The following is a 44,102-nucleotide window of genomic DNA, read 5'->3' on the forward strand; positions in this document are numbered from 1 at the left end:
GAATTAAACTTCGTAATGAATTACGTGTTCACTCAGAGACTTGGTATTCATTTTTCGTCTTGCGACGTTAAGAATCCGTATCCTCGAGTGCCCACACAGATTGTCTGATAAATTGTTAAAGAGCAGTTGCGACGCGCCTTAGCGCTCTGTCGCGAGGTGGCGTATATTACGCTTTCCTCTTTCAGAGTCAACCCTCATTTTCAGGTTTTTCTCTTCAACCGACCGGGCTGTTTGCGTGAAGTGATTCACATCCGCCGTGTCGATGGAGGCGCATTATAGGGATCCCATTTTTTAGCACAAGTGTTTTTTGGATCTTTTTTGCTGAATGCTTGTTTTTCACCCCTTTCGCTATATTCCTGCGCAATTTGGCTGATTTTTGATAGATAAATCACTTGCACAGTCTCAATAATCCAACCAAAGTCTTCATTACCGCTCTATTTTCGCTGAGGTAAACATGTCTGATGTACTGCGCCCTTATAAGGATCTTTTCCCACAGATCGGAAAACGCGTGATGATCGACACCAGTAGTGTCGTCATTGGCGATGCTCGTTTGGCTGATGATGTCGGAATTTGGCCACTGGTCGCGATCCGTGGCGACGTGAACTACGTGCAAATCGGTGCGCGTACAAACATTCAGGACGGCAGCGTTCTACATGTCACACATAAATCTACATCCAATCCGCAGGGTAATCCGCTGATCGTAGGTGAAGATGTCACAGTTGGTCATAAAGTCATGCTGCACGGTTGTACCATTGGTAACCGCGTATTAGTCGGCATGGGATCGATTCTGTTGGACGGTGTCGTTGTTGAAGACGACGTTATGATTGGGGCGGGAAGCCTGGTTTCGCAAAACAAACGCCTGGAGAGTGGATATCTGTACCTGGGAAGCCCGGTTAAGCAGATTCGTCCATTAAACGATGAAGAGAAAGCAGGCTTGCAATACTCAGCTAACAACTATGTTAAGTGGAAAGATGAGTATTTAAGTCAGAGTAACCACACCCAACCCTGAGCGTCTTCCTGCTGGTCCTGGATCAATGCTTCGGCCTCTTCTTCCAGGTCCCAGCGATGTAATCGAAAGTTTTCCAGCCACTGTTCAGGCGTGTCGCCGCCAAAGCGGGACGCCAACATCTTTCCCGATATGGCACATGTTAACTGCATACCATGAACCATTGCAGGGAAAACAATGGCATTTACATCCGTCCGCCATTCTTCTCGATCGGGAAACTGGATCGCCTGATTCATGCCGACAATTCCTGTTGCATGCTTTTAATGACCGGCTCAATCTGGGGTAAAACACCATGCCAGAGTAAAACAGCATGTGCAGCTTGCCCCACCAGCATCCCCAGACCATCGGCGTACTGTTTCGCCCCATGCTTTTCACACCACGAAAGGAACGGCGTATTCCCTTTCTGATAAAACATGTCGTAACAGTAGACGGAGGGATGGATAAGAGATGCCGGAATAGACGGGACCTCACCGCTAATACCGCTGGACGTCGCGTTAATAATCAGATCAAAGCTGTGATTATCAAGTTCGTCCATTCCCACCGCCTGCACGCTACCGGTATGAGAGAAGAGCTGTGCCAGTTCTTCAGCGCGGTAGGCCGTACGATTAACAATGGTTACCGCACAATCCATAGAAAGAAGAGGTAGCAATACCCCACGGGATGCACCGCCCGCACCAATCAGCAGAATTCGCGATCCGGGACGAATGAAAGATAAACGCTCAAGATCGCTTAATAAACCGATACCATCCGTGTTATCTCCCAGCAAACGTCCATCCTCCAGCCGTTTAAGGGTGTTAACTGCTCCAGCTAGTGATGCCCGCTCTGTTAATTCATCGGCACGCGCAAACGCCTCTTCTTTAAAAGGAACGGTGACATTTGCCCCCTTACCACCCTCAGCAAAAAAGGCGTTCAGCGAATTCACAAAGTCATTGATCGGCGTCAGTACACGTCCATAGGAGTAATCAATCTTCAGCTGCTCTGCAAATTGCTGATGAATAAAAGGCGATTTACTGTGCGCTATCGGATTACCAAAAACAGCATAGGCTTCTTTCATATTACCCCTGTCGAAACTGTTCACCCGTCAGTGCATCACGGATCTCCGAAGGATTCAATCGCCCTCCGGTCTCTCCTTCAACAACGGGAAAGTCTGTACCGAACTGCGCGCGGACTTCCTCTACCGTTCGGCAAGGCGGTAAGCCACTCAAATTAGCACTGGTGGAAACTATAGGTTTGCCATAAGCCTGGCACAGTGCAACCACCAGCGGATGATCGGTGACACGCACGGCCAGCGAATCAAAACGACCGGTCAACCAACGAGGTGTAGTCGCAAGCGCCGGGAAAACAAAGGTGACGGGACCAGGCCAGCGAGCGAAGATAGCCTCACGTTGAGTATCAGTAAGCGAGCTATCGTCAATATAGGGCTTAAGTTGCTCAAAGTTGGCCGCAATCAAAATTAAGCCTTTCTCGACCGGACGTTGTTTTAATTCCAACAAACGACTTACTGCCGTTTCGCTGTCGGGATCGCAGCCGACACCAAATACAGCTTCTGTTGGATAGGCGATGACTTTCTCTTGGTTCAGTACCTCTATTGCAGCAGCGATAGGGCCTGTGGGCAGGTTATTATTCACTTTTTTATTCCGCCGAAATCGGCTTTCCACATTGTTTACTGGCACAGAAATGCTTCACACCCTGCGCGGTTTTCTTTTCGATGAGTAGCGGATAATGGCACTCTGGACATTCTCCAGCTAACGGTTTGAAGTTAATAACAAACTGGCACTCCGGATAGCGATCGCAGGAGTAAAAAGTTTTGCCATAACGGGAACGCCGCTGGACCAGGTGACCGGTCTGGCATTGAGGACAGACTATTGCTGTTTCATCAGGCTTGTCGATAAGCTCGGTGTGCTCGCATGCAGGATAGTCACTGCATCCGATAAACATACCGAATCGCCCCTGTCGCAATACCAACTCAGCGCCACATGCAGGGCAAAACTTACCCTCCAGAACTTTGACAATATGCCCGTCTGCAGATGATTTCAGCGGACGGATATAATCGCATTCTGGATAGTGTGAACAACCGAGAAACGGGCCGTGTTTCCCGGAGCGAATAACCAGTTCAGCCCCGCATTGTGGGCAGGGCTCGTTTTTACGCACCGTAAACAGTGCTGATTTAGCCATAACAACTCATACTGAATGAAGATTGATTAATGCAGCATACCTTCATTCACTTCAAAGAGTAATTCTTCCATTTGCTGATAGGCATTTTCACAACCTGGAATGTTGAATAGCACCATCAGGATCACCCACTTCAGGTCTTCCAGATCAAACTCTGCCGTATCCAGCGCGAGTACGCGCTCAATTACCATTTCTCGCGTTTCGAGGTTTAGCACCTGAATCTGCTCCAGGAATAGCAAGAATCCGCGACAACTCGCATCCAGCCGTTCACATTCTTCTGCCGTATAAATACGCAGAGAAAGAGGATCAGATGCTAGCTGCATAGGTTCGGCAAGGCCATCCTGATAATCAGCAAGCTTTTCCAGCCACAGTAACGCGTTGTAGATGTCTTCACGATCAAAACCAGCGTCGGTAAGATCCCGTTCCAGTTTGTCCTGATCCACTCGCAGCTCAGCTTCGTTATGGATATATGTCTCAAACAAATACATTAGTACGTCGAACATGGCATGCCCTCCTCAATCGGACATAGCCGCCGGGTACAGCTGCGATCCATCCTGCTAACTCCAGTTCGAGTAGTTGAGCCACTACCTCTGGCACAGGTTGGCCGGCACGTTCAGCGACGACGTCAACAGGTGTTACCTCATCTCCTACGTTAGCCAGGAGCTCAGGAAATGGCAATGCCACCTCTTCGTGATCTGGCGAATAAATTGATTTTTCAGGTTCATCTGGCAACCATTGCAGCCCATATTGCAAATTTTCCAGAATTTCCTCTGGTGCGGTCACAAGCGTGGCTCCCTGCTGAATAAGCCAATGTGGGCCTTCACTTCCCGGACTCCCAATCGGCCCAGGCAAAGCAAAAACCTCCCTCCCCTGCTCCAGCGCACAGCGTGCCGTGACCAATGAACCACTACGTTGCGCGGCCTCAACGACCAGGACACCTTTACTTAGACCACTGATAATGCGATTTCGTCGGGGAAAATTGCGCGGCAGCGGGAGCGTATCTAATGGGAACTCAGACACCAATGCGCCTCCGGAATCGATCAGACGTTCGGCGAGACGGACATGCTGTCGTGGATGAATGGTCTCAAGCCCATTTCCCAGCACCGCAATACTCGTGCCTTGTCGGTTTATCGCCGCATGATGCGCCACGCCATCAATCCCTCGGGCCAGCCCACTGGTTATCGTCACCCCAAACGCGGCAAGCTTTTCGCAAAATAATCGCCCCCAACGTTCGCCATACCATGAATGCTGGCGACTACCGACGACGGCCACCTGAAATGAATGCAGGCATGCGGGAGTACCGGCAACGAAAAGTACCCCAGGATAATCTTCAATCGCGCGCAGCTGGGACGGATAATGCTCGCTGTCGGCAACCACTAAATGGTGATTAGGCTGCTCCAACCAACGCAGCGTTTTTTCCAGTAACTGTTCTGAAAAGGTTAGAAAGCGCTTGGCCTGGCGGGAAGATAATCCTGCGTGCTGGAGTATCGTGTTGTTAATACAGGGTTGGGCATTGAGCCAGTGGGCAAGGCGCACCATCTCATCACCATACAGTTCATTCACTTGCGCTAAACGTAGCCAAATTTCAATTTGGGTCATCCCTGCTCCCCTGCCACAAGCAGTCCTGGCAATCTTTGCGATTGGTCACTGATGCTGTCAATCAGAGGGGGTTTTGTCTAGAATAGAGGTAATAATCTTTTCAACTCCTGAACACAACTCTGGATAACTATGTCAGTTTTGCAAGTGTTACATATTCCGGACGAGCGCCTTCGCAAAGTCGCAAAACCGGTTGAAGAAGTGAATGCAGAAATTCAGCGTATCGTTGATGATATGTTCGAAACGATGTACGCAGAAGAGGGGATCGGTCTGGCGGCAACACAGGTCGACATCCATCAGCGCATCATTGTTATTGATGTCTCTGAAAATCGCGACGAGCAGTTGGTTTTAATCAACCCAGAGCTGCTGGAGAAAGATGGCGAAACCGGTATTGAAGAAGGTTGCCTGTCTATCCCCGAACAGCGTGCATTAGTCCCACGCGCTGAGAAAGTAAAAATTCGTGCGCTCAATCGCGACGGTAAATCTTTTGAACTGGAAGCCGATGGCCTGCTCGCTATCTGCATTCAACATGAAATGGATCACCTGGTCGGTAAACTGTTTATCGATTATCTGTCTCCGTTGAAGCAACAACGTATTCGTCAGAAAGTTGAAAAACTCGACCGCCTGAACGCCCGAGCTTAAGGACAAGAATCAACGTGTCAGACTCACTACGTATTATTTTTGCGGGTACACCTGACTTTGCAGCGCGTCACCTTGACGCGCTGTTGTCTTCTGGACATAACGTCGTTGGCGTGTTTACCCAACCGGACCGCCCTGCGGGACGCGGTAAAAAGCTGATGCCCAGCCCGGTAAAAGTGTTGGCAGAAGAAAAAGGGATACCGGTTTTCCAGCCCGTCTCTCTTCGCCCTCAGGAAAACCAACAGTTGGTTGCTGATTTACACGCAGACGTGATGGTGGTAGTGGCATATGGACTGATTCTGCCAAAAGCCGTGCTGGAAATGCCGCGCCTGGGTTGTATCAACGTTCACGGTTCCCTGCTTCCACGCTGGCGTGGCGCAGCACCGATTCAACGTTCACTGTGGGCTGGCGATAGCGAAACGGGCGTTACCATCATGCAAATGGATGTTGGTCTCGACACCGGTGATATGTTGCTTAAGCTCTCCTGCCCGATTACGGCAGAAGATACCAGCGGTTCTTTATACGACAAGCTGGCGGACCTGGGGCCTCAGGGGCTGATTGAAACGCTAAAACAGTTGGCTGCTGGCACGATAAAACCCGTGGTACAAGATGAATCACTGGTTACGCATGCAGAGAAACTCAGTAAAGAAGAGGCCCGTATCGACTGGTCACTTTCGGCCGCTCAGTTGGAGCGCTGCATACGCGCCTTTAACCCGTGGCCAATGAGCTATATCGTCATCGACGAGCAACCAGTAAAAATTTGGCAGGCGACGGTGATCGATACGCCCGCTAACGCTGAACCAGGCACAATTCTGGAAGCGAACCGTCAGGGTATCCAGGTTGCAACAAGCGACGGCATCCTGAATCTCGTCTCTTTGCAGCCTGCCGGCAAAAAAGCCATGAGTGCGCAGGATCTGCTTAATTCGCGCCGGGAGTGGTTTGTACCCGGAAACCGTCTGGCCTGACGGTTCATCTCTTTAAGCCCGGTGTGACCGGGCATTTTTATTTTTGCACTTATGAAAAAACATCTTAATTTACGCAGTATGGCGGCCCAGGCCGTCGAGCAGGTTGTCGAAAAGGGGCAATCATTAAGCAATGTGCTGCCCGCCATGCAGCAAAAAGTTGCCGATAAAGATAAAGCGCTGTTGCAAGAGCTTTGCTTCGGCGTATTGCGCACACTCTCGCAACTGGAGTGGATGATCCAGCAACTGATGGAACGTCCGATGACGGGCAAACAGCGTACCGTTCACTACCTGATCATGGTGGGCTTCTACCAACTGCTGCATACCCGTATCCCACCCCATGCTGCGCTGGCCGAAACCGTAGAAGGCGCGGTGGTGATTAAGCGTCCGCAGTTGAAAGGGCTGATCAATGGTGTATTACGCCAGTTCCAGCGCCGTCAGGAAGAACTACTGACCGAGTTCGCACAAAGCGATCTACGTTTCTTACACCCCTCCTGGCTGGTAAAACGTATTAAAGCCGCTTATCCACAGCAATGGGAAGCCATCCTTGAGGCTAATAACCAACGCCCGCCAATGTGGCTCCGTGTTAATCGCAACCACCATACGCGCGACGCCTGGCTGGAACTACTCGCCGAAGCAGGATTGACCGGTTTCCCTCATCCGGATTACCCGGATGCGATCCGTCTGGAAACACCAGCCCCCGTGCTCGCCCTGCCAGGTTTTGAGCAAGGTTGGGTCACCGTTCAGGATGCCTCTGCCCAGGGTTGCGTCAGCTATCTGCAGCCACAAAACGGAGAGCAGATCCTTGATTTATGTTGCGCTCCCGGCGGCAAGACCACCCATATTCTGGAGGTCGCGCCAGATGCGAACGTGATGGCAGTCGATGTCGACGATAAACGCCTGTCTCGCGTGTACGACAACCTGAAACGCCTGGGTATGAAAGCAACCGTGAAGCAGGGTGATGGTCGCTATCCGCAGCAGTGGTGCGGTGAGCAACAGTTTGACCGTATTTTGCTGGACGCTCCATGTTCTGCCACTGGTGTGATCCGTCGCCATCCGGATATCAAATGGCTGCGTCGCGATCGTGATATTGCCGAACTCGCTCAGTTGCAGGCCGAGATCCTCAACGCGACCTGGACACACCTTAAGCCGGGCGGCACGCTGGTCTATGCAACCTGTTCTATTCTGCCAGAAGAAAACCAACAGCAGATCGCCGCGTTCCTTGCACGCACACCGGATGCGGTGTTAAGCGAAACCGGTACGCCAGAGCAGCCGGGACGTCAGAATTTACCGGGTGCAGAAGATGGCGATGGCTTCTTTTACGCTAAGCTAATCAAAAAGTGATGAGATAACGGGTCGCGACTGATGAAAATTATCATTCTTGGCGCAGGGCAAGTTGGCGGTACGCTGGCTGAAAACCTGGTCGGAGAGAACAACGATATCACGGTAGTCGATACCAATGGTGAGCGCCTGCGCAGCTTGCAGGACAAGTTTGATCTCCGCGTCGTGCAAGGACATGGTTCACATCCCCGTGTATTGCGTGAAGCTGGTGCCGACGATGCCGATATGCTGGTTGCCGTAACCAGCTCAGATGAAACAAATATGGTTGCCTGCCAGGTAGCTTATTCCCTGTTTAATACGCCTAACCGTATCGCCCGTATTCGTTCACCGGATTACGTTCGCGATGCAGACAAGCTATTTCAATCCGATGCCGTCCCTATCGATCATCTGATTGCGCCTGAGCAACTGGTTATCGATAGCATTTATCGCCTGATTGAATATCCGGGCGCATTGCAGGTCGTGAATTTTGCCGAGGGCAAAGTCAGTCTGGCGGTCGTGAAAGCTTATTACGGCGGACCGCTAATCGGTAATGCGTTGTCGACCATGCGCGATCACATGCCGCATATCGATACCCGCGTTGCGGCGATATTCCGTCATGACAGGCCAATTCGCCCGCAGGGTTCTACCATCGTTGAAGCGGGTGATGAAGTCTTCTTTATCGCGGCATCACAGCACATTCGCGCCGTCATGAGCGAGCTACAGCGTCTGGAAAAGCCGTACAAACGCATTATGTTAGTCGGTGGCGGTAATATCGGTGCAGGGCTCGCGCGGCGTCTGGAAAAAGATTACAGCGTCAAACTGATCGAGCGTAATCAGCAGCGCGCATCGGAGCTTGCAGAGAAACTGCAAAATACGATCGTCTTTTTTGGCGATGCTTCGGATCAAGAGCTTCTGGCGGAAGAACACATCGATCAGGTTGATCTGTTCATCGCGGTGACCAATGACGATGAAGCTAACATCATGTCGGCGATGCTGGCTAAACGAATGGGCGCCAAGAAAGTGATGGTGCTGATCCAGCGCAGAGCGTACGTCGATCTGGTGCAGGGCAGCGTGATCGATATTGCGATTTCACCGCAGCAGGCGACCATCTCCGCACTCCTGAGCCATGTTCGTAAAGCTGATATTGTTGGTGTTTCATCACTACGCCGCGGCGTAGCGGAAGCCATTGAAGCCGTCGCACACGGTGATGAGACAACATCACGGGTAGTAGGTCGCTCGATTGATGAAATTAAACTTCCGCCCGGCACCATTATTGGCGCTGTTGTACGGGGTAATGATGTGATGATTGCTAATGACAACCTGCGTATTGAACAAGGCGATCACGTTATTATGTTCCTGACAGATAAAAAGTTTATTACCGACGTCGAGCGCTTATTCCAGCCAAGCCCCTTCTTCCTGTAATAATTTGGGCGCTAATATAGCGCCTTTTTTATTTCCCTTTATTTATCAGGGCCTAATAATTTTTCCTTTCCGCAATACATAAATGGAAATTGCCTAAACATTTGTTAAACTTATAAACGTCAGCTGCATAGGGAGAATAAAATGAGCATTATTAAAGAGTTTCGCGAATTCGCGATGCGCGGGAATGTTGTCGATTTGGCAGTGGGTGTCATTATTGGTGCGGCATTCGGTAAGATCGTTTCATCACTGGTTGCCGATATCATCATGCCGCCACTGGGGTTGCTAATTGGTGGGATTGATTTTAAACAGTTTGCATTAACGTTACGTGATGCGCAGGGAGACATCCCGGCGGTGGTCATGCATTACGGCGTATTCATTCAGAATGTCTTCGATTTCATTATTGTTGCGTTTGCTATCTTTATGGCAATCAAACTGATCAATAAATTGAATCGTAAAAAAGCTGAAGAGCCAGCGGCACCCCCAGCACCATCTAAAGAAGAAGTATTACTAAGTGAAATTCGTGACCTGCTGAAAGAACAGAATAATCGCTCTTAAGCGTTCACTGAAACAAAAAGGCCAGTGGTAAAAAAGTGCTTCACTTTCTTGCCACTGGCCTCCCAGTTTCCCCGATTGCCATGTTTACCTTTACGTAGATAACTTCCTTTCCCTTTCTTATTTTTCTCAACGCGCTGCCTGAACAGTGGATCATGCAGAAGCGCCTCAATGGCGTTGTCCTTTATCTGTCCTTTGGTATGCTGATAACGGCTCATACTCTCTCCAGTTTGTGGGGTAATTTACGCCGGGAGTGTAGACCTGACCGTGCAAAAAATCAACGGTCTGATAGTGTTCCGCTGGCGCCTTGTTCAAGTGCTTCAAGAATAGAACAGTATACACTGCTGTGTGCTTTACCACAGCACGCATCATTTAATCGCTGTAACGATCGTTGCATCGCCTGAAGCTCCGCTATGCGCGCTTCGACCTCTTGTAATCTTTCTTGAACTATCCCTTTTGATTCCTGGCAGGTATGGTGCTCTGGATCTATGCGGATCGAAAGCAGTTCGCGAATCGACTCCAGTGTAAAACCAAGCTGACGGGCATAACGAATAAACTTAAGACGCTGAAGATCACTTTCCGTGTAGAGGCGAAACCCGCCTTCGGTACGTACTTCATGTTCCATCATCTGCTGCTTTTCATAGTAACGGATAGTATCCGGCGTCACGTCAGCCAGCTTCGCTAATTCACCAATTCGGTACATGCTCTCTCCGCTATTTGTCGTTGATCTTCTGTAGCAGCTTATCTGCGTATTCACCGTGTAAAAACTCGGTGCTAAGCCCAGCCTGTCGAAGTTTTAGCTCCAGTAGCGACAACCGTCGACTGACTTCCTGATAACTGGGATCATCTTTGCGGATCCCCGCGAGTATTTCAAGCAGCTGAATTGCCTCTCTGCGTTGCTCAAGCTCAGGTGGAAGACAGCCTGCATTTTTTAATAAACGGTATCCGGCCCGAAGTTCAGGCGGAATATGGGAATCATCGTCAAGAGTAAGCGGTTCGCCTGTACCAGGTAAATCATCAAACTCGCCTTTAGACTGTGCAGCAATAATATGGCGCTCCGCCCACTGGTCCAGTAACCACATATGACGCTCCAGGGGATGAACAAAAAGAGTACAGATATTGTAGATAAGTGGGGATATGGCGGATATAAAAAAACCCGCCGAGGCGGGTTTTTTTACGTTACTACAGATTACTCTGCAGCAGCTTCTGTTTTCTCTGAACGATCAACCAGCTCGATGTATGCCATCGGCGCGTTGTCGCCTGCACGGAAACCACACTTCAGAATGCGAGTGTAACCACCGGCGCGGCTCGCGAAACGCGGGCCCAGTTCGTTAAACAGTTTTGCCACGATCTCGTTATCACGAGTACGGGCGAATGCCAGACGACGATTAGCTACGCTATCAGTCTTGGCAAGAGTAATCAGCGGCTCAACTACGCGACGCAGCTCTTTCGCTTTCGGCAGAGTCGTCTTGATGATTTCATGACGAACCAGTGAACCTGCCATATTGCGGAACATAGCCTGGCGATGGCTGCTGTTGCGGTTCAGTTGACGACCACTCTTACGATGGCGCATGACCTTATCCTTCTCAGTAAAACCTTAACCTGTGATCCGGTTACTCGTCAGCGATGCTTGCCGGTGGCCAGTTTTCCAGGCGCATGCCCAGAGACAGTCCACGGGAAGCCAGCACGTCTTTAATCTCAGTAAGAGATTTTTTACCAAGGTTAGGCGTCTTAAGAAGCTCAACCTCAGTACGCTGTACCAGATCACCGATATAGTGGATAGCTTCTGCTTTGAGGCAGTTAGCAGAGCGGACAGTCAATTCCAGATCGTCAACAGGGCGCAGCAGGATCGGATCGAATTCTGGTTTCTCTTCTTTAACTTCCGGCTGACGTACATCACGTAAGTCAACAAAAGCTTCCAGTTGTTCAGCCAGAATGGTTGCCGCACGACGAATCGCCTCTTCAGGATCGATTGTGCCGTTGGTTTCCATTTCGATGACCAGCTTGTCCAGGTCGGTACGCTGTTCTACACGCGCTGCTTCAACATTGTAGGCAATACGCTCTACAGGGCTGTAGCATGCGTCGACCAGCAGACGGCCGATTGGGCGCTCATCTTCTTCCGAATGAATTCGGGTAGAAGCCGGCACATAACCACGACCGCGCTGAACTTTGATGCGCATACTAATAGATGCGTTCTCATCGGTCAGGTGGCAGATCACGTGCTGTGGCTTGACGATTTCGACATCACCATCATGGGTAATGTCGGCTGCAGTCACAGGGCCAATGCCAGATTTATTCAAGGTAAGAATAACGTCATCTTTACCCTGAACTCTCACCGCCAGCCCTTTCAGGTTGAGCAGGATTTCCAGGATATCTTCCTGAACGCCTTCTTTGGTGCTGTACTCATGTAGTACACCATCAATCTCAACCTCGGTCACCGCGCAACCCGGCATCGATGAGAGCAGAATACGGCGCAGTGCGTTACCCAAAGTATGGCCAAAGCCACGCTCTAAAGGCTCAAGGGTCACCTTGGCGTGCGTCGAACTCACTTGCTCGATATCTACCAGGCGCGGTTTTAGAAACTCTGTCACAGAACCCTGCATTGTGTCCTCTCTTTGGTACTAAGCTTTACTTGGAGTAAAGCTCGACGATCAGGTGTTCGTTAATGTCCGCAGACAGATCAGAACGCTCCGGCTTACGCTTGAACGTACCTTCCATCTTGCCAGCATCAACTTCCAGCCAGGTTGGCTTTTCACGCTGCTCAGCCAGCTCCAGAGCGGCTTTCACGCGAGACTGCTTCTTCGCTTTCTCACGAATGCTAACAACGTCATTCGGACTAACCTGATAAGAAGCGATGTTAACAACACGACCGTTTACCATAATTGCTTTATGGCTGACCAGCTGACGTGCTTCTGCACGAGTGGCACCGAAGCCCATACGGTATACAACGTTGTCCAGACGACCTTCCAGCAGACCCAACAGGTTTTCACCGGTGTTGCCTTTCAGACGTGCTGCTTCTTTGTAGTAGTTACGGAACTGACGCTCCAGCACACCATAGATACGGCGAACTTTTTGCTTTTCACGCAACTGCACACCATAGTCAGACAGACGCGGTTTACGCGCACCGTGCTGGCCAGGAGCTTGTTCAATTTTACACTTGGTATCGATCGCGCGAACGCCAGACTTAAGGAATAAGTCAGTGCCCTCACGACGGCTCAGCTTGAGCTTAGGACCCAAATATCTTGCCATTTTCTTTCTCCAACAATCCTAGAAACGACAGCGTTATACGCGACGTTTTTTCGGCGGACGACAACCGTTATGAGGGATCGGAGTCACATCAGTAATATTAGTGATGCGGAAACCAGCGGCGTTCAGAGCACGAACAGTAGATTCGCGACCTGGACCCGGTCCTTTGACCATAACTTCCAGATTCTTGATACCGTATTCTTTTACGGCTTCAGCGCAACGCTCTGCTGCAACCTGAGCTGCAAACGGAGTGGATTTGCGAGAACCACGGAAACCGGAACCACCGGCTGTTGCCCAACCCAGTGCGTTACCCTGACGATCAGTAATGGTAACGATGGTGTTGTTAAAAGAAGCATGGATATGAGCCACGCCGTCAGAGACTTGTTTTCTTACACGTTTACGTGCACGAATTGGTGCCTTTGCCATTATTCAATCACCCCGATTATTTCTTGATCGGTTTGCGCGGACCCTTACGGGTACGTGCGTTGGTCTTGGTACGCTGACCGCGAACCGGGAGACCACGACGATGACGCAAACCGCGATAGCAACCAAGGTCCATAAGGCGCTTGATGCTCATGCTAACTTCACGGCGCAGATCACCTTCAACGACAAATTTGGCAACTTCGTCACGCAGCGTGTCGATTTGTTCTTCAGACAGCTCACTGATCTTAACATCTTCAGCGATACCCGCTGCAGCCAGAATGGCTTTAGAACGGGTCTTGCCGACGCCGTAGATCGAAGTTAATGCGATCACAGCATGTTTCTGATCAGGAATGTTAATGCCTGCTATACGGGCCACTATGCACTCCTACTATTTAATATGTACGCACCATGCTGAAAAGCCCGTTTTCAGGATACTCAAATGGAAACGCACAGACATACAAAAGATTGGCTGGCTAATCTAGCCAGCTCAACCCAACTTTGCAAGAAAAATATGCGAATAAATCAGCCTTGGCGCTGTTTATGCTTCGGCTCGGCACTGCAAATCACACGGATGACACCATCACGCTTAACGATTTTGCAGTTACGGCATAATTTCTTGACGGAAGCACGAACTTTCATTTTTACTCTCCGTAACTTCTCGGGCGACTGTTAACGGCCGTAGCCTTTCAGATTCGCCTTCTTCAATGCAGACTCGTACTGACTTGACATCATCAGAGTTTGCACTTGAGCCATAAAGTCCATAATCACGACAACAACGATAAGCAGTGAGGTCCCACCAAAGTAGAACGGTACTTTCATTGCATCACGCATGAACTCCGGGATCAGGCAGATAAAGGTAATGTAGAGCGCACCAACCAAAGTCAGGCGGGTCATTACTTTATCGATATACTTCGCCGTTTGCTCTCCCGGACGAATTCCTGGTACAAATGCACCGGACTTCTTCAGGTTATCTGCTGTTTCACGCGGGTTGAAAACCAACGCCGTGTAGAAGAAACAGAAGAATATGATTGCAGACGCATAGAGTAACACATAAAGCGGTTGCCCAGGCTGCAAATACAGCGAAATTGTTGTCAGCCAGTTCCAACCAGTCCCGCCCCCGAACCATGACGCGATGGTCGCCGGGAACAGAATAATACTGGAAGCGAAGATTGCCGGGATTACCCCCGCCATATTCACTTTCAGCGGTAAATGTGTGCTCTGTGCAGCATAGACACGACGACCTTGCTGACGTTTCGCGTAGTTTACCACAATACGGCGTTGACCACGCTCAACAAATACAACAAAGAACGTCACTGCAAATACTAATACTGCAACCAACAGCAACACGAGGAAGTGCAGGTCGCCTTGACGCGCTTGCTCGATAGTATGGGCAATGGCTGGCGGGAGTCCCGCAACAATACCGGCGAAGATAATGATTGAGATACCGTTGCCGATACCACGTTCAGTAATCTGTTCGCCCAACCACATCAGGAACATAGTCCCTGTAACCAGACTTACAACAGCGGTGAAATAGAATGCAAAGCCTGGATTCATTACCAGGCCCTGCATACCAGGCATATTCGGCAGACCGGTAGCAATACCGATCGACTGGAATATCGCCAGCACCAGAGTACCGTAGCGGGTGTACTGGCTGATCTTACGACGACCAGACTCCCCTTCTTTCTTAATTTCTGCCAGCGTTGGATGAACCACCGTCAGCAGCTGGATAATGATCGACGCCGAGATATACGGCATGATCCCCAGAGCAAAGATAGAAGCACGGCTGAGAGCACCACCAGAGAACATGTTAAACATTTCAATGATGGTGCCTCGCTGTTGCTCAAGCAGTTTGGCAAGTACAGCGGCATCAATACCAGGGATCGGAATGAAAGAGCCAATACGGAACACAATAAGCGCACCGATTACAAACAGCAGTCTGCGTTTCAGCTCGCCTAAGCCACCTTTGGCACTTTGAAAATCTAATCCCGGTTGTTTAGCCATCTGCTACTTATTCCTCGATTTTACCGCCAGCAGCTTCGATAGCAGCACGAGCGCCTTTAGTAACACGCAGGCCACGAACAGTTACCGGAGTAGTGACTTCACCAGCCAGGATCACTTTCGCGAACTCGATCTGGATACCGATAATGTTAGCTGCTTTCAGCGTGTTCAGGTCTACAACACCGCCTTCAACTTTAGCCAGGTCAGACAGACGAACTTCGGCTGTAATCGCTGCTTTACGTGAAGTGAAGCCGAATTTCGGCAGACGACGGTACAGAGGCATCTGACCACCCTCGAAACCGCGACGTACGCCACCGCCAGAACGAGACTTCTGACCTTTGTGACCACGACCACCGGTTTTACCGAGGCCAGAACCGATACCACGACCCAGGCGTTTACCCGCCTTTTTGGAGCCTTCGGCCGGAGACAGAGTATTTAAACGCATCTCTTACTCCTCAACTTTAACCATGAAGGAAACCGCGTTGACCATACCACGAACTGCAGGAGTATCCTCGCGTTCTACGGTGTGACCAATACGACGCAGACCCAGGCCAAGCAGCGTTGCCTTGTGTTTCGGCAGACGACCGATTGCACTGCGGGTTTGAGTAATTTTAATAGTCTTTGCCATGGTTTATTTCCCCAGAATTTCTTCAACGGATTTACCACGCTTGGCAGCGACCATTTCCGGAGATTTCATATTTTCCAGACCGTCGATAGTTGCACGAACCACGTTAATCGGGTTAGTGGAACCATACGCTTTAGCCAGAACGTTACGAACTCCAGCGACTTCCAGAACGGCGCGCATTGCACCACCGGCGATGATACCGGTACCTTCGGAAGCCGGCTGCATGAATACACGAGAACCCGTGTGAGTACCCTTAACCGGGTGCTGCAGGGTGCCGTGGTTCAGCGCGACGTTAATCATATTGCGACGGGCTTTTTCCATCGCTTTCTGGATCGCTGCTGGAACTTCACGCGCTTTACCGTAACCAAAACCAACGCGACCGTTACCATCGCCAACTACAGTCAGAGCTGTGAAGGAGAAAATACGACCACCTTTAACGGTTTTAGATACGCGGTTTACCGCGATCAGCTTTTCCTGCAGTTCGCCAGCTTGTTTTTCGATGTGAGCCATCTTACACCTCTACCTTAGAACTGAAGGCCAGCTTCACGGGCAGCATCTGCCAGTGCCTGGACACGACCATGATATTGGAACCCGGAACGGTCAAAGGACACATCTTTGATGCCTTTTTCCAGAGCGCGTTCGGCGACAGCTTTACCCACAGCTGCTGCAGCGTCTTTGTTACCGGTGTACTTCAGTTGTTCAGCGATAGCTTTTTCTACAGTAGAAGCAGCTACCAGAACTTCAGAACCGTTCGGTGCAATTACCTGTGCGTAAATATGACGCGGGGTACGATGTACCACCAGGCGAGTTGCGCCCAGCTCTTTGAGCTTGCGGCGTGCGCGGGTCGCACGACGGATACGAGCAGATTTCTTATCCATAGTGTTACCTTACTTCTTCTTAGCCTCTTTGGTACGCACGACTTCGTCGGCGTAACGAACACCCTTGCCTTTGTAAGGCTCAGGACGACGGTAGGCGCGCAGATCCGCCGCAACCTGACCGATCAGCTGTTTATCAGCGCCTTTCAGCACGATTTCAGTCTGAGTCGGACATTCTGCAGTGATACCTGCCGGCAGCTGATGATCAACTGGATGAGAGAAACCTAAAGCCAGGTTTACTACATTCCCTTTGACCGCTGCACGATAACCTACACCAACCAGCTGCAGCTTCTTAGTGAAGCCTTCGGTAACACCGACAACCATTGCATTCAGCAGGGCACGCGCGGTACCAGCCTGAGCCCATCCATCTGCGTAACCATCACGCGGACCGAAGGTCAGTGCATTATCTGCATGATTTACTGCAACAGCATCGTTGAGAGTACGAGTCAGCTCGCCGTTTTTACCTTTGATCGTAATAACCTGACCGTTGATTTTTACATCAACGCCGGCAGGAATAACGACCGGTGCTTTAGCAACACGAGACATTTTTTCCTCCGATTAGGCTACGTAGCAGATAATTTCGCCACCAAGACCAGCCTGGCGCGCTGCACGATCAGTCATAACACCTTTAGAGGTAGAAACAACTGCGATACCCATGCCAGCCATAACCTTCGGCAGCTCGTCTTTACGCTTATAAATGCGCAGACCTGGGCGACTGACACGCTGAATGCTTTCTACAACAGCTTTACCCTGGAAATACTTAAGAGTAAGTTCCAGTTCCGGCTTGGTGTCGCCTTCAACTTTAAAATCTTCAATAAAACCTTCTTCCTTCAGCACGTTGGCAATTGCCACTTTCAGCTTGGAGGAAGGCATGGTGACCGCAGCTTTATTCGCGGCCTGACCGTTACGGATACGGGTCAGCATATCCGCGATCGGATCTTGCATGCTCATCTGTCTTTACTCCCGTGATTCAATTGGTAATTACCAGCTAGCCTTTTTCAAGCCTGGTACTTCACCGCGCATAGCGGCTTCACGCAGTTTGATACGGCTCAACCCGAACTTGCCCACATAGCCATGCGGACGACCTGTTTGACGGCAGCGGTTACGCTGACGGGACGGGCTGGAATCACGCGGCAGAGACTGCAGCTTCAGAACTGCGTTCCAACGATCTTCGTCGGTCGCGTTCACATCAGAGATAATAGCTTTCAGTTCAGCGCGTTTTGCGAAGTACTTATCAGCTAAAGCTACGCGCTTTACTTCGCGTGCTTTCATTGATTGCTTAGCCATTCAGTAACCCTACCTTACTTGCGGAACGGGAAGTCAAAGGCAGCCAGCAGAGCACGGCCTTCTTCGTCAGATTTCGCAGTAGTGGTAATGGTAATATCCAAACCACGCACGCGGTCGACTTTATCGTAGTCGATTTCTGGGAAGATGATCTGCTCACGGACACCCATGCTGTAGTTACCACGACCATCGAATGACTTAGCGGACAGGCCACGGAAGTCACGGATACGTGGAACAGCAATAGTGATCAGACGCTCAAAGAACTCCCACATGCGTTCGCCACGCAGAGTTACTTTACAGCCGATCGGATAGCCCTGACGGATTTTGAAGCCTGCAACTGATTTGCGTGCTTTGGTGATCAGCGGTTTTTGACCGGAGATTGCTGTCAGGTCAGCTGCTGCGTTATCCAGCAGTTTCTTGTCAGCGATCGCTTCACCAACACCCATGTTCAGGGTGATCTTCTCGACCCGAGGGACTTGCATGACAGAATTGTAGTTAAACTCAGTCATGAGTTTAGCGACTACTTCGTCTTTGTAGTAATCATGCAGTTTCGCCATCGTACTACTCCAAATTACTTGATAGTTTCGCTGTTAGATTTGAAGAAACGGACTTTTTTGCCGTCTTCGAATCTAAAGCCTACACGGTCAGCCTTGCCGGTTGCCGCGTTGAAGATTGCAACGTTAGAAACCTGAATAGCAGCTTCTTTTTCAACGATGCCGCCTGGTTGGTTCAGAGCCGGAACCGGCTTCTGGTGTTTCTTAACCAGGTTGATACCTTCAACAATGAGCTTGCCGGAAGACAAGACATTCTTAACTTTACCGCGTTTACCTTTATCTTTACCGGTTAACACGATAACTTCGTCATCACGACGGATCTTCGCTGCCATGATTCGCTCCTTAGAGTACTTCTGGTGCCAGAGAGATAATTTTCATGAACTTCTCGTTACGAAGTTCACGAGTTACCGGCCCAAAAATACGCGTACCGATAGGTTGCTCGCTGTTATTGTTTAAAATAACGCATGCATTACCATCGAAGCGAATGACAGAACCGTCCGGGCGACGAACACCCTTCTTGGTGCGCACCACTACCGCCTTCAGCACATCACCTTTTTTGACCTTACCACGCGGAATTGCTTCCTTGATGGTGATCTTGATGATATCGCCGACGCCTGCGTAGCGACGGTGCGAGCCACCCAGAACCTTGATACACATTACGCGACGTGCACCGGAGTTGTCGGCGACGTTCAGCATAGTCTGTTCTTGGATCATTTTAGTGCTCCGCTAATGTCAACTACTACTGAGACCCGAAAATCAGGTCGTTAAAAAAGCCCCATATCGGGGGCGCGGCATTATAACACCGCTCAAACGATATGGGTAGAAAAAATAAACGGCTCATCGCTGAGCCGTTTATTCGTTGAGAATGCCTACTGTATTACAGAACAGCTTTCTCTACAACGCGAACCAGCGTCCAGGACTTAGTCTTGGACAGCGGACGGCATTCGCGGATTTCAACCACGTCACCAGTACCGCATTCGTTGTTCTCGTCATGTACGTGCAGTTTGGTCGTACGCTTAATGAATTTACCGTAGATCGGGTGTTTCACAAAACGTTCGATAGCAACAACGATGGATTTCTCCATTTTATCGCTAACAACGCGACCTTGCAGAGTACGGATTTTATCGGTCATTACGCACCCGCCTTCTCAGTCAGTAAAGTCTTAACGCGTGCGACATCACGACGCACTTGCTTCAACAGGTGAGACTGTTGCAGCTGGCCACTTGCAGCCTGCATACGCAGGTTGAACTGCTCACGCAGCAGATTCAGCAGCTCGGTGTTCAGCTCTTCAACACTCTTCTCACGCAGCTCTTTTGCTTTCATTACATCACCGTCTTAGTTACAAAGGTGGTTTTAATCGGCAGTTTCGCTGCTGCCAGCTTGAATGCTTCACGGGCCAGCTCTTCCGGTACGCCGTCCATTTCATACAGGACTTTACCCGGCTGAATCAAGGCAACCCAATACTCCACGTTACCTTTACCTTTACCCATACGCACTGCCAGCGGCTTTTCAGTGATCGGTTTGTCCGGGAATACACGGATCCAGATCTTACCTTGACGCTTAACTGCACGGGTCATAGCACGACGTGCTGCTTCGATCTGACGGGCAGTCAGACGACCACGGCCAACAGCTTTCAGACCGAAGCTGCCGAAGCTAACATCCGCGCCAGCAGCCAGACCGCGGTTACGGCCTTTGTGCATTTTACGGAATTTTGTACGCTTTGGTTGTAACATCAGCGACGCTCCTTATTTACGGCCTTTACGCTGCTGCTTTTTAGGTTGCGCAGCCGGTTTTTCCGGTTGTTCAACAGCAGCCATACCACCCAGGATCTCGCCTTTGAAGATCCACACTTTAACGCCGATTACACCGTAAGTGGTGTGCGCTTCAGAGGTGTTGTAGTCGATGTCAGCACGCAGAGTGTGCAGCGGTACGCGACCTTCGCGGTACCATTCGGTACGTGCGATTTCCGCGCCGCCCAGACGGCCGCTAACTTCAACTTTAATACCTTTAGCGCCCAGACGCATTGCGTTCTGTACAGCACGCTTCATAGCACGACGGAACATAACGCGACGTTCCAGCTGAGAAGTGATGCTGTCAGCAACCAATTTTGCGTCCAGTTCAGGTTTACGCACTTCGGCGATATTGATCTGGGCAGGAACGCCAGCAATATCAGCTACGACTTTGCGCAGTTTTTCTACGTCTTCGCCTTTCTTACCGATAACGATACCCGGGCGAGCGGTGTGAATGGTCACACGGATGCTCTTAGCCGGACGCTCGATAACGATACGAGATACAGACGCTTTAGCCAGTTCCTTAGTCAGGTACTGACGTACTTTAAAATCGCTGTCCAGGTTGTCAGCGAATTCTTTGGTGTTCGCAAACCAGGTTGAGTTCCATGGTTTTACAATACCCAGGCGAATACCATTAGGATGTACTTTCTGACCCATTGCTAGTCTCCAGAGTCTCAGCGATCGGACACAACCACAGTAATGTGGCTGGTGCGCTTCAGGATGCGATCTGCACGACCTTTTGCACGCGGCATAATGCGCTTCATGCTCGGGCCTTCGTCTACGAAAATTTTCGTAACTTTCAGATCGTCAATGTCAGCGCCATCGTTGTGTTCAGCGTTAGCAATGGCAGATTCCAGGACTTTCTTAACCAGTACAGCCGCTTTCTTATTGGTGTAGGTCAGAATATCCAGAGCCTGCGACACTTTCTTACCGCGAATCAGGTCTGCAACAAGGCGAACCTTCTGAGCAGAAGAACGAGCATGGCGATGTTGAGCTAAAGTTTCCATCTCTTCCTCCTACCTTATTTCTTCTTCGCTTTTTTATCAGCAGCGTGGCCGCGATAAGTACGAGTCGGTGCGAATTCACCCAGTTTGTGACCGACCATTTCGTCGGAAACAAATACCGGAACGTGCTGACGACCATTATGGACAGCGATGGTCAAACCGATCATGTTAGGAAAGATCGTTGAACGACGGGACCAAGTGCGCAGGGGCTTCTTGTCTCCGCTTTCCACCGCTTTCTCTACCTTCTTCAGCAAGTGCAGGTCAATAAAAGGACCTTTCTTGAGAGAACGTGGCATGGCTTATCCTCTAAAATTATTTGCTACGGCGACGTACGATGAATTTATCAGTACGCTTGTTGCTGCGGGTCTTCTTACCTTTGGTCTGAACGCCCCACGGAGTTACCGGGTGCTTACCAAAGTTACGACCTTCACCACCACCATGTGGGTGATCGACTGGGTTCATCGCAGTACCGCGAACGGTTGGACGAACACCACGCCAGCGTGCAGCACCTGCTTTACCCAGAACGCGCAGCATATGCTCAGCATTGCCAACTTCGCCCAGAGTTGCACGGCAGTCTGCTTCGACTTTACGCATTTCACCAGAACGCAGACGCAGGGTGACATAAGCACCATCACGCGCAACGATCTGAACGTAAGTACCAGCGGAACGTGCCAGCTGACCGCCTTTACCTGGTTTCATTTCTACGTTATGAACGGTAGAACCAACCGGGATATTGCGCATCGGCAGGGTGTTACCTGCTTTGATTGCAGCATCAACGCCAGATTGAACCTGGTCGCCAGCTTTCAGGCCTTTAGGGGCCAGAATGTAACGGCGTTCACCGTCTTTGTACAGAACCAGCGCGATGTTCGCGGAGCGGTTCGGATCGTACTCAAGACGTTCAACAATTGCTGGGATACCGTCTTTGTTGCGTTTGAAGTCAACAATACGATAAGCCTGCTTGTGACCACCACCGATGTGACGAGTGGTGATACGGCCATTGTTGTTACGACCACCGGATTTGCTGTTTTTTTCAACCAGCGGAGCAAAAGGTTTGCCCTTGTGCAGCTCTGGGTTGACCACTTTAACAACGTGGCGACGACCCGGAGATGTCGGTTTACATTTAACAACTGCCATTGTATTACTCCTCCGACTTACTCAGCGCCGCCGACGAAGTCCAGATTCTGGCCTTCCTTCAGGGTGACGTAAGCTTTTTTCCAGTCGCTACGACGACCGATACGCTGTCCGTGACGTTTAACTTTCCCTTTAACTACCAGGGTGTTAACGACTTCGACTTCGACTTCAAACAGTTTCTGCACAGCAGCTTTGATCTCTGCTTTGGTCGCGTCTTTAGCAACTTTGAGAACGATGGTGTTAGTTTTTTCCATCGCAGTAGACGCTTTTTCAGAAACGTGCGGTGCGCGCAGCACCTTCAGCAGACGTTCTTCACGAATCATGCCAGCATCTCCTCAACTTGCTTAACAGCATCAGCAGTCATTACGACTTTGTCGAAGGCGATCAGGCTAACCGGGTCGATACCAGTTGCATCGCGTACGTCAACCTTGTGCAGGTTGCGCGCAGCCAGGAACAGGTTTTCGTCCAGCTCACCGGTGATGATCAGCACATCTTCCAGAGCCATGTCTTTCAGTTTCTGTGCCAGCAGCTTAGTTTTAGGCGCTTCTACAGAGAACTTCTCGACAACGATCAGACGATCCTGACGTACCAGTTCGGACAGGATGCTTTTCAGCGCGCCGCGGTACATCTTTTTGTTAACTTTTTGACTGTGGTCCTGCGGGCGAGCAGCGAAGGTCACGCCACCTGAACGCCAGATCGGGCTCTTGATAGAACCTGAACGCGCACGGCCGGTACCTTTCTGGCGCCACGGCTTTTTGCCTGAACCAGTTACTTCAGCACGAGTCTTCTGAGCACGAGTACCCTGACGAGCACCAGCTGCATAAGCAACAACAACCTGGTGAACCAGCGCTTCGTTGAAATCACGACCGAAGGTAGTTTCGGAAACAGTCAGCGCGCTCTGCGCGTCTTTCAATACTAATTCCATTGCTATCCCCTTACGCCTTCACAGCTGGTTTAACGATCAGGTCGCAACCGGTCGCACCCGGAACACCACCTTTAACCAGCAGCAGGTTGCGCTCAGCGTCAACACGTACTACGTCCAGGCTCTGAACGGTTACACGTTCGTTGCCCAGCTGACCTGCCATTTTCTTGCCTTTGAACACTTTGCCCGGAGTCTGGTTCTGACCGATAGAACCCGGAACGCGGTGAGACAAGGAGTTACCGTGAGTAGCGTCCTGGGTACGGAAGTTCCAGCGCTTAACGGTACCAGCGAAACCTTTACCTTTAGAGGTACCGGTTACGTCAACTTTTTTAACGTCAGCAAACAGTTCAACGCTAATGTTCTGACCAACGGTGTATTCTTCACCATCTGCCAGACGGAACTCCCACAGGCCGCGGCCAGCTTCTACGCCAGCTTTAGCAAAGTGGCCAGCTTCCGGCTTAGTTACACGGTTAGCTTTTTTAGCACCGGTGGTAACCTGAACAGCGCGGTAGCCGTCGTTAGCCAGATCTTTAACCTGAGTAACGCGGTTTGCTTCAACTTCGATAACGGTTACTGGGATAGAGACGCCATCTTCAGTGAAGATGCGGGTCATACCCACTTTTTTACCGACTAAACCAATCATTGTATCAACCTCTCAATCGCTCGATGACCTGATTAACCCAGGCTGATCTGCACGTCTACACCGGCAGCCAGGTCCAGACGCATCAGAGCATCAACGGTTTTTTCAGTTGGCTCAACGATGTCAACCAGACGCTTGTGAGTACGGATCTCGTACTGATCACGCGCGTCTTTGTTAACGTGCGGAGAGATCAGAACGGTGAAACGCTCTTTGCGGGTCGGCAGCGGGATCGGACCACGAACCTGCGCACCAGTGCGCTTGGCAGTCTCGACGATTTCCGCGGTTGATTGATCGATCAGACGATGATCAAACGCTTTCAAACGGATACGGATTCTTTGGTTCTGCATGAGACCAGAGCTCCAATTATTTTATAGACGAAATAGTTACTCCTCAAACCCATTACGATTGATGGGAGAGTGTAACCGTTCTTACAGAGTTCCCCGATTGGGAACATTGTCAGATAGTCAAATCGACTATCAGTGGCTCATATCGAACCAGCCGTCAATTAAGACAAGCCCGCGCATTATACGTATCTGCGGGCTTAATGCAAGTGAAGTTGTATCGATAATAACCAACCTTTCGCAGGACGACGTTATTGCTGGTCAATTTCCGCTATGGCCTGCTTCACTCGCGCTTTGAGATCCCCGTTTTGAACAGACTCGTCAGGCGATGACGGTTCTTCGCTGCGCATATCATCCGCGCCTTCTTCTTCAACGGTCTCTTCCGGTTCCGGCAGCGGCTGCTGCTTATATATATAGTGCGCGTCAGACAGACGAAAGTTCGGCGGCACGGCCGGCGTCGCGGTATGCTGAATAAACGCGCTATGCGTATAGTAGCCTATGATTACCATGCCAATGCTCAACCCCAGCCATGAAAGCGCGATACGCGCGCCCCGCCATAACGTAAGCGGCATATCTGGACGGTCAAAACGTAGGTTTTCGCTACAATAATATTCATGATCCGTTTTCATGCTTTCCCTCCGTCATGCATCAGTTTTGGGCTTTCATCCAGCGCCTGCCATAGACGAATAAGAGTAAGCCGCCCTACCATACCGTCAGCCTTAATCTTATTTTGCATTTGAAACTGGCGGACTTTTTCCGATAAAAGAGGGCTCCACTCTCCCGTGCTCTCAGCCTCAACATTCAACACGCGACTCAGCATCATATCCAGCCAGAGAATGTCTTCGACGCTGCTTTTCTTCATGATGCTCACATTACCGTCTGGTGAAGGTTTCCACATTAGCGTGTAATTCCCTTGCCACACTTCACTGAACCAGGCTTTATCCATAATCCATGTACCAGCGCCCGACTGGGCAGTGATGGTCTGGTTGCTTTCTCCAATCACGACAACAGGTATAAGGCTATTATCTACCTTTAGCGTTGCTATCCAGGGGAGTTGCTGGGCCAGAAGCGATTCCAGCGTATCAGTGCCCGACAGGCAAACCAAACCCGCCCGGTACGCCTGATCGCACCATGCTTCCCCTTTATTGACTTCATATCCCCAGACGCTGTAAAGCCGCGCGAGCGACTCATTAGTTGACATAATCGTTGACGTCAGCGTTGTGGAAGAAAGTGATGCAGCCGATGGCTGTCCTGCAGGCCATATGCTGGCTATGGGCGGCAACCATCTGTCAAGCAATGGACTGAAGTGCCAGCCAGCGCTACCACATAGCGCCGCGACGACAACCACTGCCAGACACGTCCCCCCGGTTCGACGAGGCGCAGGCAGACAACGCAGCGCTTCACGTTGCTGAAGCGGCGTGATGCTGGTTTGTTGTTCACCCTGTTTCGTTTTATTACGCGTAAGATTCCACCCGACACGCGCCGCCAGATGCAGATTACCGCGGCAACGTTTCTTGATATGTCGGATAAATGTCTCAGGAAGGGCATCTTTGCCCTCCTGTTCCGTTTCGATACAGGGTGCGATTACCCTACGGTAATCCTCAATATCCGGGATGGGTACGTCGAACCAGAGCGGATGCATCGTACGCAACTGGCGCTGCTGTCTCAGACTGTATCTACCGGTTACTAGCAGCCGGGCCTTCGGCATTATGGCGATAAACGCCTTAACCGTTGCAGTAATACCGGTTGTGACCTGATGTCCGTCTTCCAAAATAAACAGAGGCTTATCGCATGCCTTAACGGTTATCAGACCAAGTAATTCGCTCCAGATCGTCTCGCCAGAAAATGACCGTCCGGTTAAACAGCCCACCTTTTGCGTATCTGCGATAACCTGCCATTCCCACCTATAACCTTTTCTATTTACAGGTGCCAGAGTTAGCACCCGATGTGGCCATAACGCTTCTACACTGCATGCAAGCGTGCTTTTTCCGGTGCCTTTTGCCCCATGTAATACCAGCCATTGTTCGTTCAAAAACGCGGAAAGGATATTATCCCGCAACAGTTGCTGGCGGGAGGTCAAAACAGAAATGAACTCATCCATGAACATTCATATTTTCCATAAAATTTATTATTTCCTAAAGTAGGAACGTGGGAGCCAAAACGCTTGTCGCCTGGCAACAGGATAAATATATTATCGTTATCATTAACAAGAAACAGATTAACTTGTTAGTTATTCTTAATCATAATTTTATGAAAACTATCCGCCACGTATTCAAAAGCACGCTATTTTATCATGGCGCCTACCTCATAGTGATATTTGCAAGCGTTATATGTATTTTTGCTTGTATACATAAAGGATATGAACAGTGGTTTGAAAACAAAACATTGCGGACAGCATCAAGTCAAATTCATCAGGAGAATATCTCAAACAGAAAACAAAAATGGCATTTATCATCCGTGCCCTTAGATGCAGATATGAATGTTTCCCCCCATCAACAATCGCATGCGCAAGAGGCATTGCTGTCCGGGGTCGTTGTCAGCGGAATTATTCATAGTTCAAATAAATCCATTTCCCGCGCAATCTTGCAGGAAAATGGTGAGCAAAATGTTTATGCCATTAATGATTATCTGAAGTCCTCCAGCAAAATACGTGTTACGGGTATTACAAAGAATCAGATAATGTTTTCTTCTGGTGAGCAAACCCTGCAACTGACATTGCTTGCTGAACTGGCACAACTGTCCAGGCCTCAGGGGGCGGTAGCATCCCAGCAAGAGCAACAAGCGGTAACGCTGGCTGATTTCATTGATGCCAGTCCTGTAGTGGATAAGAACACTTTACGTGGTTTACGCCTTCTACCACGAAAACAGGTTCAGTTTTTTAAGCATTCTTCCCTCGAACCTGGGGATATAGCCATTCAGCTAAATAATATCAAGTTGACTCAACAGGCAAATTTAGGCAAAGCACAAAATGCGCTTAAGCACCTTAAAATGGCTCAGTTCACCGTCTTACGTAATGCTTCGCCACGGTTAATTAATGTTTCAGTTCAACAATTCCAGGATGGAAAGGAAGACTAAATGGAGAGAACTGTTTTACATCGGCGACTGAAAAGTTGGTCGTTGATACTTTTACTCGCAGCCTCCTGCCGCACTGCATTCGCAGTCGATTATACCGCTAACTTTGACAATGCGGACATTCAGACATTTGTCAATATTATCGGCCAAAATATGGGTAAAACCATTCTGATTGATCCCGATGTTAAGGCTTCAATATCCGTCAGAAGCAATGATACCTTCAATGAGGATGAATATTATCAGTTTTTCCTGAGCGTACTGGATCTCTACGGTTTCTCAATTATTACTCTTGATAATGGGTTACTTAAGGTAGTGCGTTCAGAGCAAGTCAAAACAATGCCAGGAAGACTCATTAGCGGGACGAAACCCGGCAAAGGAGATGAACTGGTGACGCGTATTGTGTCACTGGAAAACGTTCCTGCTCGCGTATTGTCCCCCTTGCTTCGACAAATGCTTGATGGCGGTAAGGTCGGTAATGTTGTGCATTACGAACCATCAAATGCATTGATCATCACCGGCAAAGCCTCAACCGTCAATCGTCTGTTGGAGGTGGTTAAACGTGTCGATGTGATGGGTGATGCCAAAGAACAGGTTTTCACACTGAAGTATGCCTCAGCGACCGACCTGGCCGACGTCCTCAATGACCTGGCGCGAGAAAATGGCAAAGAGGCTAAACCGGCCACACTTCAGACGCGCATCGTTGCAGATAAACGTAGTAATGCGTTAATTGTCAGCGGTTCCGATCGTGCCCGGGCGCGCATGGCACAACTTATTTCCCGGTTGGATACGCAAGATCAAGGTGAAGGCAACACCCGTGTCTGGTATTTGAAATATGCCAAAGCAGATAAACTGGTTGAAGTTTTAACCGGCGTCACGCAAAAGATGAAGGATGAAAAAAGCAGCGCTTCAAAATCATCTGCCAGCAGCAGCAATAACGATATATCCATCACGGCAGATGAACAAACCAACTCGCTGGTTATTACCGCAGACCAAAGTATCCTCCAGCAGTTAGAAGATGTCATCGCCAAACTGGACATTCGCCGCGCCCAGGTTCTGGTCGAAGCTATCATCGTGGAAGTTCAGGATGGTAAAGGCATTAATCTTGGGGTCCAGTGGGCCAACAAAAACGTCGGCGTGCAGCAGTTTACCAAGACCAATCTTCCCATTTTCAATGCCGCACAAGGGGTTCAAGAATTCAAGAGACAGGGCGGTACCACCAGCGATAACCCTGCATATGATTTGTTCAGTAACTTCAATGGTCTTGCCGCAGGATTCTTCAACGGCGACTGGGGGGTTCTCCTTACCGTGCTGAGTAGCAATAGCAAGAATGATATTCTTTCTACTCCGAGTATCGTGACACTCGATAACAAAGAGGCATCTTTCAACGCCGGGCAAGACGTTCCGGTGCTTTCCGGGTCGCAAACCACCTCGGGCGATAATATTTACAGCACCGTCGAACGTAAGACAGTCGGCACTAAGCTAAAGGTTACGCCACAAATCAATGAAGGCGATTCCGTATTAATGGAAATTGAGCAAGAGGTGTCCAGTGTCGACTCTACGGCAACCTCATCCACTCTCGGCCCTACATTTAATACCCGTACTATTCAAAACGCCGTCCTGGTAAAAAGCGGTGAAACCGTGGTATTGGGCGGATTGATGGATGACTCAAGTAAACAAGAGGTTTCGAAAGTTCCCTTACTGGGTGATATCCCCCTCATTGGGCAACTTTTTCGCTATACCTCAAATGAAAAAAATAAACGCAACTTGATGGTGTTCATCCGACCAACCATCATCAGAGATGATGAAGTCTATCATTCGCTTTCGAGGGATAAATATACTGGCTTCAAGGAGATGCAACAAAACAGGAGTAGCAAGCAAAACGGTAGCCTGATTGATGTCGATGCCATTGAATCATTAGATGACCACGCATTTGACTCCTCTGTGGCCACACCAGCTAAGTCAAACAGCAAAAATCCGTTCCATAACGGCAGTGCAAAATGACAGCCTTTACGTGGAAAAAAGCACAGCGATACGGTATTGCCGTACAGCAGGAAGAGCTGATTTATGCTGAAAATACCTCGCTTGAATCTATGCTGGACGTAGCCGCAACAGCGCCTGAATGTAGCCGGTTTACCCGGCTCTCTACGCAACAGTTTGAGGAAAAACTCGAGCACCTGTATCAACAGAACAGCGGCAGTGCCCAGTTGATCGCAGAAGATATGAATAACCTTGATGATCTCAACATTCTTTCTGAGGAGATCCAGTCCAATGAAGATCTGCTTAACGAACAATCCGATGCGCCGGTCATACGACTAATTAATGCCGTACTCAGTGAAGCAATCAAGGAACATGCATCCGATATTCATATCGAAGTATTTGAGAAAACGATGGGGATCCGCTTTCGCGTCGATGGCGTTCTGCGTCCAGTGGTTCAGCCTAATAAAAAGTTGGCGGCCCTGCTGATCTCACGTATCAAAGTGATGGCCAAGCTGGATATTGCCGAAAAGCGCCTCCCACAGGATGGCCGCATAACGTTAAAAATAGGCCAGAGAAATGTGGATGTGCGCGTCTCTACGCTCCCCTCACAGCATGGCGAACGTGTCGTTTTGCGTCTGCTGGATAAAACCAGCCTGCGGTTATCAATCGATAAGCTGGATATGTCAGCAGAAGACACATGCAGCCTGAAAGATCTGATTGCCCTCCCCCACGGCATTATTCTGGTCACCGGCCCAACGGGTTCAGGAAAAAGTACCACGCTATACGCCATCCTTTCCGCACTGAATAGCCCGGAGCGTAACGTCCTCACCGTTGAAGATCCGATTGAATATGAACTGGAAGGGATAGGTCAAACGCAGGTCAATAGTCGCGTAGATATGTCTTTTGCCCGTGGGCTACGCGCCATTTTACGTCAGGATCCTGATGTCGTGATGGTAGGTGAAATTCGCGACGCCGAAACAGCGCAGATTGCTGTTCAGGCGTCGTTGACCGGACATCTGGTTCTTTCGACTCTCCATACAAACAGCGCCAGCGGAGCCGTAACACGATTGCGGGATATGGGGGTGGAATCGTTTCTGCTTTCTTCATCACTTGTCGGGGTTATTGCCCAGCGTCTGGTAAGACGACTGTGTAACCACTGCAAAATACCGCGCCCCGCCACCCACCAGCAACAACAACTCCTGCTGGCTCAAGGGGTCAATACCTCTCAGGTCTGGCATGCCGGGGGCTGCGAGGCATGCAGGCATAGCGGCTATCAGGGGCGACTGGCAATTCACGAGCTGTTACTTGTTACGCCTGAACTGCGCGAAGCCATTCACACAGAGACCAACGAACAGCATCTGGAGCAAATTCAGCGTCGTCACCATCGTAGTTTGCTGGCAAACGGTCTCCGCGTCGCCGCAGAAGGCATTACATCGCTGGAGGAGGTGCTAAGAGTGACATCGGAAGGGCAAACACCGACGGAGCAGCCTGAATGAAATATTGCTGGACCGCAACAGATGTGAAGGGAAATCGTATTACGGGCGTTAGCGAGGCCGCAAGCGAACGGGACATGGTGGCGCAACTGCGTAGCCAGGCCCTATTGCCGCAAACGATAAAACCCCAACGACGCGCGATCCCCCTGAAGACCCTCCCTGCACGAGTCAGTCACAGTGAATTAACGCTTTTTACGCGTCAGATTGCAACGCTAATCGCCGCAGCATTACCGCTGGATGAAGCCCTCGACGTGGTTCGGCAACAAAAAGAAAATAAGAAACTTGCCGATGTGATTACGACTCTTCGGCAGTCCATTCTTGAAGGACAATCACTGTCAACTGCGATGCAGGCGTATCCCCGCCTGTTTGATGCCGTCTTTTGTTCGCTCGTTAAAGCGGGCGAAACGGTGGGTCAGTTAGGCGCAGTTCTGGAAAGACTGGCGGATTTTAACGAAGCGCGCCAGCGAATGCGCAGCAAGCTTACGCAGGCTTTAATCTATCCTTCCCTGCTCACTACGGTCGCTATTCTGGTGGTTATTATTTTGCTCACCACCGTGGTGCCTAAAGTTGCAGCGCAGTTTATCCACCTCAAACACGCATTGCCGCTCACCACTCGGATCCTGCTCGCGATCAGCAATTTTTTGTCGGCATATGGCCCTTGGATCCTGCTCACCCTCATTGGCGGTGGCTGCCTGTTTTCTTTCTGGCTTAAACAAAAGGGAAACCGGCATCGATTTCACCGTTGGTTAATTCAGTTTCGCTTAACGTCGCCTTTAGTATGCGCCATCAATAGCGCTCGCTACTTACGCGCCCTGAGCATTCTTAACAGCAGCGGCGTTCCTCTTTTACAAGCTATGTCGCTTTCCGCTGAGGGGGTGAGTAATCAGGAAATACGCCAGCGTCTGGGTGAAGCGGCTGAGAGCGTTCGCCAGGGCAACAGCGTTAGCCAGTCGCTGGAGAAGACGAAGATTTTTCCCGCGATGATGCTCTACATGATCGCCTCCGGGGAAAAAAGCGGTCAGCTTGGAGAACTCATGCAGCGGGCAACAGAAAATCAGGAAATCCAGCTACAAAACCGCATCGCACTGACGCTGGCAATTTTTGAACCTGCGTTGATCGTTGTGATGGCGATGATCGTTTTGTTCATTGTCGTCTCGGTTATGCAGCCAATTTTACAACTTAACTCATTAATGAACTAAGGAAAGGTTATGGAACAACAGACACGAGCCACAGAGCGTGGCTTTACCCTCATGGAATTGATGGTGGTCATTGTGATTTTGGGGGTTCTGGCAAGCCTGGTCGTGCCGAATCTGATGGGCAACAAAGATCGCGCGGACAGACAAAAGGCGGTCAGCGACATTGTCGCGCTCGAAAATGCGCTGGACATGTACAAGCTGGACAACCATCGCTACCCCACGACGGAACAAGGTCTGGAAGCACTCATCACCGCGCCGGAGCTCTCTCCCAAGGCCGAAAATTACAATACTGACGGTTATATCCGACGTCTGCCTGCAGACCCCTGGGGGAACGACTATATCCTGATAAGCCCCGGCGAACATGGCGCTATTGATATCAGCTCCGTAGGGCCAGATGGAGAAGCTGGAACGGCGGATGACATTAACAACTGGGATAATAACAAAAAATCGCAATAAACATGACGCATCAGAAAGGATTCACGTTGCTGGAAGTGATGCTGGTTGTGGTCATTATCGCCATCTCAGCTACGGGCATTATCGCCATGCAAAGTGACCGGCTGGGATCAGGCGGAAAGCTACTACAGCGGATCGACACCTTCAGGCAGACGGTGAAATACGCGTCAGACCTGGCGTTGCTGGAAAAGCATGTGGTCGGTTTGCGGTTGACCACTGAAGGCTGGGCTTTTTACCTACCGCAAAAGGATTCAACCCACAAATGGAACTGGCAAGAGCTGGCCGACAGCGACAGTTTACCGCTTTACGGTGACTGGGCTGCGCCAGCGAAACCTGAAGTAACGCCTTCAGCAGAAAATGCAAATCCACAAATTATGATCTTACCCGATGGTCAACTGACGCCTTTTACCGTGATGTTCAGAGATGAAGACGGTGCAAAATTCGTGACTCTGCGGTGTGACGGATCGCTACCGCTGGATATCACTCGTCTTGAGGATGCGCAATGAAGCAACAAAGCGGAATGCTCTTGCTTGAGGTATTGCTGGCGATGGCAATCTTTGCGACCGCTGTAATAGGGCTGATTAGCAGTATGCAATGGCAACTCTCTGCTCTCGACACGCTGAAGCAAGAAACTCTGGCACTCTGGGCTGCGGACAACGCCTTGATTGGAACCATTAACGACCAGACCACCTCGGGAAAAGGTCAGACAATACTGCTGAACGAGACTTTCTCCTGGCAGTTGTCAGGTAGCCTGCAAAACCAGTCAGCCATTAATCAAAAGCAAGCCAGCGTAACCTCCGCCAGCGGACGGACGCTTAATCTGTACTCCTGGACGCCAGAAAACGGAGACAAAAAATGAGTAAGATGCCGCGGGGCTTCACGTTACTGGAAGTGATGCTGGCAATTGCCATTTTCTCGACGCTCAGTTTTTTGGCCTCAATGGTTTTTTCCCAGGCCTCAGAGCAGCATCAGCGTGCAAAAAAGACAGCCGATAATTTTGATGCTATTCAGCATACGATGCTGCTGTTTGAAAACGATTTGATGCAGTACGTTCCGCGAAAAAACCGTCAGACGAATCAGCCTTTTTTCAGCGAAAAAGATGGCGCGATTTTCACTACCCAGACACGAGACCCAGCCATGCCTTTCGAGGCCGCTTTCATTCTCACTACCGTCCACTGGTATGTGGACAACGGCACGTTATACCGCGCGTTGAGACGCTCGCCCGATGGCAAAAAGGAGGCACCGCCACAAGCGTTACTCTCCGACATCGCTCATCTATCCGCAACAATGGCTCTCGCTGAGGGCGACAGTGCATCCACAACGGCTAAAATAACGCTGGAGCGTGAAAACGGAGAGATTCTTACTCGTCTTTTTATTCTGCCCGGCTGGTTCCCGGAGAAACAGAAATCCAGCCCGACTTCAGGGGCGGCTACAGGGACAGCTAAATGAGTAATCAAAGGGGATCGGCGTTACTGATCGTGTTGATGATTCTGGCGCTGATGGCCGCGCTGGCTTCAGAAATGACGATCAGCTTTCAGACTCAGTTGCAGCGCAGCCGACGCACAAATGACAGTATCCAGGGGAAATATGCGCTGCTGTATGCCGAAGCGCAAGCCACTGCACAAACGCTGCAGAATGCCAAGGATAAGCTTAGCCAATTTGATGAGCTCCCCCAGTTTGCAGAACTTCGCGACAACACAACGGTAAGCTGGCAAACCAGCGATCTACAACATTGCTTCAATCTGAATGCATTAGCAGATGTGCCGACGGACCCGATGACCACTCTGCCCTATAAAATCGAGGTGTTCGCAGCCCTGTTGGAAAAAATCGGCGTGGAAAAGTATCGCGCAGACGAGATCGCTCAATCTGGCGCAGATTACATTGACGCTGACGTGACGCCCCGTGTCAAAGGCGCTGAAGATGAGTATTACAAGTCCAGCCAACCGGGTTTTCTTACAGCAGGCCAGATGATCTTTTTACCTGCCGAAATACGCAAGCTCAAAGGAATGACCGACGCTATTTATCAAAAATTATCCCCTTTTATCTGCGCGACATTCAGCAATGAACTCGCCATAAATATTAATACTCTTACTGAGCAGCAGGCCCCTCTATTAGCTGCGCTATTTCTCAATAACCTCAGTGACTCAGATGCAAAAACACTGCTGAAGAAACGCCCTGAAGGTGGCTGGAAAACGGTAGATGCCTTTCTCTATCAGGCACAACAAGATTACAGCGCCGCCAAACCCCTGACGGATTCGCTTAAAAAACAGTTAACCGCCAATAGCACCTTTTTTTTGACCACATCTACAGCCCACGAGGGTGACCTTACTTCCGGTATGCGCACATTTTTCTTTTATGATGAAAAAAATAAAACAATTAAAATCTATTTACGCCAACTTACGGATGGCAGTAGCGAAGAGTAAAGCAGTTTCAGTGTCCTCACCAAAACTGCTTATCCGCCTGCAAAAACAGCCGTCAGCCCCCGTGGAATGGGTGGAATATACTGAAGGTGGAGGAGGTGAAATCCAGCATCTGTCCATGGAACAGTTAGCGGAGCTTGGTACACTTCCAGCGGCGCAGTCCGCACATCTGCTTCTTTCCGCCAGTATGGCGACATGTAAAACAATCGTCATACCGGATGAAGAGTATGAACTGACTGACCAAAAGCTTCACTGGCTCGCTGATGAAACGCTCGACGAAGGGGCGCCCTCATTGCACTGGACATTACTGTCCCGCCAGGGGTCTCGTCTCACTGTTGCAGGCATTGATGCCGACTGGCTTGAGTCTCAGCTCCGAACCCTTGCCGATGCAGGTATTAACACCACATGTGTCACGTTTGACGCCTGTTGCCTGCCGGCATGCGACAATGGCTGGACGGTATTAAGAGAGGGCGATCGGTGGTTGCTCAGAACACAGGAAAATTATCTCTCCTGCCTGACGGAGGCGTGGCTTACCCACCTGCTTACGCATTTCGGCCCTCCGCAGTTGGTAAACTACGGTTCGTTACCACTGGCCTGTTCCACTACAGAGAGTCAACCTGAACGCCATATTCTGACTCTCTACCCAAACGGCAATGTACCTAATCTTCTACACGATAAGATTCGCGTCCCTTCTCCGCGCTCGCCCAGGACCGCGCTCCTGAAGCGCGTCGCGCTATTCAGCATCATACTGGCTGCGGGTGTCGCACTGCTTACCCGCTCTATTACCTACTGGCAACTCCATAGCCTGGAGAAGCAGCTCAGTCAGGATCTGGTACAGCAGTGGCAGCGATACATTCCTGAGAACAGACACAGTAGCAATTTGCGAACCTATCTGCCGAAACAGTTACAACAACATATCCCCGCCCCCTATTTGTTCTTGCAGCAGTTGCAGTCAAAGCTGTCAGCATTCCCGGGATTGGCGCTGGAAGGACTGAACTATGATCCGGCGAGTAAATCTTTGCAGCTTTTCATCTACGCCAGTGATGAAAGCCAGGTACAGGCATTCATCAAAGCGCGCATCTATGGCTTGCCATTAAAAGTCGAAAAACATGAACAGGGAATGTGGACACTTCGAAATGATTAAACGTGCTCAGGTCTGGTTTCATCATAAAAATACGCATGAGCAACGCATCTTTATAACGTTGTTCGGATGCTGCCTGTTGGCCATTTTTTGGTTTGGCGCCTGGCAGCCTTTAGGTCAGGCTATCGATACAATGCAATCCCGGGACGAAAAGTTACAGCTCGACATACAGTGGCTTCACAAACAGGCTTCAGCAGCCGGTCTTCTTCCACAGCGGACGCAATCGGACTCCCTGGAAACGCTGGTGAAGCGCAGTCTTAAAAAATCGGGACTTAACGCAACACTCCAGCCGGCTCACGGTGGTGGACTCAATATCAGCGCCTCCACCATCAAGATGGACACCTTCGTACGCTGGTTGGCGGTGTTACAGGGCGAATATGGTCTGCACATCGTGGCGCTTGAGTTTCACGCCAGTAAAGACGATGCCGACAGTATTACGCTGACACGACTGACGATTGGAGCGAAAAAAAATGGATAATGGGTTAGCAATATTGTTCCTTGTCGTTGGACTACTGGCGGGCAGCACCATGGGAATGCTCACCTGGCGCCTGCCTCTGATGGTGCTCCCCCCCACCCCCGCAGACGGAGCGCTCTCCCCTTTTAATTTATGGCTGCCTGGTTCGCATTGCTGCCACTGCCAAACCCCGCTGGCGTGGTATGACAACATTCCCCTACTGAGTTGGCTATGTCTGAAGGGGAAGTGTCGTCATTGTGGTCTTCCTGTCTCGAAACGCTATCCTTTGCTCGAAGCGCTCTGTGCTGTCATGGCCGTTTTCTGTTACGCCCTGCACCCCAACGAAATCCTGCTGGCGCTGGCGCTCTTTATCTATTTTTGGTTTGCGCTCGCACTCAGCGTAATCGACCTGCAGCATTATCTTCTGCCTGACAAACTCACGCTGCCATTGCTGTGGCTCGGGCTGTTATTCAACGCCAGTTTCGGTGTTATACCCAGCAAAGACGCCATCATTGGAGCCGTTGCGGGATATATGATTTTGTGGTTGATCTACTGGTTAGTCAGGTTGTTATGGCATAAAGAGGGGATCGGCTACGGGGACTTCAAAATGCTGGCCGCTGCCGGGGCCTGGAGCGGTTGGCAAAGTATACCGATGATCCTTTACGCAGCTTCCATCACAGGGATTATTTATGGTCTTCTGTTATGGGCAAAAAAAGGACGTCGCGGCGCGCTGATTCCTTTTGGTCCGGCACTGGCCGTAAGTGGGTGGGGTTACTTTTGTTGGATAAGTTGGTGAACTCAACAGGAAGGATTAACTCCTTCCTGTATTAACGACTCTGCTTCTACTCTTCTTCGCGAATTTGCGCCTGCAGATAATTCTGGATCCCCAGTTTATCGATAAGATCCAGCTCGGTCTCCAGCCAGTCGATATGGCCTTCCTCATCCGCCAGAATTTCAATCATCATGTCACGGCTGACGTAATCAAATACACTGTCGGCATAGGCGATTGCTTCACGCAGGTCTTTTGCACCTTCCAGCTCAAGAGCCAGATCCGAACGCAGCATCTCTTCAACATCTTCACCGATGCCAAGTTTGCCCAGATCCTGGAGATTGGGAATACCTTCAAGAAAGAGAATACGCTCAATGTACTTATCGGCGTGTTTCATCTCGTCGATAGATTCATGATATTCAACGTCATTCAGACGTTTGAAACCCCAGTTTTTGAACATTCTCGCATGAAGAAAATACTGGTTGATGGCGACAAGCTCGTTTCCCAATAATTTATTGAGATAATTTATTACCTTAACATCACCTTTCATTATATAGTCCCTCCGCTTCCACTCTTAGAGAGTAGATGGGGCTAGCGGGATGTCAAAAAAAAGAGTGTGACTCAGGCGATCTCTTTAAATTCTGGCATTTGCATTAATTCTTCCTGCATCACTTCGCGCGCGGCCCGAATACATTTACCACATTGATTTCCAACAGGAATAAACTTGCGTAACTGCTGAAATGACTGTGGGTGAAACTGGCGTACCGCCTGACGAATTTTTTTATCACTGATGCCGTTACATAAACAAATGTACATATATGCTCCCAACCATGAACACCATCAGGATAAATGATTATTGTTCTCAATACAACGTCATCTAAAAGAAATAAATCCCTCCCCCTGCACAGAATCGGGTTTGGGATTTATTTCAACGAGTTAACAACTAATCATTAATGGACCAGAGCACCGCCATCCTTCAGAATATCGTCTGTAAGTACCACTTCTGCAATAGTCGTTTCAACACTATTACTGAAACGATACAAGCGAACAGTATCTCCCGCTTTCAATTCTTTGACCCAGGTCCCCGTGACGGTGTCATTCGCTTTATTAACGCGTTTCTGACCACCACTGATTGAACCAAACTGGCTTTTGCCGATATATTTTCCATTTAACTGAATAGAGTAGTTTTTATTTCTTGCCTCATGAGCGGCAGTAGTCAGAGTCATACTTAACGCAGGCTTGTCGTCCTGAATAACAACCTGGAACTCTTTCAGTTCACTGGCAATCTCCGGACGCATATCTTTTTTACCTGCCAGAGTTTCTTCTGTCACCGTTACTTGCTCCAGTGGGTAGAGTACACCATTGCTGTAGCAGCTCAGTTCAATAAGATCGCCAACCTTCAGCGGCATTCCCCAGCTCGCGGTAACAGTACCTTCCTCTTCATTAATTTCTTTTTTACCCCAATCATAAATGGTGCCATACTGGCTCTTACCGTAATATTTTCCATTCTGATAAACAGAATAGTTCATATTCCTGGCCTCATGTGCCGCTTTGGTGATGGTGAATTCCGTCATCGGCGTACCGTCTCGCAGATATATGCCAAAATCTGACAGATTCGCGCGGCATTCGGATAAAGGCACTTCCATTATATCATCGACAATCTCACCCAATTCATGTTCTGGAGTATCACCGCTAATATCCCAGATTATCGCTCCGCCGTATCCTTGCTGGTTAATGTAGGCAACTTTTTTCTGAATCGACTCCGGATCGTCATACGTCAAGAACTCTTGCGTTTTCGCATTATACAAGTAAGGAACCTGTGATTCCGGATCCCAGTAGCGAGTGTAGTCAGCAGACGAAGAATACTGTTTTAACAGATAGTAGGGGTTAGTACCGGTATACTGATCTTCATCATCCCACGCGCCGTGTACGGTAGCGGAACCTGAAGCGAACAGACCAGGCAGACCTTTAACGATTTCCGTCGGCGCCACGCTACCCCAGCCACGGCCGTAGAACGGGATCCCCATCATCAGCTTACTTTTGGGCACATGCCATTTCGAACTGTATTCCTGCATCGTGGAAGCGACATTTAGCAACTGATCGGCATCCTGGCTGTTGGCATAGAGCGGAGCATTGTGGCCGGTGATAGGGTCAAAAGCGCCGTGAATATCATATGCCATGACATTGACGCTATCCAGCAATGGTGCGGTGACCTCTGGGTTGATGTACTCAATATTATTATGGTTGGTTGTTACTGCTGCGGAAAGTTGGAAGTACTTATCGCTCTGTAAACCAAGGGTATCCAGTTTACTTCTGAGCGTCTGGATAAGTTTAGTGAAATTGGTCTTTTCAGTATCGCTATCCGGGTATTCCCAGTCTACATCAATACCATCAAACCCCCACTCCTGCATGAAAGCAATCATGCTGTCTGCCAGTTTATTGATACCGTCATCCGTTTTGGTGGCTTCTTCGAATACACCTTCTTCAGAGTTATTCCATCCGCCAACGGAGACCATATTTGTGACGTTGTTTTGCTCAGTCAGTTTGTCCAGCTGACGGAGCAGATCCGGGCCTTTATAGGTATCATGGACAATAACTTCACCATCCTTAATAACCGCAAAGCCATAGTTAAGGTGGGTTAACTGACTGAAGTCAATTTTATCCGGCGTGAAATAGTTATGTGCTTCATAAACGCCCCACTCAGGGAAATAGCCGATAACTTTACGTTGCGCGGCAGCCTTATCTTTACCTTGTTTTTGCAGATCTGCCGCTTTCTGGCCGGTATAAGGCGTAAAACTGAACGTGGCAAGATTTTGTATTTGAATAGGACCGACCTTCAGCCATACAGAGTCACTTCCTGGAACCATACCGGGATCAACCCACCACTGACTTTTCCAGTAATAGCCATTATATCGAACAATTGTTCCTGTCGTACCATAAGTGGCAGTGGGATCATAGTCTACAGAATTAATTGCGTTATTATCCTTTTCCGCTACGGTTACCGTCACCGTACCCGGAAAATTATTTTGACTACTGTCTGTATAAGCGACCCAGGTATTACCATTATCCTTCGTCAACATCTGACTATTATCAAGGCCGCTGATTGTATTAGTGTCGTCATTCATCGACAACGTTGCAGCAAATGATGAAAAAGACAATGACATCCCAGCAGCAAGTATTGCCGCTGTTAATTTATTTAGTTTCATACATTATCCTTAATGATAAAATTATTGCTCGGTAAATAGCCATTTTTGGCAATGTTAGAATAGGTAATAGAACCAGCAATAACAATTAATACATTTCTCATCAAACCAGAGGTCATTGCTATATATAAACCTCACTAATATACCGTCAGAAAAGGAGTATTACTGGAAAAAATATCATCACAGCGGTCAATAATCACAATATAAAGATCCGTTACATATCTGGCCAATCACGCATGTCAAAGAAAAACGATAACCGATATCACTTCATTCACGCCTATGCCACAAAAATAAAATAGATAGTATGAATAACAAAAAATGTAATTTTTTATTACAGACAGGAACGTCATAAAAAAGCCTGAGCAGAATAAGTTATCTGACTCAGGCATTGAGATTAACTCGATTTGTAATACTTCAGGTTACATCTGCAATAGCTGCGCTCACTCTGCGCAATCACACAGTAACCTTTTGCTGCTGAGGATGAATGAGGCACCTCCCTGTCCCTCATTCAAAGGCAGCCTTTGGATGTTTTTAGCCTATAACCCGAATGATTAAGGGCATAAACTGTTTTCAGTTATTTCAGCATATCTTCCGTAACAACTACTTTCGCAATGGTCGCCGGATTTGGTGTAATACGCTCGACAACCACCGTTTCACCCACTGAAATTGCACGCTCATCAGATTTTACGGTTGTCACACCATTTTTGGTTGATTTCGAAGAGTAGTAACATTTGCCATTATCACAGCTGAAGACGTAGTTACCGTTTTTCTCATCACCCATAACTTTAACCACATATGCGCTGTTGGTGCCTGCAGCAACTTTATCAGCGGCAAAATCGACATACACCATAGGAATGCCATTCTCTTTCTTCACCGTCAGAGAAGACACATCCGCACTGCCTACCAGTGGATTATTGCCTGCCAGCATGTCATCCGTCACGGTGAGCGTCGCCAGTACCTGAGCATCAGGGTGAGTACGCTTTACTGTCACCACGCTGCCAGGATGAAGCATATAACTCAAGCCGCCAGTACGCAGAGTAGACTGTTCGCCATAGTTATAACGGTAGCTGTAATAATTCTTCTTCCCTTCCGTCGAGAAAACATATTTACCATCGACCTCAACACGGTAGTTATTAGAATCACTCAGCTTGCTGGCATCAAAGTTCACATTGACTCGCTGTGAGCCATCAAAAACATCAATGTAAACGGCTTTGACATCACCCGCTAAATCACCTGCAGTTTCGCTTTGGGTAAACGGGGCAAAGACTTCGCTAAAGGCGTATTTCGCAGCCTGCTGTTCGGTCAGACCGCTGTGCTCAGGGGAAACCTGCCTGGCCACGCCAGGCTGATCGCGCATTATGGACCATATGCCAATCATGCCCAGACCACGATCAGTGGCATCCTGCATCACCAGTTTCGCATCAGACATATAAAACACTTCGCCCTGAACGTCGTTGTAACCGATCATCGGCGTCGTGCCCATCATGGCGTTGATTTCCGCATCGCTCTTGTCAGTGAAAATCTGCTTCATCTGGCTATGGAGGTTTTCAATGGCGGATGTCGCACACTTGCCATGAATGTTTTGGCCTTCAGTACCATCAGACTGGCAAATGCTGTTACCGTAATCCATCGCCATGACGTTGACACCAGCCAGTTCAACGCCCTTGGCTTTCGCATCTTCAAGTACGTAAAGACCTTCAGCCGTCAGGCCCGTCGGCAGAATAGGCAAGGTGTACCAAATCCCGACGCTACGACCTTCTGCTTTCCAGGTGTCCTGAACAGCCTTCACCGCTTCATTACGACGGTTTATGGATTCATGATCCGCAACCCAGGTGCCTTCAATATCGAAGTCCAGCACGTTAAGATTCAGGTTGTCTACGATATCGTAATAATGCTGCTTCAGGTCATTCACATTCTTACAAGACGCTGCCAGTGGGGAGTTATTCGCTCCGCCAATGGAAACCATGATGTCGCCACCTGCTTCACGCAGCGCTTTAATTTTGCTGTACTGAGCGTAGTCGTTAACGTTATATGCGGTACCCCATGTCGGCAGGCAGGTATCTGCATCTTTACTGACCACGAAAGCCATGGTGAAGTGGGTGACATTCTGGTTCTGCGCAAGGCTTGCCAGATCCGGCTGTGAGTTGAGGGTAAAATCGACATATGGGGCATAGACATGCGCAGGCCATGGTGACTTCGGCGTGCCTACTTTTTCTTTGGTGCCGGTCCAGTCGATAAACACGCGCCATGGATTGGTATCAGATGGGGAGACTTTCTGTACTTTGGACTGCGAAACGTAATTACCACCGTTATAGCGGATCAGCGTGCCGCTTTCATATACAGTGGAGGAATTATATTCTGGAGCTTTATTCAACTGGTCCTGAGTATAAGAGACAACAGTGCCCAGTGGTTTCCATGGACGACCATTTGTGCCGGTTGGGTTTTGATTAGCTGGAAGAGAAGGATCATCCCCTACGGTATAAAACAGGGCTTCATATTCCTGGCCATTTTTCTGAACTTTATCGCCTTTATTATAGACGGTCGAGGACGCCCATTGCGTGACAACGGCATAAGCCTCCCATGGATTTTCCTGACCAGGAGCAAAACCATAAGCGCTTTGCGCGACAGACGTTTTATACGTCGCATTATTATAAATAACAATATCACCAGCATTATAAGCGATACTATTGTCATATGCTGGGTAAGTTACCGTACCGCCACCCGTATCGCAGGTTGTTGGATTACCATATTTCGTTATTTCATCAGCGGTCGCTGCTCGCTCGTAGCGCCATGGGTTATTCGCTTCGTCGCCCGCGGCGTTTCCCGGACAATCCGATGCACCTACCCACCACGCATTGCTATACACGCCGCTGTCGAAAATCACTTCATACGTACTGCCGCCTTCCTGACCGCTCCATGCTTCCAGGGCAAATGCTGGCAAGGCAGCACATGTCAGCCCCATACAAAATAAGGCTTTTGTTGCGAGATTTAATTGCATTATTAAACATTCCTGTTGTTATAAATCCATCAATTTATTACATATGTATGTAATAACGCATAAGGTAGATATAACAACAAACAAGTTCAATTAATAAAATACAAATCGCAATGCTTTAAGAAATGAACAAACTTATCCTACCAGATAAATTATTTATATATTGAGATTAACTAATATTTCTGAAATCTTTAAATAAACACAAATAAAAAAGCCCCGAAATATATTCGGGGCTTTTAAACTAACTACGTTAAATAAACGTAATATTAGCTCATTACTTTAGCAACAACGCCCGCACCTACAGTACGGCCGCCTTCACGGATTGCGAAACGCAGACCGTCGTCCATCGCGATCGGGTGGATCAGGGTAACAACCATTTTGATGTTGTCGCCCGGCATTACCATCTCTACGCCTTCCGGCAGTTCGA

General features: G+C 49.4%; 61 protein-coding genes and 1 pseudogene. 18 read left to right on the top strand and 44 right to left on the bottom strand.

Going from position 1 to position 44,102, the window contains the following annotated elements:
* Positions 1–454 precede the first annotated feature (454 nt).
* Entirely contained in the window at positions 455–1,009 is a 555-nt protein-coding gene (locus OOJ59_RS25425) for a gamma carbonic anhydrase family protein (RefSeq protein ID WP_160955920.1), read from the top strand.
* Here the strand turns inward: OOJ59_RS25425 and OOJ59_RS25430 are convergent.
* From OOJ59_RS25430 to dprA, 6 genes are read right to left on the bottom strand one after another with little or no spacing between them, the layout of a single operon-like run.
* The gene (locus OOJ59_RS25430) at positions 985–1,242 is read right to left on the bottom strand and encodes a DUF1488 domain-containing protein (protein WP_121529615.1); all 258 of its coding nucleotides are present in this window, start codon (positions 1,240–1,242) and stop codon (positions 985–987) included. The two genes, OOJ59_RS25425 and OOJ59_RS25430, sit on opposite strands and share 25 nt — an antisense overlap.
* On the bottom strand, positions 1,239–2,060 hold the full coding sequence (gene aroE, locus OOJ59_RS25435; RefSeq protein ID WP_160955919.1) for a shikimate dehydrogenase: 822 nt from the start codon (positions 2,058–2,060) through the stop codon (positions 1,239–1,241). The genes OOJ59_RS25430 and aroE overlap by 4 nt, the downstream gene beginning before the upstream one ends.
* A 1-nt stretch (position 2,061) precedes the next feature.
* Positions 2,062–2,634, bottom strand: coding sequence for an L-threonylcarbamoyladenylate synthase type 1 TsaC (tsaC, locus tag OOJ59_RS25440; RefSeq protein WP_137351504.1), 573 nt, complete (start codon positions 2,632–2,634; stop codon positions 2,062–2,064).
* A 4-nt stretch (positions 2,635–2,638) separates the two neighbouring features.
* Positions 2,639–3,181, bottom strand: a complete 543-nt coding sequence (locus OOJ59_RS25445; protein WP_069325294.1) for a DNA topoisomerase family protein — start codon at positions 3,179–3,181, stop codon at positions 2,639–2,641.
* Between the two features lie 26 nt (positions 3,182–3,207).
* A complete protein-coding gene (gene smg / locus OOJ59_RS25450; RefSeq protein WP_038634635.1) occupies positions 3,208–3,681 on the bottom strand; it encodes a DUF494 family protein Smg in 474 nt (157 codons plus the stop codon).
* Complete coding sequence (gene dprA / locus OOJ59_RS25455) at positions 3,653–4,777, bottom strand: DNA-protecting protein DprA (protein WP_160955918.1); 1,125 nt, start codon at positions 4,775–4,777, stop codon at positions 3,653–3,655. Before dprA ends, smg begins: the two co-directional genes overlap by 29 nt.
* A gap of 129 nt (positions 4,778–4,906) precedes the next feature.
* Between dprA and def the strand changes: the two genes are divergently transcribed.
* From def to mscL, 5 genes are all read left to right on the top strand, one after another.
* Positions 4,907–5,416 (top strand): peptide deformylase, encoded by a 510-nt coding sequence (gene def, locus OOJ59_RS25460; protein ID WP_038634641.1) that lies wholly within the window; start codon positions 4,907–4,909, stop codon positions 5,414–5,416.
* Between the two features lie 14 nt (positions 5,417–5,430).
* Entirely contained in the window at positions 5,431–6,378 is a 948-nt protein-coding gene (gene fmt / locus OOJ59_RS25465) for a methionyl-tRNA formyltransferase (protein ID WP_121529618.1), read from the top strand.
* Between the two features lie 51 nt (positions 6,379–6,429).
* The gene (gene rsmB / locus OOJ59_RS25470) at positions 6,430–7,719 is read left to right on the top strand and encodes a 16S rRNA (cytosine(967)-C(5))-methyltransferase RsmB (RefSeq protein ID WP_160955917.1); all 1,290 of its coding nucleotides are present in this window, start codon (positions 6,430–6,432) and stop codon (positions 7,717–7,719) included.
* Positions 7,720–7,740: 21 nt separating this feature from the next.
* Complete coding sequence (gene trkA, locus OOJ59_RS25475) at positions 7,741–9,117, top strand: Trk system potassium transporter TrkA (RefSeq protein WP_006687350.1); 1,377 nt, start codon at positions 7,741–7,743, stop codon at positions 9,115–9,117.
* 141 nt (positions 9,118–9,258) lie between these two features.
* Positions 9,259–9,672 carry a large-conductance mechanosensitive channel protein MscL gene (gene mscL, locus OOJ59_RS25480; protein ID WP_003031152.1) on the top strand — a complete coding sequence of 138 codons (414 nt, stop codon included), beginning with the start codon at positions 9,259–9,261 and terminating at the stop codon, positions 9,670–9,672.
* Here mscL and arfA read toward each other — a convergent pair.
* The 33 genes from arfA to OOJ59_RS25645 form a co-directional block, all read right to left on the bottom strand.
* The gene (arfA, locus tag OOJ59_RS25485) at positions 9,669–9,887 is read right to left on the bottom strand and encodes an alternative ribosome-rescue factor ArfA (protein ID WP_038634656.1); all 219 of its coding nucleotides are present in this window, start codon (positions 9,885–9,887) and stop codon (positions 9,669–9,671) included. The genes mscL and arfA overlap by 4 nt on opposite strands.
* A 59-nt stretch (positions 9,888–9,946) precedes the next feature.
* Positions 9,947–10,372: a Zn(2+)-responsive transcriptional regulator gene (gene zntR, locus OOJ59_RS25490; protein ID WP_038634659.1), complete on the bottom strand. Its 426-nt coding sequence runs from the start codon at positions 10,370–10,372 to the stop codon at positions 9,947–9,949.
* Between the two features lie 10 nt (positions 10,373–10,382).
* Positions 10,383–10,751, bottom strand: coding sequence for a DUF1992 domain-containing protein (locus OOJ59_RS25495; RefSeq protein WP_038634662.1), 369 nt, complete (start codon positions 10,749–10,751; stop codon positions 10,383–10,385).
* 107 nt (positions 10,752–10,858) lie between these two features.
* Complete coding sequence (gene rplQ, locus OOJ59_RS25500; protein WP_001216370.1) at positions 10,859–11,242, bottom strand: 50S ribosomal protein L17; 384 nt, start codon at positions 11,240–11,242, stop codon at positions 10,859–10,861.
* A gap of 40 nt (positions 11,243–11,282) precedes the next feature.
* A complete protein-coding gene (locus OOJ59_RS25505; RefSeq protein WP_003031139.1) occupies positions 11,283–12,272 on the bottom strand; it encodes a DNA-directed RNA polymerase subunit alpha in 990 nt (329 codons plus the stop codon).
* Between the two features lie 25 nt (positions 12,273–12,297).
* Entirely contained in the window at positions 12,298–12,918 is a 621-nt protein-coding gene (gene rpsD, locus OOJ59_RS25510; protein WP_003031138.1) for a 30S ribosomal protein S4, read from the bottom strand.
* A gap of 33 nt (positions 12,919–12,951) precedes the next feature.
* Entirely contained in the window at positions 12,952–13,341 is a 390-nt protein-coding gene (rpsK, locus tag OOJ59_RS25515) for a 30S ribosomal protein S11 (protein WP_003031137.1), read from the bottom strand.
* Between the two features lie 16 nt (positions 13,342–13,357).
* On the bottom strand, positions 13,358–13,714 hold the full coding sequence (rpsM, locus tag OOJ59_RS25520) for a 30S ribosomal protein S13 (protein WP_003031135.1): 357 nt from the start codon (positions 13,712–13,714) through the stop codon (positions 13,358–13,360).
* A gap of 146 nt (positions 13,715–13,860) precedes the next feature.
* Entirely contained in the window at positions 13,861–13,977 is a 117-nt protein-coding gene (gene rpmJ, locus OOJ59_RS25525; protein ID WP_000868187.1) for a 50S ribosomal protein L36, read from the bottom strand.
* 30 nt (positions 13,978–14,007) lie between these two features.
* Positions 14,008–15,339 carry a preprotein translocase subunit SecY gene (gene secY / locus OOJ59_RS25530; protein ID WP_001118864.1) on the bottom strand — a complete coding sequence of 444 codons (1,332 nt, stop codon included), beginning with the start codon at positions 15,337–15,339 and terminating at the stop codon, positions 14,008–14,010.
* Between the two features lie 7 nt (positions 15,340–15,346).
* Positions 15,347–15,781 carry a 50S ribosomal protein L15 gene (gene rplO / locus OOJ59_RS25535; protein WP_001238917.1) on the bottom strand — a complete coding sequence of 145 codons (435 nt, stop codon included), beginning with the start codon at positions 15,779–15,781 and terminating at the stop codon, positions 15,347–15,349.
* A 3-nt stretch (positions 15,782–15,784) separates the two neighbouring features.
* The gene (gene rpmD / locus OOJ59_RS25540) at positions 15,785–15,964 is read right to left on the bottom strand and encodes a 50S ribosomal protein L30 (protein ID WP_001140434.1); all 180 of its coding nucleotides are present in this window, start codon (positions 15,962–15,964) and stop codon (positions 15,785–15,787) included.
* A 3-nt stretch (positions 15,965–15,967) separates the two neighbouring features.
* Positions 15,968–16,471, bottom strand: a complete 504-nt coding sequence (rpsE, locus tag OOJ59_RS25545) for a 30S ribosomal protein S5 (RefSeq protein WP_003031131.1) — start codon at positions 16,469–16,471, stop codon at positions 15,968–15,970.
* A gap of 14 nt (positions 16,472–16,485) precedes the next feature.
* On the bottom strand, positions 16,486–16,839 hold the full coding sequence (gene rplR, locus OOJ59_RS25550; RefSeq protein ID WP_000358956.1) for a 50S ribosomal protein L18: 354 nt from the start codon (positions 16,837–16,839) through the stop codon (positions 16,486–16,488).
* Positions 16,840–16,848: 9 nt separating this feature from the next.
* Positions 16,849–17,382 carry a 50S ribosomal protein L6 gene (gene rplF / locus OOJ59_RS25555; protein WP_006687355.1) on the bottom strand — a complete coding sequence of 178 codons (534 nt, stop codon included), beginning with the start codon at positions 17,380–17,382 and terminating at the stop codon, positions 16,849–16,851.
* A gap of 12 nt (positions 17,383–17,394) precedes the next feature.
* Positions 17,395–17,787, bottom strand: a complete 393-nt coding sequence (rpsH, locus tag OOJ59_RS25560; protein ID WP_003031127.1) for a 30S ribosomal protein S8 — start codon at positions 17,785–17,787, stop codon at positions 17,395–17,397.
* 30 nt (positions 17,788–17,817) lie between these two features.
* Complete coding sequence (rpsN, locus tag OOJ59_RS25565; protein ID WP_003031125.1) at positions 17,818–18,123, bottom strand: 30S ribosomal protein S14; 306 nt, start codon at positions 18,121–18,123, stop codon at positions 17,818–17,820.
* A gap of 14 nt (positions 18,124–18,137) precedes the next feature.
* Entirely contained in the window at positions 18,138–18,677 is a 540-nt protein-coding gene (gene rplE / locus OOJ59_RS25570; protein ID WP_003031123.1) for a 50S ribosomal protein L5, read from the bottom strand.
* Positions 18,678–18,691: 14 nt separating this feature from the next.
* Entirely contained in the window at positions 18,692–19,006 is a 315-nt protein-coding gene (rplX, locus tag OOJ59_RS25575) for a 50S ribosomal protein L24 (RefSeq protein ID WP_004106345.1), read from the bottom strand.
* A 10-nt stretch (positions 19,007–19,016) separates the two neighbouring features.
* Complete coding sequence (rplN, locus tag OOJ59_RS25580) at positions 19,017–19,388, bottom strand: 50S ribosomal protein L14 (RefSeq protein WP_000613954.1); 372 nt, start codon at positions 19,386–19,388, stop codon at positions 19,017–19,019.
* Positions 19,389–19,551: 163 nt separating this feature from the next.
* A complete protein-coding gene (rpsQ, locus tag OOJ59_RS25585; RefSeq protein WP_003031120.1) occupies positions 19,552–19,806 on the bottom strand; it encodes a 30S ribosomal protein S17 in 255 nt (84 codons plus the stop codon).
* Positions 19,806–19,997, bottom strand: coding sequence for a 50S ribosomal protein L29 (gene rpmC, locus OOJ59_RS25590; RefSeq protein ID WP_000644742.1), 192 nt, complete (start codon positions 19,995–19,997; stop codon positions 19,806–19,808). Before rpmC ends, rpsQ begins: the two co-directional genes overlap by 1 nt.
* A complete protein-coding gene (gene rplP, locus OOJ59_RS25595; RefSeq protein ID WP_000941208.1) occupies positions 19,997–20,407 on the bottom strand; it encodes a 50S ribosomal protein L16 in 411 nt (136 codons plus the stop codon). Before rplP ends, rpmC begins: the two co-directional genes overlap by 1 nt.
* A gap of 12 nt (positions 20,408–20,419) precedes the next feature.
* Positions 20,420–21,121 carry a 30S ribosomal protein S3 gene (gene rpsC, locus OOJ59_RS25600; RefSeq protein WP_000529945.1) on the bottom strand — a complete coding sequence of 234 codons (702 nt, stop codon included), beginning with the start codon at positions 21,119–21,121 and terminating at the stop codon, positions 20,420–20,422.
* A gap of 17 nt (positions 21,122–21,138) precedes the next feature.
* Positions 21,139–21,471 carry a 50S ribosomal protein L22 gene (rplV, locus tag OOJ59_RS25605; RefSeq protein WP_000448832.1) on the bottom strand — a complete coding sequence of 111 codons (333 nt, stop codon included), beginning with the start codon at positions 21,469–21,471 and terminating at the stop codon, positions 21,139–21,141.
* A 14-nt stretch (positions 21,472–21,485) separates the two neighbouring features.
* Positions 21,486–21,764 carry a 30S ribosomal protein S19 gene (gene rpsS, locus OOJ59_RS25610; protein ID WP_001138115.1) on the bottom strand — a complete coding sequence of 93 codons (279 nt, stop codon included), beginning with the start codon at positions 21,762–21,764 and terminating at the stop codon, positions 21,486–21,488.
* Between the two features lie 16 nt (positions 21,765–21,780).
* Positions 21,781–22,602 (bottom strand): 50S ribosomal protein L2, encoded by an 822-nt coding sequence (gene rplB / locus OOJ59_RS25615; RefSeq protein ID WP_038634702.1) that lies wholly within the window; start codon positions 22,600–22,602, stop codon positions 21,781–21,783.
* A gap of 17 nt (positions 22,603–22,619) precedes the next feature.
* Entirely contained in the window at positions 22,620–22,922 is a 303-nt protein-coding gene (gene rplW / locus OOJ59_RS25620) for a 50S ribosomal protein L23 (RefSeq protein WP_000617546.1), read from the bottom strand.
* Positions 22,919–23,524, bottom strand: a complete 606-nt coding sequence (gene rplD, locus OOJ59_RS25625) for a 50S ribosomal protein L4 (protein ID WP_000424395.1) — start codon at positions 23,522–23,524, stop codon at positions 22,919–22,921. The genes rplW and rplD overlap by 4 nt, the downstream gene beginning before the upstream one ends.
* Before the next feature lie 10 nt (positions 23,525–23,534).
* Positions 23,535–24,164, bottom strand: a complete 630-nt coding sequence (gene rplC, locus OOJ59_RS25630) for a 50S ribosomal protein L3 (RefSeq protein ID WP_003031117.1) — start codon at positions 24,162–24,164, stop codon at positions 23,535–23,537.
* A 32-nt stretch (positions 24,165–24,196) separates the two neighbouring features.
* Complete coding sequence (gene rpsJ, locus OOJ59_RS25635) at positions 24,197–24,508, bottom strand: 30S ribosomal protein S10 (protein ID WP_001181005.1); 312 nt, start codon at positions 24,506–24,508, stop codon at positions 24,197–24,199.
* Positions 24,509–24,753: 245 nt separating this feature from the next.
* Positions 24,754–25,131 carry a hypothetical protein gene (locus OOJ59_RS25640; protein ID WP_087856964.1) on the bottom strand — a complete coding sequence of 126 codons (378 nt, stop codon included), beginning with the start codon at positions 25,129–25,131 and terminating at the stop codon, positions 24,754–24,756.
* Positions 25,128–26,609: a peptidoglycan-binding domain-containing protein gene (locus tag OOJ59_RS25645; protein ID WP_193157142.1), complete on the bottom strand. Its 1,482-nt coding sequence runs from the start codon at positions 26,607–26,609 to the stop codon at positions 25,128–25,130. The genes OOJ59_RS25640 and OOJ59_RS25645 overlap by 4 nt, the downstream gene beginning before the upstream one ends.
* Positions 26,610–26,650: 41 nt before the next feature.
* On the opposite strand from OOJ59_RS25645, the gene gspC reads away from it, so the two are divergent.
* The 12 genes from gspC to OOJ59_RS28125 are packed head-to-tail and all read left to right on the top strand — an operon-like array spanning position 26,651 to position 37,504.
* Positions 26,651–27,577, top strand: a complete 927-nt coding sequence (gene gspC, locus OOJ59_RS25650; RefSeq protein ID WP_199964036.1) for a type II secretion system protein GspC — start codon at positions 26,651–26,653, stop codon at positions 27,575–27,577.
* On the top strand, positions 27,578–29,575 hold the full coding sequence (gspD, locus tag OOJ59_RS25655; protein ID WP_268063538.1) for a type II secretion system secretin GspD: 1,998 nt from the start codon (positions 27,578–27,580) through the stop codon (positions 29,573–29,575).
* Positions 29,572–31,047 (top strand): type II secretion system ATPase GspE, encoded by a 1,476-nt coding sequence (gspE, locus tag OOJ59_RS25660; protein WP_160956529.1) that lies wholly within the window; start codon positions 29,572–29,574, stop codon positions 31,045–31,047. The genes gspD and gspE overlap by 4 nt, the downstream gene beginning before the upstream one ends.
* The gene (gene gspF / locus OOJ59_RS25665) at positions 31,044–32,243 is read left to right on the top strand and encodes a type II secretion system inner membrane protein GspF (RefSeq protein ID WP_160956530.1); all 1,200 of its coding nucleotides are present in this window, start codon (positions 31,044–31,046) and stop codon (positions 32,241–32,243) included. The genes gspE and gspF overlap by 4 nt, the downstream gene beginning before the upstream one ends.
* A 9-nt stretch (positions 32,244–32,252) precedes the next feature.
* Positions 32,253–32,696 carry a type II secretion system major pseudopilin GspG gene (gspG, locus tag OOJ59_RS25670; protein WP_038634727.1) on the top strand — a complete coding sequence of 148 codons (444 nt, stop codon included), beginning with the start codon at positions 32,253–32,255 and terminating at the stop codon, positions 32,694–32,696.
* A gap of 2 nt (positions 32,697–32,698) precedes the next feature.
* Entirely contained in the window at positions 32,699–33,199 is a 501-nt protein-coding gene (gspH, locus tag OOJ59_RS25675; RefSeq protein WP_137347746.1) for a type II secretion system minor pseudopilin GspH, read from the top strand.
* Complete coding sequence (gspI, locus tag OOJ59_RS25680) at positions 33,196–33,552, top strand: type II secretion system minor pseudopilin GspI (protein WP_038634734.1); 357 nt, start codon at positions 33,196–33,198, stop codon at positions 33,550–33,552. Before gspH ends, gspI begins: the two co-directional genes overlap by 4 nt.
* Positions 33,549–34,142 (top strand): PulJ/GspJ family protein, encoded by a 594-nt coding sequence (locus OOJ59_RS25685; RefSeq protein ID WP_087856958.1) that lies wholly within the window; start codon positions 33,549–33,551, stop codon positions 34,140–34,142. Before gspI ends, OOJ59_RS25685 begins: the two co-directional genes overlap by 4 nt.
* A 35-nt stretch (positions 34,143–34,177) precedes the next feature.
* Positions 34,178–35,116, top strand: a complete 939-nt coding sequence (gene gspK, locus OOJ59_RS25690) for a type II secretion system minor pseudopilin GspK (protein ID WP_239509319.1) — start codon at positions 34,178–34,180, stop codon at positions 35,114–35,116.
* Positions 35,117–35,126: 10 nt separating this feature from the next.
* The gene (gspL, locus tag OOJ59_RS25695; RefSeq protein WP_193157144.1) at positions 35,127–36,257 is read left to right on the top strand and encodes a type II secretion system protein GspL; all 1,131 of its coding nucleotides are present in this window, start codon (positions 35,127–35,129) and stop codon (positions 36,255–36,257) included.
* On the top strand, positions 36,250–36,732 hold the full coding sequence (gene gspM, locus OOJ59_RS25700; RefSeq protein WP_161668184.1) for a type II secretion system protein GspM: 483 nt from the start codon (positions 36,250–36,252) through the stop codon (positions 36,730–36,732). The genes gspL and gspM overlap by 8 nt, the downstream gene beginning before the upstream one ends.
* Complete coding sequence (locus tag OOJ59_RS28125) at positions 36,725–37,504, top strand: prepilin peptidase (RefSeq protein ID WP_087856956.1); 780 nt, start codon at positions 36,725–36,727, stop codon at positions 37,502–37,504. Before gspM ends, OOJ59_RS28125 begins: the two co-directional genes overlap by 8 nt.
* A gap of 46 nt (positions 37,505–37,550) precedes the next feature.
* Here OOJ59_RS28125 and bfr read toward each other — a convergent pair whose 3' ends face one another.
* From bfr to tuf, 5 genes and pseudogenes are all read right to left on the bottom strand, one after another.
* Positions 37,551–38,027, bottom strand: coding sequence for a bacterioferritin (bfr, locus tag OOJ59_RS25715; protein ID WP_038634748.1), 477 nt, complete (start codon positions 38,025–38,027; stop codon positions 37,551–37,553).
* A 71-nt stretch (positions 38,028–38,098) separates the two neighbouring features.
* The gene (gene bfd / locus OOJ59_RS25720) at positions 38,099–38,293 is read right to left on the bottom strand and encodes a bacterioferritin-associated ferredoxin (protein WP_038634750.1); all 195 of its coding nucleotides are present in this window, start codon (positions 38,291–38,293) and stop codon (positions 38,099–38,101) included.
* A gap of 134 nt (positions 38,294–38,427) precedes the next feature.
* Positions 38,428–40,683: a glycosyl hydrolase family 18 protein gene (locus tag OOJ59_RS25725; RefSeq protein WP_085049681.1), complete on the bottom strand. Its 2,256-nt coding sequence runs from the start codon at positions 40,681–40,683 to the stop codon at positions 38,428–38,430.
* A 571-nt stretch (positions 40,684–41,254) separates the two neighbouring features.
* Positions 41,255–43,678: a glycosyl hydrolase family 18 protein gene (locus tag OOJ59_RS25730; RefSeq protein WP_160956318.1), complete on the bottom strand. Its 2,424-nt coding sequence runs from the start codon at positions 43,676–43,678 to the stop codon at positions 41,255–41,257.
* Between the two features lie 263 nt (positions 43,679–43,941).
* Positions 43,942–44,102: pseudogene (gene tuf, locus OOJ59_RS25735) on the bottom strand (elongation factor Tu); the annotation flags it as partial.

The organism is Citrobacter sp. W9 (assembly GCF_026719375.1).
In the GTDB taxonomy this organism is placed as follows: Bacteria; Pseudomonadota; Gammaproteobacteria; order Enterobacterales; family Enterobacteriaceae; genus Citrobacter; species Citrobacter werkmanii.

Coding starts and splice junctions, on each gene's coding strand:
- OOJ59_RS25425 (WP_160955920.1), top strand. CDS start 455: ATGTCTGATGTACTGCGCCCTTATAAGGATCTTTTCCCACAGATCGGA.
- OOJ59_RS25430 (WP_121529615.1), bottom strand. CDS start 1,242: ATGAATCAGGCGATCCAGTTTCCCGATCGAGAAGAATGGCGGACGGAT.
- aroE (WP_160955919.1), bottom strand. CDS start 2,060: ATGAAAGAAGCCTATGCTGTTTTTGGTAATCCGATAGCGCACAGTAAA.
- OOJ59_RS25445 (WP_069325294.1), bottom strand. CDS start 3,181: ATGGCTAAATCAGCACTGTTTACGGTGCGTAAAAACGAGCCCTGCCCA.
- smg (WP_038634635.1), bottom strand. CDS start 3,681: ATGTTCGACGTACTAATGTATTTGTTTGAGACATATATCCATAACGAA.
- dprA (WP_160955918.1), bottom strand. CDS start 4,777: ATGACCCAAATTGAAATTTGGCTACGTTTAGCGCAAGTGAATGAACTG.
- def (WP_038634641.1), top strand. CDS start 4,907: ATGTCAGTTTTGCAAGTGTTACATATTCCGGACGAGCGCCTTCGCAAA.
- rsmB (WP_160955917.1), top strand. CDS start 6,430: ATGAAAAAACATCTTAATTTACGCAGTATGGCGGCCCAGGCCGTCGAG.
- trkA (WP_006687350.1), top strand. CDS start 7,741: ATGAAAATTATCATTCTTGGCGCAGGGCAAGTTGGCGGTACGCTGGCT.
- mscL (WP_003031152.1), top strand. CDS start 9,259: ATGAGCATTATTAAAGAGTTTCGCGAATTCGCGATGCGCGGGAATGTT.
- arfA (WP_038634656.1), bottom strand. CDS start 9,887: ATGAGCCGTTATCAGCATACCAAAGGACAGATAAAGGACAACGCCATT.
- zntR (WP_038634659.1), bottom strand. CDS start 10,372: ATGTACCGAATTGGTGAATTAGCGAAGCTGGCTGACGTGACGCCGGAT.
- OOJ59_RS25495 (WP_038634662.1), bottom strand. CDS start 10,751: ATGTGGTTACTGGACCAGTGGGCGGAGCGCCATATTATTGCTGCACAG.
- rplQ (WP_001216370.1), bottom strand. CDS start 11,242: ATGCGCCATCGTAAGAGTGGTCGTCAACTGAACCGCAACAGCAGCCAT.
- OOJ59_RS25505 (WP_003031139.1), bottom strand. CDS start 12,272: ATGCAGGGTTCTGTGACAGAGTTTCTAAAACCGCGCCTGGTAGATATC.
- rpsD (WP_003031138.1), bottom strand. CDS start 12,918: ATGGCAAGATATTTGGGTCCTAAGCTCAAGCTGAGCCGTCGTGAGGGC.
- rpsK (WP_003031137.1), bottom strand. CDS start 13,341: ATGGCAAAGGCACCAATTCGTGCACGTAAACGTGTAAGAAAACAAGTC.
- rpmJ (WP_000868187.1), bottom strand. CDS start 13,977: ATGAAAGTTCGTGCTTCCGTCAAGAAATTATGCCGTAACTGCAAAATC.
- secY (WP_001118864.1), bottom strand. CDS start 15,339: ATGGCTAAACAACCGGGATTAGATTTTCAAAGTGCCAAAGGTGGCTTA.
- rplO (WP_001238917.1), bottom strand. CDS start 15,781: ATGCGTTTAAATACTCTGTCTCCGGCCGAAGGCTCCAAAAAGGCGGGT.
- rpmD (WP_001140434.1), bottom strand. CDS start 15,964: ATGGCAAAGACTATTAAAATTACTCAAACCCGCAGTGCAATCGGTCGT.
- rpsE (WP_003031131.1), bottom strand. CDS start 16,471: ATGGCTCACATCGAAAAACAAGCTGGCGAACTGCAGGAAAAGCTGATC.
- rplR (WP_000358956.1), bottom strand. CDS start 16,839: ATGGATAAGAAATCTGCTCGTATCCGTCGTGCGACCCGCGCACGCCGC.
- rplF (WP_006687355.1), bottom strand. CDS start 17,382: ATGTCTCGTGTTGCTAAAGCACCGGTCGTTATTCCTGCCGGCGTTGAT.
- rpsH (WP_003031127.1), bottom strand. CDS start 17,787: ATGAGCATGCAAGATCCGATCGCGGATATGCTGACCCGTATCCGTAAC.
- rpsN (WP_003031125.1), bottom strand. CDS start 18,123: ATGGCTAAGCAATCAATGAAAGCACGCGAAGTAAAGCGCGTAGCTTTA.
- rplE (WP_003031123.1), bottom strand. CDS start 18,677: ATGGCGAAACTGCATGATTACTACAAAGACGAAGTAGTCGCTAAACTC.
- rplX (WP_004106345.1), bottom strand. CDS start 19,006: ATGGCAGCGAAGATCCGTCGTGATGACGAAGTTATCGTGTTAACCGGT.
- rplN (WP_000613954.1), bottom strand. CDS start 19,388: ATGATCCAAGAACAGACTATGCTGAACGTCGCCGACAACTCCGGTGCA.
- rpsQ (WP_003031120.1), bottom strand. CDS start 19,806: ATGACCGATAAAATCCGTACTCTGCAAGGTCGCGTTGTTAGCGATAAA.
- rpmC (WP_000644742.1), bottom strand. CDS start 19,997: ATGAAAGCAAAAGAGCTGCGTGAGAAGAGTGTTGAAGAGCTGAACACC.
- rplP (WP_000941208.1), bottom strand. CDS start 20,407: ATGTTACAACCAAAGCGTACAAAATTCCGTAAAATGCACAAAGGCCGT.
- rpsC (WP_000529945.1), bottom strand. CDS start 21,121: ATGGGTCAGAAAGTACATCCTAATGGTATTCGCCTGGGTATTGTAAAA.
- rplV (WP_000448832.1), bottom strand. CDS start 21,471: ATGGAAACTTTAGCTCAACATCGCCATGCTCGTTCTTCTGCTCAGAAG.
- rpsS (WP_001138115.1), bottom strand. CDS start 21,764: ATGCCACGTTCTCTCAAGAAAGGTCCTTTTATTGACCTGCACTTGCTG.
- rplB (WP_038634702.1), bottom strand. CDS start 22,602: ATGGCAGTTGTTAAATGTAAACCGACATCTCCGGGTCGTCGCCACGTT.
- rplW (WP_000617546.1), bottom strand. CDS start 22,922: ATGATTCGTGAAGAACGTCTGCTGAAGGTGCTGCGCGCACCGCACGTT.
- rplD (WP_000424395.1), bottom strand. CDS start 23,524: ATGGAATTAGTATTGAAAGACGCGCAGAGCGCGCTGACTGTTTCCGAA.
- rplC (WP_003031117.1), bottom strand. CDS start 24,164: ATGATTGGTTTAGTCGGTAAAAAAGTGGGTATGACCCGCATCTTCACT.
- rpsJ (WP_001181005.1), bottom strand. CDS start 24,508: ATGCAGAACCAAAGAATCCGTATCCGTTTGAAAGCGTTTGATCATCGT.
- OOJ59_RS25640 (WP_087856964.1), bottom strand. CDS start 25,131: ATGAAAACGGATCATGAATATTATTGTAGCGAAAACCTACGTTTTGAC.
- OOJ59_RS25645 (WP_193157142.1), bottom strand. CDS start 26,609: ATGTTCATGGATGAGTTCATTTCTGTTTTGACCTCCCGCCAGCAACTG.
- gspD (WP_268063538.1), top strand. CDS start 27,578: ATGGAGAGAACTGTTTTACATCGGCGACTGAAAAGTTGGTCGTTGATA.
- gspE (WP_160956529.1), top strand. CDS start 29,572: ATGACAGCCTTTACGTGGAAAAAAGCACAGCGATACGGTATTGCCGTA.
- gspF (WP_160956530.1), top strand. CDS start 31,044: ATGAAATATTGCTGGACCGCAACAGATGTGAAGGGAAATCGTATTACG.
- gspG (WP_038634727.1), top strand. CDS start 32,253: ATGGAACAACAGACACGAGCCACAGAGCGTGGCTTTACCCTCATGGAA.
- gspH (WP_137347746.1), top strand. CDS start 32,699: ATGACGCATCAGAAAGGATTCACGTTGCTGGAAGTGATGCTGGTTGTG.
- gspI (WP_038634734.1), top strand. CDS start 33,196: ATGAAGCAACAAAGCGGAATGCTCTTGCTTGAGGTATTGCTGGCGATG.
- OOJ59_RS25685 (WP_087856958.1), top strand. CDS start 33,549: ATGAGTAAGATGCCGCGGGGCTTCACGTTACTGGAAGTGATGCTGGCA.
- gspK (WP_239509319.1), top strand. CDS start 34,178: ATGATTCTGGCGCTGATGGCCGCGCTGGCTTCAGAAATGACGATCAGC.
- gspM (WP_161668184.1), top strand. CDS start 36,250: ATGATTAAACGTGCTCAGGTCTGGTTTCATCATAAAAATACGCATGAG.
- OOJ59_RS28125 (WP_087856956.1), top strand. CDS start 36,725: ATGGATAATGGGTTAGCAATATTGTTCCTTGTCGTTGGACTACTGGCG.
- bfr (WP_038634748.1), bottom strand. CDS start 38,027: ATGAAAGGTGATGTTAAGGTAATAAATTATCTCAATAAATTATTGGGA.
- bfd (WP_038634750.1), bottom strand. CDS start 38,293: ATGTACATTTGTTTATGTAACGGCATCAGTGATAAAAAAATTCGTCAG.
- OOJ59_RS25725 (WP_085049681.1), bottom strand. CDS start 40,683: ATGAAACTAAATAAATTAACAGCGGCAATACTTGCTGCTGGGATGTCA.
- OOJ59_RS25730 (WP_160956318.1), bottom strand. CDS start 43,678: ATGCAATTAAATCTCGCAACAAAAGCCTTATTTTGTATGGGGCTGACA.